The sequence below is a fragment of the Pedobacter paludis genome, from assembly GCF_003173575.1.
In the GTDB taxonomy this organism is placed as follows: domain Bacteria; phylum Bacteroidota; class Bacteroidia; order Sphingobacteriales; family Sphingobacteriaceae; genus Pedobacter; species Pedobacter paludis.
In genome coordinates, this window is sequence record NZ_QGNY01000006.1 from 57672 (window position 1) to 115342 (window position 57671).

The window sequence follows — 57671 nt, forward strand, 5'->3', positions numbered from 1 at the left end:
AGACCTGCCACAAATTCCTTCAATATTTATTTCATCTGTGGCAGAGAAAGGTCTGGTAGAGCTTAAAGATATGCTTTGGAAAGCGATTGAGGGGTAGTTTAAGTTTAACTGCTCAAACTGTTTAATTGGTTAATTGTAGTTTTGCAACCAAACTGTTAACCACTCTAAGCAGTTAACCACTTTAAAACAATTAATCAATTTATAATCTAATCCGATCCACTGCCAAACCAATCCATTCTTTAAAAAGAAGTTCCCATGTTCCGAAAGAACCAAGATCAGGAATTATTAAGTCTTCAAAATTAAAAGATGTTTTTCCGATAAAATTGGTTGGGTAATAATCAATCTTGTTGGTGGTTTGCATTTCAAAAATTGTTTTGGCTCTGGGGATGTGCCATGCACTCGTAATAACTAAAATTTTGGCATCTGGTTTATATTTTTTAATGAGGGCTAGGCTATTTTTGGCATTTTCAAGTGTATTTCTGCTCTGATTTTCGAACAAAATCGCAGAATCAGGAATCCCGATCAGTTTAAGATAATCAACAACTAAATCGGCCTCTTTAATTTTATTGTCCACCAAATTTGCATTTCCGCCACTTAATAAAATTTTATTGATTTTCCCTTTTTTATAGAGTGCTAATGTTTGGAACAGTCTATCGCTAGCCCAGTTAAAAGCGATTTGATGGTTTCGCTCGTTAAATCCAGAAAATCCACCCAAAACAATTCCCACATCGTATTTCTGCTTAACAGGATAATCAGCTTCATACCAGTTGGCTATTTTGCCCACAATAAAAGCATTTGAAAAAAACAGAAATACAATTATTGTTGCAATGATCAATCTCCGTTTTCGGGCTTGCTTTTTAGTAAAACGTGCAACGACTAAAAGAATTGTAATCCAAAATAATGGCTTTATTATAAAGAGTAAAACCTTGGAAAGGATGAAAAACATGGATAAAGGTTAACGTATAAATTTGTATCTCGATAATTATTGTATCTATACCAAAAATATAACAATTAAACTAAAAGCCAAGATTATCCTTGGCCTTCTTGTACCTGAGCATTTTGATGGGCTTCCTCTAAGATATCTTTCACATCAGATTTACGTTTTTTTGTAACTGTGTGCTTAAAATGTGGCACCTCATGCTCAACAATGTCTTCTTCGATAGCCTCTACACCAAAAACCTTTTCTTTCAAAATATTGTATTTATCCTGAAAGCCATAACGAAGATTTTTTGCTCCATCAGCAATTTTACCTCGGGTTCCTGCTCCACTATCTGGTGCAAATAAAACACTTATTATGGCTCCAGCGGCCAAACCTGCAACCAACGCGATGGCTATTTTAGCATCACTATGTGATTCCTTAGCCAAATATTTTCCGATTAACTTTCTGTATTTCATAGTAATGAGCTTTTAAAAAGGAACAATTGCTATTTAATAATGTTTGATTTTTTTATTGGAAGCAATCGCAAAAGTATCTGAAGGTACACCTTCTCAATGTTTGGTGGATCATTAACCAAGAGCAAGTACATATACATTTCTAGGAACAGGTTGGCCCCAAAACTCAAATAAAAGCGATAGCCCATTCCCGAATTATATTGTTAATCATGAAGGTTTGAATGGAATATTTGGTAAGTTTATTATTTTAGAAACGATATGGTAAAAGCAACAATAAATAAAGAGCATTACGCATGTTCGGTAACAAATGGTTCGCATGAAATAGTTGCTGATGAGCCGTTTGATTATGGTGGTACGCACAAGGGTTTTGCACCAAAAGGTTTGTTGATGGCCTCGCTTGCATCTTGTGTGGCCATAACATTGAGGATGTATATTGATAGAAAAGAATGGGCTGTTGATAAAATTGAGGTGGAGGTAAACATGGATATTGAAAATGGCGAAACCATATTTTTAGAAGAAATTACCTGTACCGGAAGTTTAACCGAGGAGCAAAAAGTTAGATTAGAGCAAATTGCCACTAAATGCCCAGTGAGTAAAATTTTAACCGTCGGCCATGAGATTCGGTCGAAAGTGCTTTAAATTTGAATGGTGCAAAACTCGTTTACACATTCATAAAAAGCTTTAATATCTTTGTAAGGCTTCGGTTTTTTCTGAAGTGAAAAATTATTTATGCCTACCGAAATAAAATGTCCAAGTTGTGCCCATGTTTTTCCGATGGAAGAAGCGATGGCCGAAGATTATAAGAAAGAGTTGCGTGAGAAAATGGTTTCTTTTACAAAGCAAAAGGACGAAGAATTTCAGCGCAAGCTCGTCGCATTAGAAAGTGAAAAACAACTTCAACAGAAAACATTTGATGCCAAACTCGTAGAAGAAAGAGCTAAACTGAAAGGGGATTTGGAAGAAAATCTGCGCAAAAGTATCGCCTCTGATTATGAAACCAAATTGCAAATGCTGGAAGGTAATGCAAAAGACAATGCCGAAAAACTAAGATTGGCCCGCGAAAAGGAATTAGAGTTTTTGCGCCGGGAGGAAAGCTTAAAAGTTAAGGAAGAAGAAATGGAATTGGCTTTTCAGCGTAAAATGCAAGAGCAACGCAACGAGCTGGTAGAGCAAATTCGCAAACAGGAAGCAGAAAAAAACAGCATAAAAGATACTGAGCATCAATTGCGTTTAAAGGAGCTTGAAAAACAACTCGACGACCAAAAAAAGCTTGCCGAAGAAATGAAGCGCAAGGCAGAGCAGGGAAGTATGCAATTGCAAGGTGAGGTTCAGGAATTGATTTTAGAAGAATTGTTGAGAAGCAATTTCCCCTTCGATTTAATTGAGGAAGTTGGCAAAGGCGTTCGTGGGGCAGATTGTGTGCAAGTGGTTAGAAATCAGTTTGGGCAAGAATGTGGCAAAATCATCTATGAAAGCAAACGTACCAAAGATTTTGGTGGCGACTGGATTGAAAAGCTGAAAAAAGATATGCGGAGCATGGGCGTTGATGTTGCTGTAATTGTAAGCCAGTGTTACCCAAAAGGCATGGATAGTTTTGGTCAGCGAGATGGCGTTTGGATTTGTTCTTTCGAAGAAGTTAATGCAGTGGCCTATGTTTTACGTGATGGAATTTTGCGTTTGGCAAGTGCGGTAAAATCGCAAGAAAACCGTGGCGATAAAATGCACATGTTATACGATTATTTAACAGGATCGGAATTTTCTGAGCAATGGAAAGCCATTCGGGAAGGATTTATGAGCATGAAATTATCCATCCAAAGAGAACGCGATGCGATGGAGCGCCTGTGGAAAGCCCGAGAAAAGCAATTGGAAAAAGTGTTGTTAAATGCAACACACATTCGAGGATCTATTGAAGGCATTGCCGGAAACGATAGTATTCAACTCAGTTTAACGGATGATGAAGACGAAACTTTGTTATTGGATTAAGAAGAATTGACCTCGGGTAAACCAGATAGACACAGTTAATCTTTAATCCACACCAAAAATGAACAGCCGTCACCCTGAATTCATTTCAGGGTATTAATGGAAAGGTGGCTAAATTCAGCATGACGAAAACTATTAAGAATAGAATTATAAAAATAAATTATACACAGTGAATAAAAATCGAAACAACAAATCCCTTAATCTCTCAAAATTTATAGCATTTATTTGCCTTTTGCTATTTTTCGGGAACGTTTCCGGACAGGAATTAAGATCGCCGGATGCAAATCTGGTTGCAAATTTTTCTTTGGCTCAAGGTGGCGTGCCAACTTATAGCTTAAAGTATAAAGGAAAAGATGTAATCAAAGCCAGTAAATTGGGTTTAGAGCTAAAAAATGCGGCATCGTTGTTGGATGGTTTTGCCATTACAGATTCTAAAACAAGTACATTTAACGAAACTTGGAAACCGGTTTGGGGCGAAGTAAAGGAAATTGTGAATCATTATAATGAGCTCGCAGTAACATTAACACAAACCGCTACCAAGCGTTTCATTATTGTGCGTTTAAGGTTATTTAATGATGGCTTAGGCTTTAGATATGAATTTCCAGAACAAAAGAACTTGGATTATTTTGTAATCAAAGAAGAAAAAACGCAGTTTGCCTTGGCCGGCGATCACAAAGCATTTTGGCTTCCTGGAGATTACGATACTCAGGAGTACGAAACCGTAACTTCAAATTTATCAGAAGTTAGAGGGAAGATGAAAGATGCGGTAACACCAAACGCATCGCAAACAACCTTTTCTCCAACAGGTTTACAAACACCTTTAATGATGAAAAGTAAAGATGGTTTGTACATCAACATTCATGAGGCTGCTTTAATTAATTATTCTTGCATGTCGTTAAATCTAGACGATAAAAACATGGTTTTGGAATCTTGGTTAACACCAGATGCACTTGGCGATAAAGGTTATTTGCAAGCGCCATGCCTATCTCCATGGAGAACCATTATTGTAAGTGACAAAGCTGGCGATATCTTAACTTCGAAATTGACGTATAACTTAAACGAACCTACAAAATTTAAGGATGTTTCTTGGATTAAACCGACCAAGTATGTTGGTGTTTGGTGGGAAATGATTACTGGAAAAAGCACTTGGGCATATAATGATTTAACTAGCGTTCAATTGGGTGTAACCGATTATTCGAAAACAAAACCCAACGGAAAACATGCGGCAAATACAGCCCATGTAAAAGAATACATCGATTTTGCAGCTAAAAACGGTTTAGATGCTGTTTTAGTTGAAGGCTGGAACGAAGGCTGGGAAGATTGGTTCGGTAAAACGAAAGATTATGTTTTCGATTTTGTAACGCCTTATCCTGATTTTGATGTGAATGAATTACATCGCTATGCGGCAAGTAAAGGCATTAAGATGATTATGCACCATGAAACTTCTTCATCGGTTCGAAATTATGAAAGACACATTGATACGGCTTACAAATTTATGAAAGCCAATGGTTACGATGCTGTTAAAAGCGGTTATGTAGGTAACATTATTCCTCGTGGCGAACACCATTATAGTCAGGATATGATCAATCATTACTTATATGCCATTACAAAAGCTGCGGATTATAAGATTATGGTTAATGCGCACGAAGCGGTTAGGCCAACAGGTTTGGCTCGTACCTATCCTAATTTAATTGGAAACGAAGCTGCAAGGGGTACAGAATACGAAGCATTTGGTGGAAGCAATGCGGATCATACCACAATTTTACCTTTTACGCGTTTAATCGGTGGACCAATGGATTACACTCCGGGTATTTTCGAAACCAGAGTAAGTGCTTATAACCCTGATAATAAATCTTTTGTGCATACTACATTGGCTCGTCAGTTGGCTTTATACGTAACGATGTACAGTCCGTTGCAAATGGCGGCAGATTTGCCAGAAACTTATAATAAATATATGGATGCTTTCCAGTTTATTAAAGATGTAGCGGTTGATTGGGATGATACAAAGGTTTTGGAAGCAGAGCCAGGTGATTACATTACTTACGCTCGCAAAGCGAAAGGTAAAGATAACTGGTTTGTTGGGCGTACCAATGATGAGGTTGGACGTACATCGAAAATTGATTTTAATTTCTTAGATGCTGGAAAAAAGTATACGGCAACTATTTACGCTGATGCTAAAGATGCCAACTATGAAACCAATCCAAAGGCATATACCATTCGCAAAATTGAAGTAACTAATAAAAGTAAGTTAACACAATATTGCGCACCTGGTGGTGGTTATGCAATTAGCATAATGGCAAAATAAACTAAGGGTTTTAACAAATAATTCTAGTCGTAGCGTCTCGCTACGACTTTTTTGTTTTAGGGTTGTGCCGAGTAAAAGCGCTTCCGCAGATCACACAAATCCCGCAGATCATGATTTTTATCGATAAGAAATTGTACGAACTGCTTCTACAGAAACTATAATTTTTGCATATTGCTGTTAGCAAAATTATCTGTGGGAACTAATAATCATGGCCAGAACTAAAAACCATATCGAACTCCAATTTTTAAGCGAACCATCTGATGTTAATTACGGTGGTAAGGTTCATGGTGGAATGATGATGAAATGGATTGACCAGGCTGCATTTGCTTGTGCATTACAATGGAGCCAATCTTATTGTGTAACGGTTTATGTTGGTGGCATCCGATTTTTTCATCCCGTACATATCGGGCATTTGGTTAAAATGGAAGCTCGAATTATTTATACGGGCAAAACCAGTATGCATATTGCTGTCGATGCTTTTTCTAAACCAGTTGGACAGACCGATTTTGTGAAAAACACACACTGTATTATTGTTTTTGTAGCGGTTGATGATGATGGACAACCAAAAGCCATTCCTGCCTTTAAGCCTAAAACAGAAAAGGAAATCGCTATGCATGGATATGCCATTAAGCTAATGGAACTGCGTAAAAGCATTGATAAGGAAATGGAGCCTTATATTGTTTAGGAATTTAAAGATGAAGGTCTACAAAACCTTCTTTATCTCTTAGTTCGACATGCCCTTCGGAACATACCGAACAACGAGAATCTTTCGGAACTAACCTACAATGGGTAGGGTAAAGCAAAATTTACTTCCTTCGCCGATTGCACTAACAACCCAAATTTTTCCCTGTTCCGCTTCGATAAAATCTTTTGATATGGCTAGTCCTAAACCAGATCCCGACTTGTTTTGCCCATCAGTAGGTACTTGAAAATAACGATCGAACAAACGTTTTTGATACTTTTCATCAATACCTTTTCCATAATCCTGAACTGAAAACTGAATGAATTTGTCTTTCTGGAAAACGTCAATCACAACTTTCGATTTTTCTGAACTGTATCGCAAAGCATTTGATAAGAAATTAACCAAAACCCAAGCCGTTTTTTGAATATCGGCGTTTACATCAGGTAAATTTTCATCGCAGTTGAGTTCTAAATTTATTGATTTCTGCTCAGCCTGAAATTTAACCGCATCCAAAGCATACTGAACAATTTCCAATGGTTTTGTTATGGCAAACGTGAGTTTCAAATTTCCCGTTTCGGCCTGCGAAAGGTCTAAAAGTTCGCTGGTTATTTTTAAAAGCCGATCGCTATCTTCTTTAATGTGGTTTACCAACTGACTTTGTTCTTCATTCATAGCACCAACGCGTTCATCGTTTAATAGCTTCAAACTCATTTTTATTGAGGAGAGTGGTGTTTTTAATTCGTGTGAAACCGTTGCTATAAAGTTTGTTTTGGCTTCATCTAATTCTTTAAATTGAGTAATATTTTTCAATACGTAAACACTTCCTGCTGATTTTGAAGATTCGATTAATATCTTTTCTTCTTGTTCCTCATAATTAGGAATTACGATTTCTCTACTTTCTAAAAGGAAGTAAGATTCTTTATCATCAGCGTAAATTTTAAGGGTTTTATCCTCCGTTTCGGGTTTGATAATTCGCTTTAATAATTCATTCTTTTTGATCAGCTCACTTACATTCTGACCGATAATTTTATCTTCATCCAAGCTCATCAGCTTTGCTGCCAAATGATTTAAAAACAACACTTCTCCTTTTTCGTTTAAACCGATTATGGCATCCTGCATTTGGGCAATTATGGCCTCAATCCGCGATTTCTCTGATTTAATTTTGGAAAGATTACTGTTCTCCCACTCGTTTAGCTTAACAACCATTCCGTTAAATGCATCAGCGAGTTCAGTAAATTCGTCATCGTTTTCAAAATGCAATCGTTGTTTATAATTTTTACGGCTGATCTGTCTTATAGCAGCACTAAACTCGGCTAAAGGATTGGCAACAAAACCCGGAAAGTTTACAATAAAGGTGAAAAGGATTAAAAAGCTCAGCGTGGCCGCAATCATGATGTATAAATTTGCTCTGCCCGATGCTTCGTTTGCGAGTTCATTTTTACGATAAATGGCATTCATGTTAAGATTTTCGATGTTTTGCAACTCGGCTCTTAACACCTTTACCGTATTTTCACTTTCCTGTGCGGATTTAGAACTTAGGAAAGCTTTGTAAAGCTCGCTTAATTTTAAAAATGCTACTTTCTCGCCAGGTTCGGTAAGGTTATTCCCTTCGTTTTTAAGGTTTAGACCGAAAGTATTTTTACTTTGAACTGAAAGCGGAAATCTGTTTTCATCCAGTACGTTTCGCATAGATGAAACGTATTTGAGCGATTTGTAGTTGTCTTTTAAAATCACTTTGGATTTATCAGAAAGCTCGTTCAAATAGAATAGGGCAATTAATCCGAAGGATAAAACGATTATAAAGAGAAACCCGAATCCGAGGCGGAGTTTGGTTTTTATTTTCATGATGAATATTTTATACCACCTTAGACGCCTTAGTTAACCTAAAATTAAGTTTGCTCAGGTGTTCTTAGATGTCTTAGGTGGTGAGGTTTTTAGGTTAGTTTATGAAAGTATAACTAAATCAATTTCCTTTTCGGCTAAATTACGCAAGAGTTGGTTAAAAATTGCCGTTCGCATAATTACCTGAAAAATATTTAAATGAGGTTTGCCAATGCAAATGGTGGTAATTTCTTTTTCTGTTGCCATATTGATAATGCTTTGGGTAATCTGATTGCTTTTTACTTTAATTACCTCGGCGCCTAATTTGGTGGCCAATTTAAAATGATTAATTAAATGACGCTGCTTATCCAGTTTAATTCGTTCTAAACTTTCGCTGTCGCTTTGTATATAAAGTACAATCCAGGCCGAATGATAATAAGATGCCAAGCGAGCAGTTTTTCTAATCACAACTCCTGCGGTTTCAGCGTTAGAAGAAATACAGGCTAGAAATCTTTCGGGTCTAAGCTTCACAGATTTTGGAATTTCCGTTTGGATTTTCCTTTCTACCTGATGAACCACTTCTTTTAAGGCAAGTTCCCTCAATTGCAATATTTTATCCGATTGAAAAAAGTTTTCTAAGGCCCTTGCAATTTTAGACTGATCATAAATTTTCCCTTCTTTTAATCGGGTAACCAGTTCATCGGCCGTTAAATCGATGTTTACAATTTCATCGGCAACTTCCAGAATTTTATCAGGGATACGCTCGGTAATGCTGATACCCGTGATGTGTTCTATTTCTTCGTTTATGCTTTCTAAATGCTGAATATTTACGGCTGATATAACACTGATGCCGGCTTCAAGAATATCGAAAACATCTTGCCAACGTTTTCCGTTTTTGCTTCCTTCTGCATTGGTGTGGGCCAGTTCATCAACGATAACAATTTCTGGATGGCGGTTAAGAATGCCCTGTAAATCCATTTCTTCTATCTCTTTACCACGATAGAAAATATTTTTTCTTGGTATGATTGGCAATCCATCAACCAATGCTTCTGTTTCGGTTCTTTTATGGGTTTCTACATAGCCAATGCAAACATCAATTCCATTGCGCAACAATGCATGCGATTCTTGCAACATGCGATACGTTTTGCCCACACCGGCACTCATCCCAATATAAATTTTGAGCTTACCTCGTCTCGATTTTTGAACCAAATCAAGGAAGTGTTTTACCGAATCGTCTTTCATATCATTGATGTAAAAGGTAATGTTGCGTAATTAGTACAATGGAAGATGTAATATGGATGATGGAATCTCCTACCTCATCCATGTTCCATCTTTCGTAATCCATGCGTTTAAAAAGCTACCGCTATACTTGCCGTTAAAGTTGTATTGGCATTAACGAAATTTCCTTCACGATTAAAAATTTTATCTTTACTATCATAAGTCTTTCCCTCCAAACGGATTACCGCATTTGCAATTGGAGCATAATCTACATTTAAGGAATAGCCCTTGGTTTTAAATCCATTTGATGTTCCTGTAGGAATAAAAATGCCATTTTTGTCTTCGTAATATTCAAATCTGCCAGCAACGGCCCATTTATCAGCAAATTTATATTGAGCAATTGCAACAGGAGAAATCACTTCATTTTTACTGCTGTTGCCCTTTTGTTTTTGTTGAGTTCCGTAATCAAAACCTAACGTTAAACCAAATTTATCGGTAACTTGATAAACGCCATACACATTATGATAGAAGCGATTAACCCGAACAGAATCAGCACTTTCAGTGCCTAAATAGTTACTGTAATTCAATATGAATTTAGCATTTGGTTTCCACGTAAGTTGCAAACCACCGGCAGGTTTGTTGTTTCCATTTTGGCGTGTAATTCTTTGCCAGCCATTTAGATAAAGTAGGGTAGCAGTTAATTTCCCGCCTTGTGTTGCGTAAGATAATTTTGCTCCAGATTCATAATAAGGTGTATTTTCTGATGAGATGTTACGCGTTAGAACCCAGCAATCTTTCGATACAGCGCTTTCGAAACCGATGTGCGAAGAAAATATTCCGGCATCGATCCATAAGTTTTCTGATTTTGATAGTTTAACGCCGGCATTGGCTTCAAAAATATTTTTTAAAACACCTGGCTCTCCTGCCAGATTTGCGTTTGCATAAGTTCCGGCCATTACAGCTAAATTGGCCCTTATAGCACCGCTATCGTAAGCTGCCTTAATAAATCCTAAGTTTAAATTAACTTCATTAGCACGGTTGTGTGAGTAAATGAAACTCGGGCGATTATGATCCTCAGGTTTGTTAAAGTCGTATCCATAATAAGTTTCCAGGTAGCCCGTAAATTTAACTTTTGGTTCATCTTGTGCAAAAGCATTAATTGTTAGGGTTAATATTGTGATCAGGATGATTAATTTTTTCATTGTCGTATTGTGTTACACCGATTTCGGTGATTTTTAGTTAAGTTTTTTTAGGCGGTCGTCATTTCGACCGTAGTGGAGAAATCTTCGCACTAAGTATTTGATAAGATTTCTCCGTTTCGCTATGCTCCAGTCGAAAAGACGACTTACAAACTATCCAATGCCAAATTCAGCTTTAGAACATTTACCGATGATGGGCCAAACAAACCCAGAAATGGTTTTAAAGTATTCATAGCTACCAATTCTTTTACCTTTTTCTCGTCTAACTTTCTGGCTTTAGCAACCCTTTCAATTTGGATTTTGGCGCCTTGTTCTGAGATATTTGGATCTAAACCACTTCCAGAAGCGGTAACCATATCTGCGGGGATTTCTGATTTTTTTAATCCGGGATTGTATTTTAACAGCGTATCAATTCTATTGGAAACATCTTTTAAATAATCTGGATTTGATGGGCCTTTGTTAGAACCCGCAGAACCTGCAGCATTATAAGCCACGGCTGATGGTCTTCCCCAAAAATATTCGGGTTTGGTAAAGGATTGACCAAGTAAAGCGTAACCAACAACCTTTCCGTTTTTGGTGATTTTTTCGCCACCACCATTTCCTTTGGAAAGTTTACCAGCTAATGCAATGCCGATTGGATAAAGAATGCATAATAATACGATTAAAACTAAGGTTAAGCGTATTGATTGAATGATGTAATTTTTCATGATGATATTTGTGTGATTACACAGATTTTAAATGATTATAAAGATTCAGGCTTGTCATTCTGAGCATGTCGAAGAACTTTTATAAGCGTTTCGACAGGCTCAACGTGACAGCTCGATTAAACAAATAGTCCTACTAGCAGATCGATTAATTTGATACCAATAAACGGTGCTACAACTCCTCCGATTCCATAAATAAATAAGTTTCTACGGAGCAAAGCAGTTGCGCCAATTGGTTTATAGGCAACACCTTTAAGCGCCAGGGGAATTAAAATCGGTATAATAATCGCATTGAAAATAACAGCCGACATAATTGCACTTTCGGGAGAATGTAAGCCCATGATATTTAAGCTTTGCAATGCAGGAATCGATGCAATAAACAGCGCAGGAACAATGGCAAAATACTTAGCCACGTCATTGGCGATAGAGAAAGTTGTTAAAGTGCCCCGTGTAATGAGCAACTGTTTCCCAATTTCTACAATCTCTATTAATTTAGTTGGATCGTTATCTAAATCGACCATGTTACCAGCTTCTTTCGCAGCTTGCGTTCCACTGTTCATGGCTACACCAACATCCGCCTGTGCAAGAGCGGGAGCATCATTTGTACCATCGCCCATCATGGCAACCAGTTTACCCAAAGCCTGTTCATCCTTGATGTAATTCATTTTATCCTCAGGCTTTGCTTCTGCAATAAAATCATCCACACCTGCTTTTTCTGCAATATATTTAGCCGTTAAAGGGTTATCGCCAGTAACCATTACTGTTTTAACGCCCATTTTTCGCAAACGCTCGAAACGTTCGCTAATGCCTGGTTTAATAATATCCTGGAGCTCTATTACGCCCAAAGCTTTTTCGTTTTCTGAAACCACCAATGGTGTTCCTCCGTTTGAAGCAATGCTTTTTACGTGATCTTCAATATCTGAAGGAAATATATTTCCTGCTTTCTCAACTATATTCCTGATCGAATCGAAAGCACCTTTTCTAATGCGTCTTCCATCAATAGTATCTAATCCGCTTGAGCGGGTTTCTGCAGTAAATTTGATGAAAGTAGAATCTTGCGGTGTGGTTAACGGTTTAAAGCCTTGTTCATTTGCGAGCTCAATAATCGATTTTCCTTCCGGAGTTTCGTCTGCTAGCGAGCTTAAAACACAAGCATCTGTAAAATCTTTAATAACAACACCAGCCGTTGGGTAAAAATTGGTTGCTTTTCGGTTTCCTATGGTAATTGTACCGGTTTTATCTAGAAGCAAAACATCAATATCGCCTGCGGTTTCTACAGCTTTACCCGATTTGGTAATTACATTTGCTCGTAGGGCTCTATCCATTCCGGCGATGCCGATTGCGGATAATAACCCCCCAATGGTTGTTGGGATTAAACAAACAAAAAGTGAGATTAGCGCTGCGATCGTAATTAGCGTATTTGCATAATCAGCAAATGGTTTTAAGGTTACACAAACGATTATGAAAACCAAGGTAAAACTGGCCAATAAAATGGTTAGCGCAATTTCATTTGGTGTTTTCTGGCGAGATGCGCCTTCTACCAAAGCAATCATTTTATCTAAAAAGCTTTCGCCAGGAGCCGTGCTTACCTGTACTTTTATTTCATCTGATAATACCTTTGTTCCGCCAGTAACTGAAGATTTATCACCTCCAGATTCGCGAATTACCGGAGCAGATTCTCCTGTAATTGCAGATTCATCGATGGTTGCAATCCCTTCAATAATTTCTCCATCAGTTGGGATGGTATCGCCGGTTTCGCAAACAAAAACATCACCTTTTTTAAGTTGATTAGACGAACGGATTTCTATTGTTCCATTATCTAAAAGTACTTTTGCTGGTGTTTCTTCTCTCGTTTTACGTAAACTATCTGCTTGTGCTTTACCTCTTGCTTCGGCAATTGCTTCGGCAAAATTGGCAAATAAAACAGTGAGCAACAGCACTAAAAAGATAAAGAAGTTATACACTACCGATCCTTGTCCGCCATGGCTGAAAGAATAAACCGTAACGTAAGCCATTACCAATGTGCCAATTTCTACGGTAAACATAACTGGGTTGCGAACCATCACCCGAGGATCTAGTTTGATAAATGATTGTTTTAATGCAGTTTGCACTAAAGCAGGTTCGAACAATTTATTATTGGGTTTCATTTTTATTTTAATTAAGTGATTTCACAGATTAAAATGATTTCACAGATTTTATGTATGTAAGATGTTTGATGTAACATGGATGATGTAGGGTGCATTACCTTTTACATCTTCCATATCACGTTTTACCTCAACTGTGTAAAATATTCTGCCAACGGACCTAACGCCAGGGCAGGGAAATAAGAAAGTGCATTTAACACCATGATTACTGCAAAAGTCATCAACGCAAAGGTTTTGGTATCAGTTTTTAAAGTACCTGCCGATTCTGGAATGAATTTTTTAGCACCCAATAAACCTGCTATTGCAACCGGACCTATAATGGGTAAAAAGCGACCTAGGAAAATGATTATTCCGGTTAAAACGTTCCAAAAAACGTTATTATCGCCTAAGCCCTCAAAGCCCGAACCGTTGTTGGCATTGGAGGAAGTAACCTCATAGAGCATTTCAGAAAAGCCGTGGAAGCCTGGATTATTTAACCAATTTTTCGGTTGAACTGCCCAAGCTGCACCACCATGATTCGTAAAAACATAACTTGCAATTGCTGTTCCGGCCAAGATTAAAAACGGACTTAACAACGTGATAATCGCAGCGATTTTAATTTCCCTTGCTTCTACCTTGTGGCCTAAAAACTCTGGTGTTCTACCAACCATTAATCCCGAAATGAAAACGGCAATAATTAAGTAGATGAAATAGTTAAGCAAGCCAACACCGCAACCACCATAAAATGCATTAATCATCATGGCTAATAACTGCCATAAACCGGTTAAAGGCATTGTACTATCGTGCATTCCATTTACCGAGCCTGTAGAAATTACGGTTGTTAACGTACTCCAATAGGCGGTTGCCGCCGGGCCGAAACGCACTTCTTTTCCTTCCATTGCACCAGTTGTTTGGGCAATTCCCATTTTAGCTAAAGCTGGATTACCACCCAATTCGGAAGTGAGTGTAGGGATCATCAACATAAATAAACCGATAGTCATTACACCGAAAATGGTCCAGGCTAATTTTTTTCTTCGGATAAAATACCCAAAGGCGATGATCATAGCGAGCGGAATAATGGTTTGCGCAATCATTTCGACCATGTTGGTAAAGTAACTTGGGTTTTCGAATGGATGGGCAGAATTTGCACCAAAATACCCACCACCATTCGTTCCCAAGTGTTTTATGGCAATCATCTGTGCTGCCGGACCTCGGGAAACATGAACTGTATCGCCCTGAACGGAGATAAACTGATCTTTCCCTTCGTAACTTGCCGGCGTGCCGTTAAAAGTTAAAATTAAAGCCACCACTATTGATAAGGGCAATAATAATCGGGTAATCGATCTTACAAAGAACTCCCAAAAATTTCCAAGCTGTGTAGTTGTTTTATCTCTAAATGCCTTAAACAGCACAACGGCTGCAGCAATACCTGTGGCAGCGCTTACAAATTGAAGAAACATTAACACAAATTGTTGCGTTAAATAACTCACACCACTTTCGCCAGAATAATGTTGAAGGTTACAGTTGGCTACAAAACTAATTATGGTATTAAATGCTAAATCAGGTGTCATGCCTGAATTTCCATCTGGATTAAATGGAAGTTTATCCTGAAAGACCAACACAAAAAAGCCGTAAACCAACCATAAAATATTAATAGTAAGTAACGCTTTTAACTGTTGTTTCCAGTTCATTTGCTCTTTTACGTTAATGCCAGAAAGTTTATAAATTCCGGTTTCGAGCGGTTTTAAAAAGTCTGTCCAAACTTTTTCTCCTGCAAATACCTTTGCTAAATATTTACCCAAAGGGATAGCAATAATTAGGGTGAGCAGGAATGTGGCGATGATGCCAATTAATTCAGTGTTCATTTTTTTTTGTTAAGAGGGAAATAGTAAATGGGGAATAGGAATAGAGTAGGTATCTATTTTCTATTTCCGACTATCTATTTCCTGATTAGAATTTTTCAGGTTTAATCAACACGTAAATCATATAGATAAATACGGCGATAGAAATGATGAATAGTGCTACCATGTTTTTAAATTTTTTCGAACCAATCGATTGATTTGTAAGTTGCCCAGCAGAGCAGGAGGATAATTAGAAATAGGATAATTGTCATAACTGTAATGATTTATGAAATCCCTATTGCCAACTCTTGTGCCGATGAATATTTAAATCATGTAAGTAGTTGTTTTTTAGTGTTTTGGCTTTTTTATTGGAGTTTTAGGCAAAAAAAAACCTTTCCATTTTGGAAAGGTTTTTATCGTTTTGGAATGACTAAACAGATAATAAATTATTAAGGTTTATGCTTGTATTAATACCATTCGGCTCAATAGGTTATAAAATACAGCTCTGATTGATTTGAATTTGAGCTACATTTATCTGTAAAATGAGCTGAAGCTTATTTATTATTGGCTCAAAATGAGTTTTTGATTTTACACCTCATTAATTCCGTATTCTTCAATTTTGCGGTACAGTGTAGTCAATCCAATTGCAAGCAGTCTTGAGGTTTCTGCTTTATTTCCTTTGGTATGAATAAGCACTTTTTGGATGTGTTGTTTTTCTACCTGTTGAAGATTATAACTGTTTTCTAAAGGCGTAAATTCAAAAAATTCAGGGGGTAAAGCAGAAAAATTCAGAAGATCCCCATCAGAAAGGATCACCAAACGTTCGATCACATTTTTTAATTCACGGATATTTCCTTTCCAGAGATACTTTTCAAAAACAGTCAGAATTTTATCATCCAACTTAAGCTCCGGATGATTTATTTTTAAAGAAAATTCATTTAAATAATATTTGGCTAAGGCAGGTATATCGGCTTTTCTGTCTCGCAATGGCGGAAGAATAATGGTAAAAACAGAAAGGCGATAATACAAATCCGATCGGAATTTTCCCGATTCGACATCGGCCTTTAAATCCTTGTTGGTTGCGGCAAGAATGCGGACGTTTACCTGTTGGGTATGAGTATCTCCAACTTTTATAAAACTCTGGTTTTCTAAAACCCGAAGTAATTTAGCCTGCAAATCAAGGTTCATTTCACCAATTTCATCTAAGAAAAGCGTTCCTCCATTCGCCTCCTCCAATAAGCCTTTCTTATCTTTATTGGCGCCGGTGAAAGCCCCAGCTTTGTAGCCAAAAAGCTCGCTTTCCAATAATTCGGGGCTAAAACCACTACAGTTTAAGGCCACAAATGGTTTCAAGGCCCTAGGGCTTTCATAATGAATGGACTGGGCAAAAACTTCTTTTCCTGTTCCGGTTTCTCCTAAAAGTAAAACCGTGGTATCCGTTACGCTTACTTTTCTGGCTAAATCTATTGCAGATTTTAATGCTTTGGATTGCCCAATGATGGTTGCAAAACTGTGTTTGGTATTTACTTTGTTCTCGAGTTCCAAAACTCGCTGTTGCAGGTTCGACTTGTCCATTGCCCGATAGAGTAATGGGATTATTTTATCATTATCATCACCTTTAACCAAGTAATCGAAAGCGCCATTTTTAATCGCCAAAACACCATCAGCAATCGTTCCATACGCTGTTAAGTTAATTACCTCGACAAATGGTTTAATTTGTTTAATGTCTTTTACCATGGCTACACCATTCACATCAGGTAATTTCACATCGCTAATCACAATACTCACATCGTTATTCTTCAATAGCTTTATTCCTTCCTTTCCGGTATTTGCCTGTAAGGTTTTAAAACCCTCCAATTCTATAATTCTTGAAAGTAAGCTGCAGATTTTCTTTTCATCATCAATGATGAGGACGATCCCGTTCATAGGTGTAATTTATTTTGCAATATTAAGGATAAAATAAACGAATCATTTCATAGAAAAATTAGAAATCAAATAGCTGTGATTCTTGAATCTGTTAGCTAGTCAAAAAAGCCTGCTATTATGAAAAAAAGCTTTTCATAATGAAAGCTTTAATTGGTGGCGTAACCCAATGTGTACATCACGTTCAACTATTTTGATCAGATTATCAATGGTTTAGGTTTTTGTCGTGCCAAAAGGTATTAGGTTTGATTACTGGCTTTGTGAAATTTAATAAAAATGAATAATAATATAATTTTTGTTCGCATCGCAAATCCTGAAGATGCCAAATATGCTGATGATATCGTAAAAGAAACAGCACATTCGGCCATAGTAAGAGGATCTGGGATTGCTAAAAGAAGCCCTGAATCGATAAAAGAAAAAATTGATGCGGGAAAGGCGGTAATTGCTGTAACCGCAAGTGGAGAATGGGTAGGCTTTTCCTACTTCGAAACTTGGGAAAATGAGCGCTTTATATCTAATTCAGGCTTAATTGTTGCTCCAAAATTTCGCAATTCTGGTGTGGCCAAATGTATTAAAAACCGCGTATTCAATCTGTCTCGCCGTAATTATCCTTACGCAAAGATTTTCAGTATAACCTCTGGTGCCGCCATTATGAAAATGAATAATCAGCTGGGCTTTGAGCCTGTAACTTTCGATCAGATTACACATGATGAACACTTTTGGGAGGGCTGTAAAAGTTGCGTTAACCACCATATTCTTGAGCTTAAACACAAGTGCAACTGCCTTTGTACAGCAATGCTTTTTACACCCGAAAAAATCGAACAGATTGTTAAAATTGAAGCTCGTACCACTAAATATCTAAGCCTCGAAAATCATTAATCATAAAATTATGAACATTACCGAAAAAAAAAGAGAGCAGTTACCAGATCTTAACCAACTTTATAATATGGCTATTGATTTGCTTGCAAAATTGATCAGCATCCCATCCTTTAGCGGCTCAGAAAACGAAACTGCCGATGAAATCGAATCTCATTTGGCTAAATACGGAATAAACACCATTAGAAAGCACAATAATGTTTGGTGCTACAATAAGTTTTTTGATATTGAAAAACCAACGATTTTACTAAATTCTCATCACGATACCGTTAAGCCAAACGAACAATATACGCTAAATCCTTTTGATGCATTTATCATCGATGACAAGTTACATGGATTGGGAAGTAATGATGCAGGCGCTTCATTGGTTTCGCTTGTGGCTACTTTCATGTATTTCTACCGCCAAGAGAACCTGCCCTTTAACCTGTGTCTGGCTGCAACTGCTGAAGAGGAAACATCTGGAGTAAATGGGATAAGAAGCATTTTAAATGATTTAAAACCAATCTCTTTTGCAATTGTGGGCGAACCTACAAATATGCAAATGGCAATTTCGGAGAAAGGATCAATGGTGATTGATTGCATAGCCAAAGGCAGATCTGGCCATGCTGCCCGTGAAGAAGGAGATAATGCCATTTACAAAGCCATTCGAGATATTGAATGGTTTTCGCATTACAATTTTCCTGTAGAGGATGGGATGCCCGCATCCGTTAAAATGACAGTAACCCAGATTAGTGCCGGTTTACAACATAACATTGTGCCCGGAAATTGCAGTTTTACCGTTGATATTCGCTTCGATCACAATTATACATCCAGAGAAATTTTAAACGTAATTATTAACCACACCGTTTCTAGCTTTAATGTTCGGCCCAACATTTTAAATCCATCCAATATCGATTTGTTACATCCAATTGTTGTTGCTGGCTTGGCGCTGGGTAGAAAAACTTATCTATCTCCAACCAGCTCTGACCAAGGCTGGCTGGAGATGCCGTCTGTAAAAATGGGTCCGGGAGAATCTGCCCGATCCCACACCGCTGATGAATTTGTATTTGTAGAGGAGATTGAAGAGGGTATAACCATTTATATTCGTCTTTTGGAATCAATATTTAATCAATAAAATAAAGTGCTTAATCTATTTTGTACCTTTTTCGTTTCCCACTACTCGAAATAAAACCATTTTAAGCATATTTGCTATGCAAAGCAAATTTTATGTTTAAGAGACTAACCACAATACTTTTCTTAGTATTTTCTGTAATCTTGTGTTCGGCACAGCAGGTAAGGCCGGCCAAATCATCAGAGATTTTTAGAGCACTCAAAACCTTACAGCACATCCCTAAAGTTTTATACCTGGCTGCACATCCAGACGATGAAAATACGGGTTTGCTCTCGTGGTTGGTTAATGAAGAAAATGTAGAAACAGCTTATCTATCTTTAACCAGAGGCGATGGCGGACAAAATCTTTTGGGCACAGAACAAGGTGCAGCGCTGGGTTTAATTAGAACCCACGAACTTTTGGAAGCTAGAAAACTAGACGGTGCACAACAGTTTTTTACCCGAGCCATTGATTTTGGCTTTTCAAAAAACACCGATGATACTTTTAAACAATGGGATGCAGATAGCATAACTGCTGATGTGGTTTGGGCGATCAGAAAATTTAGACCTGATGTAATTATATGTCGTTTCCCGCCAACTGCGGCTGCGGGCCATGGGCAACATGCCGCATCTGCTGTAGTTGCAGAAAAGGCTTTTAAAGCAGCTGGGAATAAAAATATGTTTCCGAATCAGTTAAAGTATGTAAGCGTTTGGCAACCAAAAAGATTATTGTGGAATACCTTCAGGTTTGGATCGGTGAATACAACTGCCGAAAATCAGCTCAAGGTTACCGTTGGTCAATATGATGCTCAGCTTGGAATGGGTTATGGCGAACTTGCCGGCTTAAGCAGAAGCTTGCACAAAAGCCAGGGTGCGGGTACACAATCCGTTGCCGGAATTCGGAGTGAATATTTTACCCATGTTGCTGGTGAACCTGCTAAAACTTCGCTTTTTGATGGTTTGGCAAAAAATTGGGCAGATAAAGGCAGTTCGGATATCGATTTAGCTTTAGGTAAAATAGTTTCGGCTTTTAACTTTAATAAACCCGCTTTAAGTGTGCCTGCTTTACTTGCGCTTAGAAAAAAGATTGTACTCTTTAAAGACGCAAATTTGAGAAATGACAAGCTGAAATCTATAGACAATATTATTTTAAGCTGTGCTGGCTTTATGGGGGAGGTAGTGACCAATCAACCTGAGGCAATTGCTGGCGACCATTATAATTTTAGATTAAACTTAATATCCAGAGCATCGGATGTTATGATTGAAAAGATAAATTGGTTAAACGCTTCAGAAACTACCAATCGAAAATTATCCAACGATTCTCTAATCACAATCGAACATCAAATTCAGATTCCGACCAACGCCAGTTTAACCGAACCCTATTGGTTGGAAAAACCAGCCAAAAATGCAGCAACATTTAGTGTAAGTAACGATACGTTAATCGGACTGCCAGAAGCAGAATCGCCATTGATGGTAAAGCTAAAGCTCAAAATCGGAGCGGAAAGGTTTGAAGTTGGTTTACCCTTATCGTACAAAAAATTAGACCCGGTTAAAGGCGATGTTGTTGAACAACTGAGAATTGTTCCTGCTGTAGAAATCAAATTTGCCGAATCGGTTTATTTTGCAAATGATAAAGAAGATTTGACTGTTAAACTTCGAATCCGAGCTAATAAGGATGTTAATAATGGAAAGGTAATTTTGAAATTTGGTAATGAGCTGGCTCAATCTATGTCTTTAGATCATATCAATCTAAAGGCGAACGAGATCAGCAATATTAGCGTTCCAATAAGCAAGGATCTTTTATCAAAAATAATGTTAAATCGATCTTTTATAGAAGCCACTTTGTTTACTGAAACTGGCCAGTATAATAAAAGTCAGCAGGTTATTCAATACGCACATTTACCAGTGTTACAATATTTTGTGCCTGCTTCTGCCTGGCTGATTAAGGGTGATGTTAAAGTAACCGCCAAGAAGATCGGCTATATTCCTGGTGCTGGCGATCTTATTCCCGAGTTTTTAAGACAGGCAGGTTTGCAGGTTGATGTTTTAGGCGAAACGGAAATTTTAAATTCTGCGAAATTAGCTTCTTATGATGCTGTAGTAACTGGCGTTAGGGTTATCAATACAGAAAAGAGAATAAAAAATTGGCAGGTCGCATTGCGTTCTTATGTAGAAAATGGGGGCACAATTGTAATGCAATATAATACCACCCAAGATATGGCCCTGCAAGATTTTGGAATCTATCCATTAAGTATTGGCGGAAAAAGAGTAACAGAAGAAAATGCTGATGTCAAAATATTAAATCCAGCGTTGCGCCTTTTAAATTATCCAAATAAAATTACTTCTGAAGATTTTAAAGGTTGGGTTCAAGAACGTGGCGCATATTTTCCAGATAAATGGGATAAAAATTACGAAGCCCTTTTTGAAATGCACGATACCGGCGAGGAGCCCTTGCAAGGATCCACGCTGTACGCCAAATATGGAAAAGGTAATTTTATTTACACTCCATTGGCATTTTTCAGACAATTACCTGCCGGAAATGTGGGGGCTGCCAGATTATTTTTTAACTTTTTATCAGCCAGTAAATGATGAGGAAAGTGCTTAAAAACTGGAATACCTGGTACATGCTTCTAGGCTTGGCTTTAATTGCCCAAATCATTTTTTATTATTTGTTTACTAAATACTGGGCATGAGTAATATCGATTGGTTTGTACTCATTTTTACACTTTTTGCAGTGGTTGCTTATGGCGTTTTTATCGGCAGAGGGCAAAAAAGCAACGAATCATATCTAAAAGCCGACAACAAAATGCCCTGGTATATTGTGCTTTTGGGTATCATGGCCACTCAAGCCAGCGCCATAACTTTTCTATCTGCACCTGGCCAAGCGTATACTGATGGAATGCGCTTTGTGCAATATTATTTTGGTTTGCCTTTGGCAATGATCGTGATCTGCATCACTTTTATCCCAATTTTTCAAAGACTTAACGTTTATACAGCATACGAATACTTAGAGCAACGCTTTGATAAAAAAACCAGAGTATTAACATCCCTTCTTTTCCTGTTTTCCAGGGGATTATCAACCGGAATAAGCATTTACGCACCGAGTATTATTCTTTCAAGCGTACTCAATTGGAATATTTACTTAACCAATATTTTAACAGGCGGAATCCTTTTAATTTACACTTATGTTGGTGGCGCAAAGGCCATTGCGCATACTCAGAAACTCCAATTTCTGATCATTTTAGGAACAATGGCTTTTGCGGGCTATCTCTTGGTACAAAATATGCCCAATGGAATCGGCTTTAGAGACGCACTTTATCTAGCAGGAAAATCTGGCAAGTTAAATGTAATAACGACTGATTTTGATTGGAAGGATAAATACAACATTTGGAGTGGAATTATTGGTGGTTTCTTTCTAGCCTTATCTTACTTTGGTACCGATCAAAGTCAGGTTGGGCGATACATTACTGCCAAAGACAATACCAATGCAAAAATGGGTTTATTGTTAAATGGCATGGTTAAAATACCCATGCAGTTTGCAATTTTGCTTATTGGCGCTTTACTTTTTGCTTTCTTTTCGTTAAAGCCAGCACCGATATATTTTAATGAACGCTCTTACGAGTATTTAAAAGAAACCCAGCCAAAAAGGGCGGCAATTTTTGAACAGGAACATCAGGCTTTACAGCAAAAATTTAATCAGCAATCCAAACAGATTTTAGCAGAAAAAGATGATTCATCAGCTCAATTAAAAGCTTCTATTGATAATTTTAAAACAACGCAAAAGCAGGTGGCTCTACTACACACCAAAGTAGAAGAAGCAATAAATAAATCGAATTACAATGCCGAAAAAACAGATACCAATTACATTTTTTTATACTTCGTGAAAAATACATTGCCTGTTGGGATGATCGGTCTGCTTTTCGCGGTTATATTTTTGGCCAGTTGGGGATCTATCTCTGCTGCATTAAATTCGTTGGCCGCATGTTCGCTTAAAGATGTTCATCTTATTTTTAGCAAGGAGAAACCCAATGATCAGCAGGAATTAAATTATAGCCGATTGCATACTTTGGCCTGGGGTATTTTTTCTATAGCGGTTGCCATGTTTGCCACCCAGATGGGATCTTTAATCGAAGCGGTAAACGTATTGGGCTCTTTATTTTACGGACCAATTTTGGGAATCTTTTTGGTTGCTTTCTATTTTAGGAAGATTGATGGCCCTTTGGTATTTATTTCGGCAGTCTTATCAGAAATTGCAGTAATTACCGTTTATAAGTTCGATATAGTGTCATTTCTTTGGTTAAATGTAATTGGAGCCTTTGCAGTGGTCTTATTTTCGGCGGTTGGCTTGTTGTTTTATCAACCCAAAGCTTTAAATTCGTAAATTAAAAACACAAAACAGATAAAAAATATAAACTATGAAAACGATGATCAAATCTATCGCTCTGCTTTTTACTGCCATTACCATTTCGGTAAGCGCATTTGCACAAGATACGGCACAGCCTAAACCAAGTCCGGCAGCTGTAGCAACAGGAAAAGTGAAAGGTGCAACAATTACAATTAATTACAGTAGTCCGGCTGTTAAAGGACGTAAAATTTGGGGTGGATTAGAAGCTTGGGATAAAGTTTGGCGTGCAGGTGCCAACGAAGCAACAACCATCGAAACGGATAAAGATCTTACTGTTGAAGGAAAAACACTTCCGGCAGGAAAATATAGTTTTTTCTTGATCCCGAAAGAAAGCGGTACTTGGACAGCAATTTTCAATAAAGAACCTAAACAATGGGGTGCATACAAATATGAAGAAGCAAAAGATCAATTAAGAGTTGATGTAAAAACAAAAGCTTTAAAAGCAACTCAAGAAAGATTGGTTTACAAAATTACCAAAAGCGGATTTTCTTTAGAATGGGATAAAATCTCAGTTCCAGTTTCAGTTAAATAAGTTTAAAAATTTATAATTTCAGAAGCCTTCCGATTTATTTGGAAGGCTTTTTTTGTTTTATGTATGTAGATTAAAAATCCACAGCTCTGCGGTCTAGCAAACATTTCCCGACCAAGGCCTATTCGTTTTGCTAACAGGGATATTTATTTGTCTGTACTGTAATCTTTGAATCCCTAATCATTATTAATTTCCCGTCTGTAAAGAACCTAAAACATAACAACTTCTTAATCTTAAAATATTTAATTTAGGCCGATTTATCAAACACACAATCTCCTAAATCTAATGAATCACAATACGCTTAAAAAAACGCTACTCTTTTTATTTTTGCTAACCAGTTTTGGTGTTGGTGCCCAAAAAAAGGCCATTAATTTTTCAATTAAAAAAACCAGGCTTGTAAATTTGGTTAATGTTTTCCTGGGTTCATCTGCAGATCATGGACAAATGTCGCCCGCAGCCTCGTATCCATTTAGCATGTTGAGTATTGGTCCGCAAACCTATCCAAAAACACATACGGGTTATGAATTTTTGGCTAAAAAGTTTTTGGGCTTTACGCACAATCGTTTTGAAGGTGTAGGGTGCCAGGGCTCTGGTGGTAATATTTTGATTAAACCTTTCTTGGGTGATGACCCTGAAAAATCGACCTTAATTAAATCATCGGAAAATGCAGGTCCAGGCTTTTACGAGGTCGGTTTTGAAAATAAAATTAAAGCCCAGTTCACAGTTTTAGGGAATGCAGGTAAACATTCCTATCAGTTTCCGAAAGGTAAAAAAGGATTCTATTTAGATTTAGGTTACGCTTTTAACGGCGCATTTGTATCCGAAGAACATCAAATTAATCAAAATGCTGTTGGCGGTCGGGTAGATTCCAAAACAACCTGTGGAGCAGGTAAATATCGTATTTACTACTATATAGAGATAGAAGGAAATTCAGAATGGAAAGCCCTTCAGGATCATAAATTAATTGCTCGTTTAGCCGACGATATAACCTCTGCAGGCATCAACATTGCATTTTCTTCTGTAAGTATAGAGGCTGCAAAAGCAGCTCTAAACAAATCGACTTACGAAAAAATAAAGGCACAAAGCAGTACCGATTGGAACAATAATTTAAGCAAAATTGCGGTTGAAGGAAACTTAGAGGACGCAAAATTATTTTACTCTTTATTGTATCGCACCATGCAGTCGCCCTATGTAATTTCCGAAACGAATGGCGATTATCGAAACACAAAAGGGGAGCTGCAACACAGTAAAGATGTGCGCTATAACGGTTGGGCAATTTGGGATAATTACCGTACACAACTTCCATTACTTTCTATTATCGCTCAAGATAGGTATGCTGGAATGGTAAACTCAATCGCCGATCTTTATAACTCGGGGAAAAAGGATTATGCAACGCAAACTGAGCCCTCGAATACGGTGCGTACCGAACATGCCATTGTGGTTTTGCTCGATGCTTACCGAAAAGGTTATCCGGTAGATTTTGGTAAAATAACCGATTCTTTAGTTAAGGAGGTGAACGGACTGGATTATAAATCGCCAGATAAAGCATTAGAATCCAGTTACGATAATTGGGCACTCTCTGAAATTTTCAGTATCCTTAAAAATAAAGAAAAGGCAGATTTTTATAGGGATAAAGCTTTGGATTATAAAAAGTATTGGAACAAGGATTTTAAAGATTTAAGCAAAAGAGATGTCGATCAGATGCAGGCCAGAGGATTATATCAGGGCACCATTTGGCAATATAGATGGTTTGTTCCCTACGATTTTAAGGGTTTGATGGAGTTGGATGGGGGCGAGCAATCCTACCTCGCCAATCTGGATGAATTTTTTGAACGCGATTTATACAACCACGCCAACGAACCAGATTTGCAAGTTCCCCTAATGTATAATGTAACCAAAGAAGGCTATAAGTCTCAATATTGGATGCATCAGCTTGCGGCAGACACCGTAATCCAAAATTATTTTAACGATAATAGCCGAGGCATTGGCAGTTATATTGGTAAAATATATAGAAACCAGCCGCATGCATACTTGCGTACCATGGATGATGATGCAGGGGCAATGAGCGCCTGGTATATTTTTGCGGCCAGCGGATTTTCTCCTGCATGTGTAGGCTGGCCAATTTATTATTTAAATGTGCCGTTGTTTCCAGCGGTGAGCTATCAGTTGCCCAACGGAAAAACATTTAAAATAGAGGTAGAAAATTTTAGTCTTAAGAATAAGTACATCAAAAATGTATTCTTAAACGGAAAGGCCTTTAACAAAAATTACATTACTCAACAGGATCTCAATAATGGAGGCGTTTTAAAAATTGTTGCATCTGCTATTCCTATAAAATCTTCGACTACTGAAAACTGGATTTCTAGCCTTAATAAATAACATGAAAAGCATTACCTTATTTATTGCACTTATAAGCTTTGTATTTGTTTCAAAGGCCCAAACACCACAACAAAAGCTTGCTTCACTTTTTGATCAAAATAACAAGGAAATTTTGGTGGCTGCACATCGTGGCGATTGGCGAAACGAACCCGAGAATTCTTTAAGGGGTTTGCTAAACTGTATCCAAAAAGGCATTGATATTGTTGAGCTTGATTTAAAACTTACAAAAGATAGTGTGTTGGTTGTAATGCATGATAATACGATTGATAGAACAACAAACGCAAAGGGAAAGGTTTCTGATTATACTTTCGAGCAGATCAAAACCTTTAGGTTGAAAAATGGCCTGGGCAGGGTAACCACCAATCCAATTCCAACTTTTTTAGAAATGATGGAAGCAGCAAAAGGCAAGATACTCATCAACGTGGATAAGGGCAACACCTATTTGCCACAGGTTTTTAAAGTATTAAAGCAGACGGGAACAATGGATCAGGCTATTGTTAATGTGAACGATAACATGCCTTACGATCAATTGAAGGCAGAAAACAATATTCCTGAAAATGCCTATTTAATGGTTGTGGTTGGGATGAAAAACGATAATGCCTTAGCCGTTATTTCGAGTTATAAAGCCAATAAGAAAGTGATTATTCAGCCGATTTTTGATCAGGATAACTACCCTGCGATTCGTGAGCTTCCAAAAATCTCTAAAGATCAGGTAATTTGGTTGAACAGTTTATGGCCATCTTTAAATGGTGGGCACGATGATGATACCGCCATTGAAGAAAATAAGAAGGACGAAAGCTGGGGTTGGTTAATTGATCAAAAGGCGAGGGTTTTACAAACTGATAGACCTGTAGACTTAATTTTTTACTTGAAGGCTCGAAAACTTCATAAATAATTTTAAAATATTTCCAATTTGACCAAATTCTAACAAACTAATTTATTGCAATCCTGTTTATAGTGTATAAAATTATTAGAACATGGCCCCATTAAATTTAAACTTAGAAGAAAACGCGACGCTAACCAACAAAAACACTCAAGACGCTCAAAACGATCAAACATTAGATTTACATCCAGAAGCTTATAAGGTAAAAGGACCATCTCCAGAAAAAATGAAGTCTGTTTCTGCTTCCTTACGCTCTTATGCACATGGATTATACGGCTTACTATAGCTGTTATATATAGCTAGTTTCAACAAAGTTGTAACTAGCTTTTAATTTCACCTCGTATTTTGAGGATTTATTTTCTCAAATTTCCCTGTATTGAGATTCGCATATTCTCAAATTCCCCAAATATCTTTTCTGTTTTTATTTTCTTGAGCTTACGGCTCCTTGACATGTGGATTTAATTCCACAATAATAAATATCAATTCCCCAAATAGAATAATATTTTCCCCAATTTTTTTATTGAGAGTTCTCAGATCTATTCTATTTGCGTTTGTATGACGATGTTCCTTCTTGGATTGGTTTTTGACTTAGGATCAACATCTAAGGTGTTTTTTAAAAATTAAGCGCCTTTAAATTATACACTATAAGTTATCGCTCATCTCGCAATATCCTTATTTCAAGGCATCCTGCTTTATTTCGTGCTAGCTTATAATATTCAAGAATAGTATGAAAAAACATTTACTTCTATGCTTAGTTCTAAGCTTATGTATGCTCGTTGCATTTTCTCAACAAAAGGTAAAGGATGGTTCTGTAACCGGTAATAATTTACCGAATAAAGATGCAATATTAGAATTAGAAAGCGCTAATAAGGGTTTTTTACACGTAAGGGTGGCCTTAAAAGCAACAACTAATGCGTTTCCTTTAACTGCACATGTTGCAGGTATGATGGTTTACAATACGGCAACAGACGGCGATGTAACACCAGGCATATATTATAATGACGGTACCAAATGGGTGAAAAGTTCAAAAGGCGACAAGGGGGATAAAGGAGATACGGGTGCAGCAGGACCAATTGGTTTAACAGGAGCAACCGGAGCTGCGGGTCCGGTCGGATTAACGGGTCCAAAAGGAGATCAGGGTTTAATTGGAGCAACGGGCGCTCAAGGACCTGCAGGGCCCATCGGTGAACGAGGTCCTGTAGGTTTAACAGGCCCGGCAGGTGCTGTCGGTGCAACCGGTGCTCAGGGTATACAAGGCGAAAAAGGAGATGCAGGTGCAAAAGGAGAAAAAGGCGATGTAGGGCCGGCTGGTCTTCCGGGTTCTACTGGTGCAACCGGTGCTCAGGGCATGCAAGGTGAAAAAGGAGATACGGGTGCAAAAGGAGAAAAAGGCGATGTAGGGCCAGCTGGTCTTCCAGGTTCTACCGGCGCAACCGGTGCTCAGGGCATTCAAGGTGCAAAAGGAGAAAAAGGTGATACAGGGCCTGCCGGAGCCACCGGTGCTCAGGGTATACAAGGAGAAAAAGGCGACGTGGGGCCGACCGGGTCTCCTGGTTTACAAGGCTTGCCGGGTACAAATGGGATAAACGGATCTAATGGTTTACCCGGAGCAACAGGGCCTACCGGTCCGCGTGGATTGACCGGGCCTGCAGGTCCCTCAGGACCTGCAGGTTCTGCAGGTGCACCAGGCGCACCCGGACCGCAAGGACCCATAGGTCCGCAAGGCCCTCAAGGTGAAAAAGGAGAAACAGGCCCTCAAGGCAATACAGGTCCGACGGGGAGTACAGGAAATAACGGGAACAACGGACAGGATGGTAGAGACGGTGCCCCTGGTCCTCAGGGTCCAATAGGGCCAACAGGTCCTCAAGGTCCGGCGGGAGCACAAGGTGGGATAGGCTTAATCGCAAACGGAACAAATACAACCGTTACAGGTACAGGTGTAACAGGCGATCCTTATAAAATAAATACACCGGCCAGTACCTTTATTCAAAATACAACAACAGGTGTTATAACACACACCAACGAAGCAGGAGATGTAAAAACTGCAAACCTGGTAAGTTTAGATGCGGGAAACCTTTTAGGAACCGGAACCGACGGAGGAGCAAGATTACTTGTAACTGATTTATTCGAGCCGACGGCTAATAACGGAATAACGGTAACAAATAGTATGATCCAATTAGGAGGCGCATTGGTTAAACCAACAACCATCACTACGTCTGCTATAAATACGCTTGCAATAGCAGGTTTGCAGACTGGCGTAGGTACAGAAAATATTGTTGTAGCAGATGCTAATGGGATTTTAAAAACAATAATGCCTGCCAGCATTGCCATTGAGCCGTGGCAAATTCAGGGAACAACAAATAAAGCTAACGCTAATACCGATAACGTTTACCAAATGGGTACAGTATCTCTCGGAAAAGATAAAGCGATAGATGGCGTTCAGCTTGATGTTTTAGGGGCAGTTAGAGTAGGGGTAACCCAAACTGGTTCTGTAATTGGCAACAATTCAATTAGTGCGGGAACTTATAATGAAGTGTCGGGTAATAGTTCTGCAGCATTTGGTGATTCAAATACTGTAAGTGGAATCAGTTCTGCAGCATTCGGGGCATCAAATACTGTGACGGGTATTTTCGGAACGTCTTTTGGCTACCAAAATGAAGCGTCCGCACAGGAAACGGCTGCTTTCGGTGAAAAAACAATTGCCTCTGCACAAGGCGCAACCAGTTTCGGTCAATTAACCAAAGCCAGCGGCTTTTTATCCACCGTATTCGGGGCATATACAGAAGCCAGCGGAATTGCTGCCACTGCATTCGGAAACGGATCTAAAGCATCATCAACCAATGCAGTAGCCTTTGGTAATCAATCTATTGCATCAGGCCCTAATGCTACGGCCTTTGGCTCAATTTCACAGGCTACAGGCGATGCTGCAGCTGCATTTGGATACGATACCAGAGCAATTGGCACGGCATCAGCTTCTTTTGGTAAGTTTACTCGTGCAACGGGTAACTCAGAATTTGCCATTGGTTCAGGAAGTGCATTTAACACATCTGTAAGCCCTACCGGCTGGAACATGTCAGATGCGCTGTTTCAAGTAGGTAACTATGATAATATTTTAGGTGGTCCTGTATCTAACGCGGTAACTGTTTTGAAAGACGGTAAAGTAGGCTTAGGCGGAAGGCATGTTGTAAAGCCTACAGAAAACCTGGATGTAATGATGGGTAATGCCAGAATCAGAGACATTAACTCAAATGTAAGTACTGTTACTACAGACAGGATTGTTGTTGCCGATGCAAATGGCGTTTTGAAAACCATTGCTACCGTAACACCAACACCACAGTTTTTTTATGCGCCCTCAACCGTTATGCCCACAGTTAACACAAACTTGCCGGCGAACATCACTTATAATTCAGGGACTTTCACTGTTGATTTATATGCGATTTATAATTATCAATACAGCATGACAGGCAATATTGCCGGTTCAACTCGTTCTGCAATAAAAAGCCCTACGTCAACAACTTTGCCTATTAAGGCAGTAACCGAACTTGAGTATTTCATCACTTATTTTGATAATTCAGTTTTTGATCCAACCTCTATAACCTTAAGTGATGCCGGAATTTTAACCTATAAAATATTGCCTGCAGCTGTGGTTTCGGAAAAAACGTTCATGAATATTGTATTTAAAGTAAAATAATTGAAGGCTATTGCTTAGGATAATTTATTCAAAGCATATCGAATCATTATCAATTTGTGATGCACTTGGCAGCAAACTGAAAAAAATATTAAAAATAATACGCTGATTAAGTTATCCTAAATAAATGAAGCAAAAATATACTTATTACATTTTTCTGTTGGTTACTTTCGTTTTTGCAGGATTTATTTCTGCTCGGGCGCAAACCATTACAGGAACAGTTTCGACTTCAGGCTGCTTAACAGGCGGAAGTATCAATGCTGCAAGTACAGGCTTGGGACCAAGCCCTCAATACCAGCTATTAAAAGATGGTGTTGTGGTGGCACCGGACGCCAGTAATCCGACCTTATACACTAATACAAGTACATTTTCAAGCCTCGTTAGCGGAAGCTATGTTTTAAGAGGAAGAGTAGATGCTGCAGGTACTGTTTACACGAGTGCCGTAATAACGGTTAATAACGGTTATGTACCGATGACTGTTGTAACGCCTACGAAAACAGTGCCATGCGTTCCGTCTTCTGCTGTTCTGACCACTACGGTAAGTGGTGGCAAAGGAGGTTATATATACAGTATAGCCAAACAATCGGCCCCGGGTACTGCATTGCAAACATCTGCTGTTACAAATGCATCAACTTTTTCTTTTGCGGCTTTACCTGTAGATTCCTATTTGATAAGTGTAACCGATAATTGTGGCTCAACAGTTACTTCTGCCAGTTCAATCAGTCAGTCAGGCCCTCTGCTTAGCGACATCAAAGCTAATGCGATTACGATTGGAAAAGTAAATCCCGGCTTGTGCGGCGATAAAATTCTTTTTAGGGCACTTGGCGTATTTACATATGTTAGTAACGGGCTTGCGGTTAACGCCGTTGACAAAGCAAACTTTTCATGGCGGTTAGAATACAATGGTTTAAGCTATGGTAAAGATACCAATGGAGACGGGAATCCGGATTTGAACGGAGGCGACTTTGATTTAAATACATATGCAACATACCTTCCTTTAGGAATAACAGATCAAGCGACAGCACTTGCGGGTAATCCAGTTTTGGTATTATATGATAAATGCGGAAATCCGCAAAGGTATTCACCGCCTGCAACACTTAACATCTCAATCACTTCAAGCGTCTGCGGAACAAATGGTGTGGTTAGTATAAGGGACGGGTCGGGTGCTACATTGTATGGTCCTGCATGCTATCCTGTGAATTTTGTTTTTACAAGTCCGGGCCATCCGACCATAAACTATACAATGAATAGTTTTGTATCGGCACCTGAAGGATTTGTTCCAGGAGCAACCTATAGCATTACTTATGTTGATGCCCTAGGAAGGACTACAGGATTAACAAATCGTACCTCTATAACTATCCCTGTAACATCTGCAAACTATTCTCTGAACACACTAACACGCTCTACTACAGTATATGATGCATCGAATTTCCTTGTATATGTGTCGGGATTTAACAATATCGGAGATGTTTACACACTTAAAGTTGTATCTACAACCGTTCCGTCATTTGTCGAATACACCTACTCTTATACTTCTACGGTAAGCGGAACGTTTACATTTCCTCCGCAAACTGCCAATCCTAACAACACCTGGCCTTCCGGCGATTATGTACTTGAAATTTCAGGCCCCTGCGGAATACAAACATTCGATTATAAACCACGGGGTTATACCGGGGTATTAAGTAGTTTAACAACAACTCCTGTTTGTGGCGGTTTTACAGTTACAGGAAATACAACTCTAGTTGACTTAGCTACAAATTATGAGATAATAATTGTATCCGGTCCTTCAAATGTAGGAGCTCTACGGGATTTAACCAATACAACATCAAGTCAGCCATTTGTTGGCTTATCTTATGGTACATATGTTTTCGGCATCAGGGTAAAAGGCGGAACAACGGTATTCAATACCCGGACGATCACTTATAGTGCTGCAAACGCTGTGAAGGTTGATCAGGCGAACACGGGCGGTTTCGTATGTAGTCCCGGTGCTACCAATGGTACGTTAACTATAGCGGCCACATCCAATTCACCTGCTCCCGGCAATACTTTGGAGTATGCACTCAGTACTGATGACGGCGCTACTTTCGGAGCTTATCAATCGGGAAATACTTTTACAGGATTAACAAATAAAACTTACATATTCAGAGTTAAAGATGGTTGCGGAAATATCATAACTCAAAGCATTCAAATCGGCGTAGCTGCGGCACCCATTATCAGTATAAACGGAACAGCAAACGCACTGTCACTATGCAGGTCTGCGGCTCAATCCGTACAGCTGGATGTAGATGTTTCGGGTGCCACGAATTACTTATGGTCTGGTCCCGGAATAAATGCCACAAATAAAAACCTTAAAAATCCAACAGTTGGCGGAGTTGACCTTGCTGATGGCTTAAACAACTATAATTTAACAATAACGTCAGCTTGCGGAACAAACAGTACAGCTGCCACATTAACAATAACCGCGCTTAGTTCACCGCCTGTACTGCAGGCAAATCAAAGTCTTTGCGCCACACCTTATTTTTCAATTACCAATATTCTGATATCGGGAACAAACATAAAATGGTATGCTGATGCAACAACTACTGTACAATTGCCTTCAAGTACTTTATTGGTCGATGGAACAACCTATTATGCAACCCAAACTACACTTGGATATTGTGAAAGTTCCAGGGCCGCAGTTAAAGTCACGTTAAAAAACTGCGCTTATGCAAATCCGGTACTCCGAATGAAATCAGGCAATTAATATTATAAATGAAATGAAATATACTAATATTAAAGTAATAGTAGCTGTTCTGATATATGTGCTAGGCGGATTACTTCTTAGTACAGACGCAAAGGCCCAAACTGGAGCAGGAAGTATGACCGTTGATAACTCGGCCGTTAATATTGTTGCGGGTACAACTGAATCCCGCTTTTCGGAAGGTACTTATTTCGGTCCGAATGCAAATTGGATAATTGATGGAACATTAGAAATCTACAGTAAAAATATATGGATTGCACCTGGTGCAACTTTTAGCGGGAGTGGAAAAATTATCATTTATAATCCTGGAGATAACCCGTTTTATGTTGATATGGCATCTGGAGCTACTAAAATTGATGGAAACAACAGTGATTTTATAAATCTAATAATTGAGCATCGGAATTCAGAAAACATAATTTTGGCTGATCTTAATGATCCTGGTTATGGAACTACAAACCCGGGAAGTATTCAGGCGGCAAGCTTAAATATAAGCGGAACACTAGATCTGGCAATCAATGGAGCTAATATTATTTTAAATGGCCATAACCTAGCTTTTAATGCTGCGGGCAAAATCAGTAACTATAATGTATCGAGAATGATCATTACCGGAAATAGTATCGTAGGGCACATGGTGAAAGATTTTTCTAACAGTGCACCTTTTGTTTTTCCGGTAGGTATTGCAGAAGGCGATTATACGCCTGCAACGATTGTACCTCAATCTGCAAGTAAAATATTTGTGAGCGTTCAAAACTATTCTGCTTCAAATACTCAGGGTATAACAACAGCTCAGGGAATAGATAGAACTTGGAACATATATTCATCAATTCCAGTTCAAACGAATATTACATTACAGCACAATCAAAATACAAATGGCTCCAGATTTAAAGATGCTTCAGCAACGATAAGCCAATATTTAGGGAATTCGAAATGGGACATTTTCTCAAGTACTAACCCTTCAATTGGAGTGCATACCAGAAACAACATAATGCTTGTAACTGATATGCTTGCTAATGGTGCTTATTTTACTAAAATTTCTACTTCAGGTGCAGATTTATTTATTCCAAATTTATTTACACCAAATGGTGATGGAGGCAATGATGCTTTTGAAATAAGAGGTTTAAACTTTTTTGCCGAGAACAATCTGGTTATCGTTAACAGATGGGGTAATGAAGTTTACAAATCTAGCAACTACCAAAACAACTGGACAGGCGAAGGCTTAAATGAGGGCACCTATTTCTATGTACTAAGAGTTAAAGAAAATACATCATCCAGCTGGCAGGTTTTTAAAGGTTACGTCACCTTAATAAGAGCGTTTAAGAAATAATATGAAAAGAATATTAACCCTATTAATCTTATTTCAATTAATTGCCCGTTTGGCTCACGCCCAGCAGGATGCGCAGTTTAGCCAGTATATGTTTAACGGCATCTACATCAATCCGGCCTATGCGGGTTACAAGGAACAGTTAAACGTACATGCATTTTACCGTACACAGTGGACCGGGATTGAAGGTGCGCCGAAAACCATGTCGGTAGCCGTTGATGCCATTGCGAACGATGGAAACGTGGGGCTTGCGCTACAGGTCTCCAGCGATAAACTCGGTGCACAGCGCAACCTCTCTGCATATGCAAACTATGCCTACCGCATCCCGGTGAATGCCGACGGAACCTCTAGGCTGGCCTTTGGTCTGGGCGTTGGAATCGTTCAGCTTGGTATTGATGGCGCCTTGCTCAACCCGAACGACTTCGAGGTAAACCAGCCGGTGGGTATGCAGAGCACCATTGTTCCCGATGCGAGGGCAGGCGTTTATTTTTCAAACGACCGTTTTTATGCCGGCTTTTCAGCCGATAACCTGGTTTCCCAGTATATCGACATCGATCGGTATGCCTTTATTGCCCAGCCAAAGCCCCATTATTACCTTACGGCGGGAATGCTCGTTCCCCTTTCTAGGGATATTCTGCTGAAGCCTTCCTTTCTGCTGAAGGACGATCGGGGCGGGCCGACAAGCCTTGACCTGAATGCCTTCTTTATCCTTGCGGAAAAGTTCTGGATCGGAGGATCCTACCGTACCGGGGTAAAGCTTTACAGCAAATCCTATCTCCAGAAAGATCTGAGCAACCTGAATTCCGCAGTTGCGGCCATCCAGCTCTTCCCGACCCAGAATCTGAGGATAGGCTATGCCTACGATTTTTCTATCGGCCCCCTGCAGGGATATAGCAGCGGTACGCATGAGATTTCCATCGGTTATTTCTTCAATAGAAAAAACGCCAGAATGTTAACGCCTAGATATTTTTAAATACAAAATTGGTCTAATAAAAAATAGATGTTTGGCATCTACACAAATATTTCAACCCAGAAATACAATTGGAACGGCTACCCATATATTTGGGTAGTCCTTTTTTTTTGGAAAAATAAAAAGATGAGAAATAACTTTCTCGTAGTGGGGATTATATTCTACAGTTAATTTTTTATGTAATCAACTTTTCTGGCCGTTTCCGATTCTTTTCAGCACTTTATTTTCATCGTTCGACCGAATTAATTAGACAGGCATAAATAATATGTAGAAAATATTCTACGCTTTTTTGGTTTTGATTTTCCCCAATACGGGAATTATTTTCCCCATTCATTACCCTGATTTCATGGTAATTTGCTCTGAATGATCTAAAAAGCGTATGTAACAATTTGGATTGGTTTTTGGCTTATGGAATACGTTAAAAATATGCATGCATAATAAATGTAATTTTTAACAAGCCATTAGTTAATTAACGTTACGTTCGAAAATCAGCCTATTTGTATTTTTTTATCTCAGGTTTCTGTCGGTCATAGCCAAATTATCTAATCTTAACTTTTAACTAATTCTACTGGATAATCCGGTAACCATTGTTTGTCTGATGCAAAATCTGGCAATTAATTGTAAGTGATCATTATTGAATAAGAAATATGAATACAATTTTACGTGAAAGCATTAATACACTTTTTAAAAGTTTTAGCTCAACCCGACAGGTTTTTGATAAAAATACAGCGTTAAATATATATATCCTTGCAATTTTTACATTTATTCTTTCTTTTGGAAATAAGGCTGAGGCGCAGAATGGTTATATCTACCTACACCACCAAGCTACGAATGAAGAGGCAAGTCCTAATTTCACTTTCAATGTAGCAGGAGGCATATTCAATCAAAATTACACCTTAAATGATCAAACTGACTTTTTAAGCAGTGAAGATTTGGGTGCTTCGCAAAGTGGCAGATTATGGGCTTTAGCCCGCATACAGAGTGATGCCGCTTTTACAAACTGGAAGGTTTACTATCGTGATGTGAACAGTTCAACATGGAATGCAATTACTACATTGGGTTCACCCAGAGCAATTGACGGAGGTATTGGAAGTACGGCGATTTACTCAACAAATGCAGCAAGCGGTACTACAGGACGTGTTTATTCCGTTGCAGCTGATGGTACAACAACCGATATCACAGGAGATTTACCCGCAGGTATTGTTTACGATGTTTCGGATAACTGGTTGCCATTTGGCTCAGGAGGTCGTCAATACGCCTCTGTTCAAAACGGTGATATTTATCAACGCACAACGGCTGCATTACCTGCAGTATGGACAGTAATATTTGGTACACCTTCACATAGAGTAGATGCTGTTCCAAAAACCAATAACTTGTATTACGTAGTTGGTGCCACCACTACAGCTGGTTCAACTATTTTTTACCGTGATGTTACAGCGGGTGCTTCTATAAATTTAGGAGCGGGGTCATCCAATTCAGATGATATGGCCATCACAGAAGATGGAACAGTAATCGCTGGTTATAAAAAAATGAGTGGTACACCGGGAGGAACTGTGACATGGACTGATGATGTTCAGGGAATGTATGGTTTCAATGTAACTGGTGGTCCAAATAATCAATTTTGGGCAAGTGTGGGTATTACCGATGTAAACAATGGCAATACTCGTGTGCGTCCAAATCGCATCATGACCAGAACAGCTACTAGCAACTGGATTGATGATGAGCGCATCAGAGCAACGGGTACAAATAACGATAATTCAGTATTAATTTCAGTAGCACCGGGAACCTATACCATAACAGAAGCTACAGAGCCATCAGGCTGGAGGTTGCAAAGTATCGCTTCCGATCCTACAGGAACAACGGATGTTGCTGCAAAAACAACTACCATAACAGTCGCCGCAAATGCAACTACTCATGTTGTTTATGCAAATGTTAATGATATACCATTTGCAATGCCGACCGATTGTACGACAGGTTTTACGGAAAACTTTGGTACAACCCAAGCAAACTATGCTTCGCCAACTATTTCCAGCGGTTACCATAACGGAGCACCGACCTTAAATGGTACCACTGCTTCGGCAATGGGTTACGGTTACTACGGATTAATAAATAATTCAAATTTAATTACCGGTGATTTAGCTTCGGGAAATGGTGTTGAATATACAACCGGTTTTACCGATCATACTTCCGGTACGGGCAGAATGCTGGGTGTAAATGCGACAGGACAGCCAAGACTTGTTTATCAAAAAAGGCTCACCGGCTTAACTGTTGGTACGGCTTACACTTACTCTGCATGGGTACGTAGTGCAGACATCAATGCCGGTAGTTTGCCGAATATCGGGTTGCAGGTTTTGCATCCGACAACCGGTGCCATTTTATTTAATGCAGCATCCGGAACAATTACCAATGCAAATCCACCTGCTGCCTGGAAACAAGTAACTTTAAATTTTACAGCAACAACAACCAGTATCGATATCGCAGTAGCAAGTTTAACAGCCGGCGCCTGGGGTAATGATTTTACGGTTGATGATATCAGCGTTTTACCTGTAAAACCTACTGCACCAACATTGGGTGCTATAACTCAGCCTACCTGTTCCGCTCTGGGAAGTGTGGTATTGAACGGATTACCGGCAGTTGGTAACTGGACAATTACAGATAGCAATGGAGGTGCCACTATGACCGGTACTGGTTCTACTGCAACATTTGTGAACCTTGCTGCTGGTAGTCATACATTCACTGTTACCGTTGGTACCTGTGTGTCACTTGCTTCGGCAAGCGCAACTATTAATGCACAACCTGTAACACCAACTGCGGTAATTTTAGCAACTGGGCCAACAATACTTTGTCCAAGTGGAAGTGTAACTTTAGTGGCCTCACCTGCGACAACTTACCAATGGTACAATGGTGCAGGTGCAATCGCTGGAGCAACCAATCAAAATTATGTTGCAACAGTTGCAGGTACCTATTACGTGGTGGAAACTGCAAATGGTTGTACTTCGGCAAATTCTAATTCCATTGCAGTTACCATACAGGATAATGTTGCACCGGTTTTTGTTACCTCTACAGGAACGCAGGTGGTGAGTGATTACATCGATTATGACGCTGAAACCAATTTGATCACTGGAAATTTCCCTAGGACTATTGGCTCCGGTGCCGCAATGGTTACTGTGAATCAGTCAATTAATGGTAGTAATACATTTTTTGGTATAACAAGTCCAACAGGGGCACCTGCTCCTTACGGAAATGGTGGACTTGTATTTGCTGTAACTGGCAGCAATACACAAAATAGAACAAACACATTAACCTTCCCGCAGAAAATCCAAAACCTAAAATTTTCATTATATGATTTGGATGGCACAGTTCCGTTGACTTTTAAAGCTTATAACAACGGAACATTGACGAATGTGACTGTAAGTAAACTAGAGCTGCCGGCTACATCAAGCAGCTCAAGTATTGTTATCTCTAATAATGGCACAACGAATACATCATTGATTGGCGCCGTAGGCGGATGGGGAGAAACTACTCAAAGTAATCTTCGTAAGGCAGGTATAAATGTAGACGTTGCTGGTCCAGTTGATTCTTTAGTTTTAGTCTTAGGAATTGGTGAAACAAATGGAAGCAGCTATGATTTCGGAGATTTAAGTTTCGAACATATCGTAAATACCCAGGTAGCGGCAACTCTACCTGCAGATGTAACGGTAACTTGTGATGCGATTCCGGTGGCGCCAACTTTATTGGCTACGGATAATTGCGGAACGGCTACCGTAGTACCAACTGAAACAACTGCTGCAAATACACCGGGTACAGGTCAGTCGACCATCACAAGAACCTGGACGGCTACCGATGGTTCGGGTAATACCACTGTTCACGTTCAGAAAATCATCGTTAATCCTGCTTCGGTAGCAACAGTTACTGCCGGTTCAGCTACTACTTTTTGTGCCGGTGGAAGTGTGGTATTAACTTCATCTGCTACAACAGGAAATCAATGGTATTTAAATAACAATCCTATATCAGGAGCAACCGACCAAATTTACACAGCTAATGCTTCCGGAAGTTACACGGTAATTTCTACAACGGGTACTTGTTCTACAGTGGCTTCAACGCCGATTGTGGTAACCGTTAACCCTTTACCTACTGCTTTTACAGTAACCGGTGGCGGTACGAAATGTGCCGGATTGGGTGGTGCGGGTATCGTTGTAGGTTTATCAGGGTCTGAAACCAATGTAAATTATCAATTGCAACTTGATGGCGTAAACTCAGGTGCTCCTGTTGCGGGTACGGGTGCTGCAATTACATTCGGTAATTTTAACACCGCAGGAACCTATACGGTGATTGCAACGGGAACGACTACACCTGCATGTTCAGCTACAATGACCGGAAATGCAGTTATCATCATTAATCCATTACCTGCTACTCCAACAATCACGGCAGGTGGTTCAACTACTTTCTGTGCAGGTGGCAACGTGGCGTTAAGCTCATCAGCAACTTCAGGAAATCAATGGTATTTAAATGGAAACCCTATAAGCGGTGCCATCAATCAAACTTATACCGCAACAGCAACTGGATCTTATAGCGTGATTACTACTGACGGTAACACTTGTCCAAGTGCAGCATCTGCTGCTGTTAATGTAACAGTTACTGCTTTACCAACTTCGCCAACGATTGGAGCTATTACACAACCAACCTGTGCGGTACAAACGGGTAGTGTAGCGCTTAGCGGATTGCCGACAGGGGCGTGGACCATTACTACTTTACCGGCAACCACCACGACAACGGGTAGCGGTGCAACAACAACCATTTCGGGCTTGCCAGCAGGCACAACTTATAAATTTATCGTAACCAACACTGCAACAACTTGTTCTTCTGCAGCATCTGCTGATGCGGTAATTAATACAGCACCGGCATTAGCTACAATACCAGGACCGATAACTGGTCTAAATTGTGTATTGCCTCCAGCTACGGGCGTGGCCTATTCGGTACCAGCCGTGCCCGGTGCCATCAGCTATAGTTGGACATACTCCGGATCTTTTGCTTCGGGTGGTACTGCAAATACAACACTTGCTACATTTACTTCAAATAATATCAGCATTAATTTTGCCGAAAACGCAACCTCAGGTACATTAAGTGTTACTGTAACCACTGCATGTGGCACAAGTACCGCCAGTACATTGGCTATAACGGTTTTGCCAAAGCCTTCCATAGCTACATTAGGTAGTTCTACCATCTGCCCGGGCGGTGGTAGCGTAATTTTAACGTCAACACCAGCACCGGCTTACCAATGGTATAAAGACGGCAATTTGATTTCTGGAGCGACAAGTCAAAATTATACGGCTAATGGTACAGGAAATTATACTGTGGTAACTTCATCAGGTTCTTGTACAAGTCTTGCTTCTAATGTCTTTAATGTAATTGAGGAGGATACAACGTTACCTGTATTTGTATCTCCTTTGGGAACTGAAACTAAAAATGTAAAAATAGATTTTCGTAATGCGAGTGCTTCGCCACTTTTTTTGCCTCAAACCTACAATAACATAGAAACAGGTGCTTTAGCTAATGAAAGGGTTAAAATCAGCCAGTCTGTTTCAGGAGGTCAAGTGCAGTTGCAAAACGCTCCGGCATTTCTTTACACCGCAGATGCTACAGGTCCTGCAGCTTATGGAAATGATAAACTCTTGTTTATTAGTAACCTGGGTGATCCGATACGTTCATTGACGATGAACTTTGATCAATCGGTAACCAACTTGAATTTTTCATTACTGGATATCGATGGGGGCACGAAGGTGGAAGCAAGGGCCTACAATAATGGGGTTTTGCAGCCAATCACGATGGTTCCTTTAAGAACGGTTCCTGCACCAACGAATACAGCGCCAAGTGCTAGCCCAAGTACAACGCCTACAATTAATGGTGCAAGTAACGCTTACACTATCGGTTCCCTATCGGGAACTAGGACAGGTGGGATAAATGTAAGTGTTCCAAGCCCGAATTTTGTTAACAGTTTTGTTTTAGCTTATATAACGAGAGCCAACGCAGACAATAGCGTTTATTTATCTCAAATTTCTTACGATTATACGGCACCAGTTCTTCCGGGTGATGTAACAGTAAATTGTGATGCTATTCCGGCACCGGTTGTGTTAACTGCAACAGATAATTGTAGTACGGCCAGCGTAACTTACACGCAGGTGCCAGCTGTTTTTGTACCGAGTACAAGCACACAAACGATAACCAGAACTTGGGTTGCAACAGATGCAGTAGGTAATACTTCAAGCCATACACAAACCATCACCGTAAATCCAACTACTTTATTAACGATTACTAATCCTGCAACAGTTTGTGCGCCGGCAACTGTTGATTTAACAGCACCTGCGGTAATAGCAGGAAGTGCAACAGGTACAGTTTTATCTTATTATACAGATGCTTCAGCAACAATAGCTCTGGCAAATCCTAATGCAGTAGCAACGAGTGGTACTTATTATATTAAGGCAACCACGGCAACCTGTATGGATATTAAGCCGGTTGTGGTAACCATAAATCCGTTACCGGTTGCTCAAACCGTAACAGGTGGCGGATCAACCTGCGCCGGTTCGGGCGTTGGTTTCCCTGTTGGATTAGCAAATTCTGAAACAGGAATCAGCTACCAATTACAAATCGACGGCGTTAATACAGGCACGGCGGTTGCGGGAACAGGCTCGGCGATTTCTTTCGGAAATCAGACTGCAGCAGGAACTTATACCGTGCTTGCAACGGGTACAACTACACCTGCTTGTTCGGTAACCATGACAGGTAATGCGGTAATCACAATAAATCCTTTACCTGCAACACCAACACTTGCATTAACACAGCCTACCTGTACAGTGTCAACAGGAACTATCACGGTAACTGCACCAACAGGAATGACTTCATATTCGGTAACAGGAACAAGTCCTGTTACAGCGACAATAACAAATTCTACTGGTATTTTTACGGGATTAGCAGCAGGAACATATGATGTAATTGCTACTAATTCGAACAATTGTACCTCATCAGCTGCTGCGGCAGTTCTGGTAACAGCTAATTGTCCTGCCTTAACCTTTGTTAAAACAGGAACCTTTGTAGATACAAACGCTAACGGCAGGGCCGATGCGGGTGACCATGTAACCTATGCGTTCACGGTAACCAACACGGGCAATACCACCATTACAGGCATCACCATTACCGATGCAAAAGTTACGGTAACGGGCGGTCCGATTACACTGGCACCGGGTGCAAGCAACAGCAGTGCTTTCACGGCAGATTACACGATCTTACAATCGGATGTAGATAAAGGCGGCGCTTACAATGTGGCTACGGCAACAGGCAAAGACCCGAACAACAATAACGTAACGGCAACATCGACAAACGGTAACCCGACAGATCCTTCAACACCAGTTGACCCGGCTTGTCCGACCTGTACGATTACACCGTTACCTAAAACAAGTACATTAACACTTGTTAAAACAGGAACATTCGTAGATACCAATGCTAACGGCAGGGCCGATGCGGGCGACCATGTAACCTATGCGTTCACGGTAACCAACACGGGCAATACCACCATTACGGGCATCACCATTACCGATCCGAAGGTTGCGGTAAGCGGCGGACCGATTACACTGGCTCCTGGTGCTGTCAACAGCACTGCATTCACGGCAGATTACACGATCCTACAATCAGATGTAGATAAAGGGGGTGCTTACAATGTGGCGACGGCAACAGGCAAAGACCCGAACAGCAACAACGTAACGGCAACTTCAACAAACGGCAACCCGACAGATCCTTCAACACCTGTTGATCCGACCTGTCCGACCTGTACTATTACACCGTTACCTAAAACAAGTACGTTAACACTTGTTAAAATAGGAACATTCGTAGATACAAACGCTAACGGCAGGGCCGATGCGGGCGACCATGTAACCTATGCGTTCACGGTAACCAACACGGGCAATACCACCATTACGGGTATCACTATTACCGATCCGAAGGTTGCGGTAAGCGGCGGCCCGATCACACTGGCTCCGGGTGCTGTCAACAGCACTGCATTCACGGCAGATTACACCGTAACCCAGGCCGATGTAGATAAAGGCGGGGCTTACAATGTGGCTACGGCAACAGGAAAAGACCCGAACAACAATAACGTAACAGCAACTTCGACAAACGGCAACCCGACAGATCCTTCAACACCTGTTGACCCTGCTTGTCCGAGCTGTACGATTACGCCATTACCAAAAACACCTTCGATGACCTTCACGAAAGTAGTAACGGGCACGGTACCAAGCACAGTTGGCGCAACGATTACCTATGCGCTTAAAGTAACGAACACGGGTAACGTAACCCTGAGCAACATCATCGTAACAGATCCGAACGCAACAGTAACAGGTTCACCGATCACAAGCTTGTCGCCGGGAGCAGAGGTAACATTAACCGCTACCCATGTATTAACACAGGCAGATCTGGATGCTGGTAAAGTAAGCAACCAGGCGATCGTGAAAGCGACCACGCCTGATGGAACGACTACACCTGATAAACCGTCTGACAACCCGAATACTCCGGATGTTGATGATCCGACGGTAACTCCGGTAACCCCGAATCCGTCGATGACTTTCACGAAAGTGGTAACGGGCACGGTTCCGAATACGGTTGGCGCAACCATTACCTATGCGCTTAAAGTAACGAACACGGGTAACGTAACCCTGAGCAACATCATCGTAACGGATGCGAACGCAACAGTAACAGGTTCACCGATCACAAGCTTGTCGCCGGGCGCTGAGGTAACCTTAACAGCTACACACGTATTAACACAGGCAGATCTTGATGCGGGTAAAGTAACCAACCAGGCGATCGTGAAAGCGACCACGCCTGGCGGAACGACTACACCTGATAAACCGTCTGACAACCCGAATACTCCGGATGTTGATGATCCGACGGTAACGCCGGTAACGCCGAACCCGTCAATGACATTCACGAAAGTGGTAACGGGCACGGTTCCGAATACGGTTGGCGCAACCATTACCTATGCGCTTAAAGTAACGAACACGGGTAACGTAACCCTGAGCAACATCATCGTAACAGATGCAAACGCAACAGTAGCAGGTTCGCCGATCGCAAGCCTTGCGCCGGGCGCTGAGGTAACCTTAACAGCTACACATATATTAACGCAGGCAGATCTTGATGCGGGTAAAGTAAGCAACCAGGCGATTGTGAAAGCGACCACGCCTGGCGGAACGACTACACCTGATAAACCGTCTGACAACCCGAATACTCCTGAAGTTGATGATCCGACGGTAACTCCGGTAACACCGAACCCGTCGATGACTTTCACGAAAGTGGTAACGGGCACGGTTCCGAATACGGTTGGCGCAACAATTACCTATGCGCTGAAAGTAACGAACACGGGTAACGTAACCCTGAGCAACATCATCGTAACAGATGCAAACGCAACAGTAGCAGGTTCGCCGATCGCAAGCCTTGCGCCGGGCGCTGATGTAACCTTAACGGCTACACATTTATTGACACAGGCAGATCTTGATGAGGGAAAAGTAAGCAACCAGGCCATCATGAAAGCGACCACGCCTGGCGGAACGACTACACCTGATAAACCGTCTGACAACCCGAATACTCCCGAAGTTGATGATCCGACGGTAACTCCGGTAACACCGAACCCGTCGATGACATTCACGAAAGTGGTGACAGGAACAGTACCGAACACGGTTGGCGCAACAATTACCTATGCGCTGAAAGTAACGAACACGGGTAACGTAACCCTGAGCAACATCATCGTAACAGATGCGAACGCAACAGTAACAGGTTCGCCGATCGCAAGCCTTGCGCCGGGCGCTGAGGTAACCTTAACAGCTACACATATATTAACGCAGGCAGATCTTGATGCGGGTAAAGTAAGCAACCAGGCGATTGTGAAAGCGACCACGCCTGGCGGAACGACTACACCTGATAAACCGTCTGACAACCCGAATACTCCTGAAGTTGATGATCCGACGGTAACTCAGGTAACACCGAACCCGTCGATGACATTGACTAAAGTTGCAAACAATACGGTTAGCAAAGTAGGTGATGTGATAAACTATACTTTGATTGTTAAAAACACAGGTAACGTAACCTTAACGAATATTGTGGTAACAGATACAGGAGCAGATGTGGGCAGCATCACACCAAGTATTATCGCGTCGATTATTCCAGGAGAAACTGCAACAGTAAATGCTAAGCATACTGTAAAACAAGCAGATGTAGATGCCGGTAAATTTAGTAATCAAGCATCAGCTGGAGGCACAGCCCCAGGCAATGTTCCGGTAACAGATCCGAAGTCGGATGATCCAACAACAGTTGCACCAGATGATGAAACAGTAACTCCGATTATTGCATCACCATCGATGACGCTTACCAAGATTGCAAATAATACAGGAACTAAAGCTGGTGATGTAATTAACTATACACTAGTTGTAAAGAACACTGGAAACGTAACCTTAAAAAACATTACAATTACAGATACGGGAGCAGATGCAGGCAGTATTACGCCAGCAACTATTGCAAGTCTTGCACCAGATGCAACAGCCATGGTAACTGCAAAACATACCTTGACACAAACAGAAATCAATAGCGGAAGTTTCAGTAATCAGGCATCAGCAACAGGTTTAGATCCAAAAGAGAATCCGGTAGTTGATCCAAAATCTGATGATCCAAATACACCTGCCGTTGATGATCCAACAGTTGTTAAAATTATAGAAGCTGGAAAAATAAGCCTAGTTAAAACTGGGGTAATTAGTCCTGATGGAAATACAATTACATATACATTTACCATTAAAAATATTGGTAATGTAACGTTGTATTCCATTACATTATCCGATCCGAAGTTAGGTTTAAACAAGGTTATTGCAGTTTTAGGGGGCTTAGCGCCGGGTTCAACTGTGACCGATACCGAGGTTTATACACTTACACAGGCAGATAAGGATTTGGGTACAATAACCAACACGGCAACTGTAACTTCTAAGTCTCCAACAGGAGCCGATGTAACAGACGTTTCGGGAACAGATGAAACAAACAATACGCCAACAGTTGTAAAATTTGTTCCAAATCCGTCCATATCAATTGTTAAAACAGGTATAGTTACTGATAACTACATTACTTATACGTTTACGATTAAAAATGCAGGTAACGTAACTTTGTTCAGCCTTACTTTAACAGATGCAAAGCTCGGAATAACAAATAAGACAATTGTATTGCCAAGTGGTTTACTTCCCGGGGCAACAACTGTTATAACAGAAAAATACATTCTAACACAGGGTGATAAAGATGCAGGTCAAGTTACCAATACGGCAACGGTAACGGCTAAAGATCCTAATGGAAATGACGTGTCTGATGTTTCGGGCACAACAGAAACCAATAATACACCAACAGTTACGGTTGTACCAAAGTCGCCAATTGCCGTTGATGATAATGCCGAAACAAAAGCCAATAAACCAGTTGTAATTCCGGTTCTGGCTAATGATACACCTGGAACAACAACGGTTACCGTAGAAATTGTTAATCAGCCAGCCAATGGTACATTAAAAATTAATGCCGATGGAACAGTTACTTATACGCCAAATCCTGGCTATACAGGAACGGATAGCTTTACTTATCGAATTAAAGATCAATACGGATATTATAGCAATATTGCCACGGTAAGTGTTCAAACTGATTTCTTTGAAATTCGTGTGCCAAATCTATTTACGCCAAATGGTGATGGAACGAATGATACTTTTGAGATTAGAGGTTTAAATCAATTTGCACAAAATGATTTAGTAATCCTTAATAGATGGGGTAACGAAGTTTATAAATCAAGCAATTACCAAAATAACTGGACGGGCGAAGGCTTAAACGAAGGCACTTACTATTATCTGTTAAAAGTTAAACGTGCAGGAAGTTCTGAGTGGGTAATCTTCAAAGGCTACATCACTTTAATTAGAGCATTTAAGAAATAGGAATAATTGGTAACGGTTTAATCAAGAGATGAAAACACCCTGCCAGAATAATACAACGGAAAATGAGAAGGATTATATTAATATTTACAGTACTAATTATTTTTACTAAACTGGCCCACGCCCAGCAGGATGCGCAGTTTAGCCAGTATATGTTTAACGGCATTTACATCAATCCGGCCTATGCCGGTTACAAGGAACAGTTAAACGTACATGCATTTTACCGTACACAGTGGACGGGCATTGAAGGTGCGCCGAAAACCATGTCCGTAGCTGTTGATGCCATTGCGAACGACGGAAACGTGGGGCTTGCGCTACAGGTCTCCAGCGATAAACTCGGCGCACAGCGCAACCTCTCTGCCTATGCAAACTATGCCTACCGCATCCCGGTGAATGCCGACGGAACCTCTAGACTGGCCTTTGGTCTGGGCGTTGGAATCGTACAGCTTGGTATTGATGGCGCCTTGCTCAACCCGAACGACTTCGAGGTAAACCAGCCGGTGGGCATGCAGAGCACCATTGTTCCCGATGCTAGGGCAGGCGTTTATTTTTCCAACGACCGTTTTTATGCCGGCTTTTCAGCCGATAACCTGGTTTCCCAGTATATCGACATCGATCGGTATGCCTTTATCGCCCAGCCAAAGCCCCATTATTACCTTACGGCGGGAATGCTCGTTCCCCTTTCTAGGGATATTCTGCTGAAGCCTTCCTTTCTGCTGAAGGACGATCGGGGCGGGCCGACAAGCCTTGATCTGAATGCCTTCTTTATCCTTGCGGAAAAGTTCTGGATCGGAGGATCCTACCGCACCGGGGTAAAGCTTTACAGCAAATCCTATCTCCAGAAAGATCTGAGCAACCTGAATTCCGCAGTTGCGGCCATCCAGCTCTTCCCGACCCAGAATCTGAGGATAGGCTATGCCTACGATTTTTCTATCGGCCCCCTGCAGGGATATAGCAGCGGTACGCATGAGATTTCCATCGGTTATTTCTTCAATAGAAAAAACGCCAGAATGTTAACGCCTAGATATTTTTAATAATAATATTTACTATAAAAAAAATTATAATCATTTGCTAATTTAACATTGTGAACCAATAGATTAACCATCAATATAATGAAGAAAATTTTACTTAACCTGGCCATTTTATTAGCGCTTTTCTTTACGTGTTTGCCTTCAAAAGCACAATATGTATTAAAAGAAGCAGATGCTCAGTATCAGCTTTTTAATTATACAAAAGCTATAGATTTATATGAGCAAGCATACAAAAAGAAAGCAACTTTATACGCTGCAGAGCGTTTAGGTGAGTGTTATGCTTTAACTAATAATTATAAACAAACAGAAAGCTGGTATGCCATTGCGGTTGCAATGCCAGGAAGTAGTTCAGAAAACACACTTCATTATGCTAAAGCTTTACAAAATAATTCAAAGTACGCAGAAGCTAAAACCCAGTTCGAAAAATACACTTCATTAAATAAAGAGATTAAAGCAAAGCAACAAAATCTATGGCTTTTAAGTTGCGATTCGGCAATGCTTTGGATGAAAAACCCAACAACTGTTGCCATCAATAATGAAAAAAAACTAAATTCACCTAAATCAGATTGGGGTTCTGTTCAATACCAGAATGATATCGTTTTCTCTTCCGATAGAGGAGCAACAAATGCTCAGAATGCAGATCGTCCATTTTTGAAGTTCGATGGAGCCAAGCTTCCGAGCAAAAATATTTATGGATGGACCGGAAATCATTATTTAAAGCTGTATGTTCAGAACAGTAAAACGGATAGCATTTCCTTATTTCCAATTGATGCTCAAACCGATTATCACGTTGGTCCGGCAAGCTTTGTCAAAGATGGTTCGGAAATGTATTTTACACTTACACGCATTCCAAAAAAGCCTGCTTATGTAAATGGGAAGCTGGCCACAATAAACATCGAAATTTATTCGAGCAAAAAAGATGCAAATGGAAAATGGGGAACACCCGTTGGTTTTAAATATAATAAGGTTGATGAATATTCCGTTGGCGATCCTTTTATAACACCTGATGGAAATACCCTGTATTTTGTATCTAACATGAGCAATGGCGTTGGTGGAACTGATCTTTACGTAAGTCAGAAAACTGATGCTGGAGATTGGGGATTGCCGATTAATTTAAAGGAAATAAATACAGAAGGTAATGAGAGAAGCCCATCTTTTGATGAAGGCAATAACTTTTATTTCAGTACTGATGGAAGAATAGGAATGGGCGGTTTGGATATTTTTAGCGCTAAACTAGTCGGCGGTAAAATAAGCGAGCCTAAAAATTTGGGTTATCCAACCAATTCTCCTCAAGATGATTTCGCGTTTATTAAAACAGGAAAACAATCAGGTTATCTATCTTCAAATCGCACGGATGGTTTAGGTGATGATGATATTTATAGTTTTACCGAACAACAGATTTTGGCATTTAGATTAAGTGGAAAGGTATTTGATAAAAAAACCAATTTACCCCTTGCAAATGCAATTGTAACGCTGGCAAAAAAAGATGGGCAAAGTTTGAGGGTGCAAACAGATGAAAGCGGTGATTTTAAATTTAATTTGGAGAAATCATCCGATTACAGCCTTACCGGTGAAAAAACAAACTTTAGAAGTGACAATGCTTTAGTTAGTACTCAAAATTTAACTGCATCTGCTGATCTGGAAAAGAATTTATACTTGGAAAAAATTGAGCTGGAAAAAGCAATCCGATTAGAAAATATTTACTATGATTTTGACAAATCTAATATCAGGGCAGATGCCGCGGTAGAGCTGGATAAACTTGTAAAGATTATGAAAGAAAACCCAACGATTTGGATTGAACTGGGCTCGCATACCGATAGCAGAGGGAATGATCAATATAACCAATGGCTTTCTCAAAGTAGGGCAAACTCGGCAGTTCAGTATATTATTGATAGGGGCATTGAGAAAAACAGAATTACAACAAAGGGTTACGGTGAAAGTATGTTGTTGAACAAATGCGCCAACGGTGTTAAATGTACCGAAGCCGAGCATCAGCTAAATCGTAGAACTGAATTCAAAATTGTTAAACAGTAGAGATAAGAAAGTAAAAGGGTCATTTAAAAAGTGACCCTTTTTTTTGCTTCAGAAATTAGCCTTAAACGTTAATTGAAGTTCAGTACAATTAAAATCACTTTGAATTTTTAACCGGCCCTTTAACTCATCGGTTCGGCTCTGCAGATTTGTCAAGCCCATTCCCGTAGTTTTTTCGCTTAATTCGAAACCTTTACCATCATCCTTAAAATTGATTACACAATCCAGTTGCGTGAAAAATATTTCAATCCAAATGCTACTTGCTTCAGCATGTTTTATCGTATTTACAAAACATTCTTTCAACCAAAAATATACGTGCTGAGATTGATTGGCAGATAATCTGGTGGCAATTTCGAAATCATTAAACTGTGTGTAAATCCGGAGTAGTCCACTTTCTAAAAACTGAGTTTCGATTTTGTTCAGGTACTCAGATAAATTATAGGAAAGGCGATCTTCGGAGGTTTTTAATGGACTAGAAAGCTGATGGCTATAATTTCTGGTCTGAACATAAAGACTTTCGACTTCTAATTCAACTTCGTGAAAGCCCTTTCTCTCATTTTCTGTGGTTGCCCTTCTTTTATAATCACTAATTAGGTAACGTAGCGAAACTAAACTGCCACTTAAATCATCATGAAGTTTTCTTCCAATAATTACCCGTTGTTCGGTAACTGCTTTGGTCCGTTCGTTTTTTAAATTAAAATCGTGCGTAAGCAAAATCTCCGATGCCTTTTTTTTCTCAGCCTCCAAGGCAATCGTTTTTATGCTGGCACTTTCCAGTGCTGCATATTTTTCCTCAGTATCTATTTTCATTTTATAACTAATGGCCAGCGAAAAGAAAATAATCTGAACAAAGTAACCCAGAGAAATGAATGTTAAACTGGTAAAATTAAATAAATGGCCTCCATTATAAACTGAAAACGCAGTGAAAGTATTAAAGAAAACAGTGCAGACGGCGCCCCATAAAATATAGGAATTGAATACATCCCGCTTTTCCTTATAAAGGGTAAAAATAATCATGATACTCGATAACAGAATACCCGAATCAAATACAAAAGCCAGAATGGAAGTGGCCTGTTCCATTTCAACCGGCACAATATATTTAGCGGCATGAACAAATACACATAAAGGGAAAATAATCCAATTCTTTCTAGTATAGGTAATTAAAAAGGATTGGTTTTTATTACGAAGCCGTAATGTGGATACGATAAAATTTAAATAGATGAGGTAAGAAGACCAAAGTGTTGAGGTACACAATATGTAGGGCAGAATAGGCGTCTTGTCAATCTTTCCGTTTAGTGTGCCAGTTGCCTGCAATAAGAAAAAGAGGCTGATCCATAAGTACAAACTATAATTACCCAAGAGTTGTATCCTATTAAAATAGAATAAATTTATATGGTAAATGGCGGTTATTAAAAGTGCGCCTATGGTAAAAATGGGGATTAAATCATCCCAATAAAATTGATAAAGCATTGCTGTAGAATGATTAGGTTTGGGACGTGCTTAAAGGTAAAAAAAATAATTGTAATACAAAAGATACAATAATTCTGAATGCTTAAATTCATTTTGGATTGCCGATTTTTGCGACTTTTATCTAATCAATCTTCATGTTTAACTGGAATTCCCGATAAAACCTGCACCAGTAAATTAAGGAAAAAATGAATCTTCCCGACGTTTTGTTTTTTCTTTTTTGGTCTAAAAATACTTTAATTTTTGTTCCGGTTTGGATGGATTTAATGACTTAATGTGCGCTTGTAAACTTTTTATAGTGTATTTTTTACACTATCTGAGATTATTTATTTTCAAATACTAGCTGTTTAGAGCTTCTTGCTATGATATTTTAAGTATTACTGTAATTCGGTGATAGGTTTTGGGTTAATCTGATCATAATTTGTAGTTAAAGCCCTGTTTTTTTAATGCTATTAAATATTTGCTAAAAAATAAATGAAAATATTTCTCTTAAAAAAACATATATTGCATTTAACTAACAATCAACAACCTAAATAAGTAGATTATGAGAAAAATTTTTACAACCATTTTTTTTCTTTTTATTTTACTAATGGGCGAAACCACTATGGCCCAGGTAAAAACAATAAATGGAAAAATTACATCATCTGATGATGGCTTACCCTTACCGGGAGCCAGCGTGAAGGTGAAGGGTACAACAACTGGAACTTCTACCGATTCGAATGGAAATTTCTCGTTGCAGATACCGCAAAATAACGCAACAATTGTAGTTAGCCTTTTGGGTTTCGCACCAAAGGAGATTAGTGTAGGAGACAAAACAACCATTAATGTTGCGCTTGCATCAGATTCTAAACAATTAGAAGAAGTAACCATTTCTACGGCTTTGGGTATAACCAGACAGGCAAAATCGCTGGGTTATGCAGCTCAAACGGTGAACTCTGCCGATTTAAATTTTAACCATCAGCCAAACTTAATTAATGCCTTGCAAGGTAAAGTAGCAGGAGCAACAATTTCAAGCATGGGTGGTGGCCCTGGCCAAGGTGCAAACATTAAAGTAAGAGGGGTTAACTCAATCGATCCCAATATTTCTGGAGACCCCTTATATGTTATCGATGGAATTCAAATTGATAACTCAACATCAACTTTAGGTGCAAACCCGGGTGGCACGGCTTATGGAGCAAGAGGTGTAAGTAACCGTGCGTCTGATGTTAACCCAGAAGATATTGAAACGATTAACATTTTAAAAGGTGGTGCTGCAACTGCACTTTACGGATTAAGAGGGGCTAATGGTGTGGTTGTAATTACAACTAAAAGAGGTAAACAAAACGGATTTAATGTTAACCTGAATAGCAGTTATGGCTTCGATGAAGTATTAAAAAGCCCTAAAGTGCAAAAGGAATATACCCAAGGCGTTTTGGGTGTTTATACAAATCCCCCAGGTGGAATTGGTCCTGCATGGGGTCCTACCATTGCAGAAGCTAAGCTTTTAGATCCAACACATCCAGATGAATTATTTGATAATTATGATCGTGCATTTGGAACTGGCCAACAAGTAAAAAATTCTGTTTCCGTTACGGGTGGAAGCGATGCCATAAAATTCTTCTCTTCTGTTTCGCAGTTTTATCAAAAAGGGATGATGCCTAATACAGATTATAAAAATTTATCTGGCCGCTTAAATACAGATATTACAATTAGTCCAAAATTCAAGGCATCAATTAATATGAATTTTAATAATTCTGGAGGCTTTAGCTATAGTGCAGATCGATTTGGTGAAGGTTTAGCTTATTGGTCGCCTAGATATGATGTTGCTGATTACATTAATGACAACGGAACCCAAAAATATTTCGGAACTAATAACCCTATCTGGGGAACTGAAACCAATCAATTAAAAGGAGATGTAAATCGCTTTATCGGAGGCGCATCCTTAGTATACGATCCTGCTAAATGGTTAAGTTTTTCTTATCGTTTTGGATTAGATACTTATAATGATAACCGTGTTAGAACTGCACCAGGTCCAATGGGCATTGCTGGAGAGCAAGTTTATGATAACGACCAAGGTTTTTATGGCGAGTATAATTCAAAAGTTAGAACCTTAAATGGAACTTTTGTTGCAACATTAACTTCAAAATTAGCCAATGACTTAACAGGTACATTAAGATTAGGACAGGAAATGTACGATACACGTTTAAAAGATATCGGTACTTTAGGCAGTCAATTAACCATTTATAACTTCTTCAATCTGGGTAATGCGAAAACCATTACCACTTCACAATCGATCAGACAAAAAAGGTTAGTGGGTTATTTTGGCGAGGCAACTTTTGAATATAAAAATTATCTTTTCCTAACCTTAACCGGAAGAACAGATGTTACCTCTACACTTTCTGCCGATAATAGATCGTTCTTCTATCCATCAGCCAGTTTGAGTTACGTGTTTTCTGATCAATTTAAATTGCCAAAAGAAATTACTAGAGCCAAGCTTAGATTATCTTATGCTAAAATTGGTAAAGATGCACCAATTTATGGTGCTGCTTCATCTGGTTTTAGTCCATACTCTGGCTTGCCAACCGGAACAACTGGTTTAACACTTGCTTCCAATTTGGGTAATCCAAATCTTCGTCCAGAGTTTACCAATACCTATGAAACTGGTTTAGAAATGTCATTCTTTAATAATCGCTTAGGTTTCGATTTCACTTATTATTACTCCCTAAGTAAGGATCAAATCGTTCAGGCTCAAATTTCATCGGCAACAGGTTATGTAACTACATCAATTAATGCGGGTAACATCCGTAACCGCGGTGTAGAGCTTGTTTTAAATGGTAAACCTATTGTTGGTAAAGATTTTAAATGGGATGTTAACCTAAACTTCTCAGCAAATCGAAATAAAATTTTATATCTGCCAACTGATATTATTTATGGTGCAGCAAGAGGGTATGGAAATGCCGGTGTAACCATGAAACTGGTTCAGGGTGAATCATTCGGTAATATATATGGAACCTATTTCAATAGATATTACGGAAGCCAGGCAGAAGATCCAAACTTCTTGGATAAAAATCTTCCTTTGTTAATTGGTGCAGATGGTTTTCCAATTATTTCTGGTGGTAAACAAAAAATATTGGGAAATTCTCAGCCTAAGTATATTATGGGTTTAGGCAACAACTTTACTTATAAAAGAGTTAGCTTAAATTTATTATTTGATGCACGTTTAGGCTTCAAAAAATACAACTGGCTAGAAGATTTTTATTCAGCCTTCGGTTTACCTGATTACACCGCAGATAGAAGATCATTTAGAACTTTTGAAGGATTTTTGGCCAATGGAACACCAAATACAAAAGCAGTTTGGTTGGGCCAGCGTTTCGGTCCTGATGGAGTAGATTATGGCGAAGGTTACTACCGTAGATTTTACAGAAACGTTTCAGAACCATTTGTTACGGATGCTTCATGGGTACGTTTAAGATCTGCTAGTTTGTCTTACAATCTGCCATCAAACTGGTTACCTAAAAACGCGATTAAAAACGCTACGGTTTCTGTTACAGGTAACAACTTATGGTTATGGACCAAATACTATGGTGTAGATCCAGAATCCAGTTCTTACGATAGTGCAAGTAACAACGATGGTTCAGCTGGATTTACTTATCCAACAGCCCGCACAATTATGTTTACTCTTAATGTAGGTTTTTAAAAAAGAATTACGATGCAAAAGATATTTAAATACACATTGTTTTCAGCTTTAGCAGCAACATTAGGCTTGCAAAGCTGTAAAGACGCTTACTTTGATAAAGTGGCTCAAAACCCGAATCAGGTAACTTCTCCAACACTGGCATCATTACTGGCAACATCAACCGCAAAAGCTGGTGTCAATAATTATAATGTGGCCAGTACCATTACGCCTTATGTTCAGTATACGGCTAATCCATCTGCAAGTGCAGCAAGTGATACCTATCAGTCTATTGATTTTTCGGGAACTTGGGATGCGCTTTACTTTGCTATGGCAGATGCAAATGAAATGAAAAAACTAGCCGTAACACAAGGATCAAGTGAGTACAAAGGTGTTGCCGATGTACTTATTGCTTATAATTTAATTATGGTGAATGATCTTTTTGGTGATGCTCCTTTCTCTGAAGCATTTAACAGTGCGAATTTTACGCCAAAATACGATAAGCAACAAGATGTTTACAACCAAAGTATGGCGCTTATTGATGAGGCGATTACAGAACTTGCAAAAACCAATGCTACCGTTAAATTAACCGCAACCAGCGATTTGATTTATGGCTCGAACGCAACTACAGAACGTGCCAACTGGTTAAAGTTTGCCTATGCATTAAAGGCTAGATTATTAATTAAAGTAAGCAAAACATCGTCGTTTAATGCTGCAAATGTTCTATCTGCCGTAAGCAGTTCATTTGCATCAAATGCCGAAGATGCACAAATGGCAACCTTTACCGTTCGTAATTTTTGGGCCAGTGTAGCTGTTGCTAACGCGTCACAATCTCTTGGTGGTTGGCTATCAGAGCAATTGATTGATGCATTAAACGGAACCACTTATGGAATTCTCGATCCACGAATTGCAAAAATTACCGATAAGACTGTAAATAATGTTTATATCGGTACAGTTAATGGAGCAGGGAACAGATTGCCAGGTGCAAACACTACAAAAGATGAATGCTATATTTCGGTAAATTCTACTTGGACGGGCAATACCTCTCCGATATTTATTGTTACATATGCCGAGTTAAAGTTTATTGAAGCCGAAGCTGCGCTTCCAACGGATAAACCAAGAGCATACGCCGCTTACTTAGCCGGTATTAATGCGAACATGGATAAGTTTCAAGTGCCTGCAACCGATGCTGGAAGAATTGCTTATTTAGCTGATCCTAGAGTGGCGGTTGGTGCAGCTGCTTTAACAAAGGATTTAATTTTTAAAGAAAAATATATTGCAACATATTTAAATCCAGAAGCTTGGAACGATGCTCGTCGTTACGATTATCAGTATAAAGATTTTACGCTTCCTGTAAACGTAACTTTGCCAACTTTTATTCGCCGTAACGATTATCCACAAGGTGAAAGAAGTAAGAATGGTGCAAATGTTCCGGCAG

The 57671-nt window shown here is 39.6% G+C and carries 33 protein-coding genes (2 of these 33 cut by a window edge); 22 read left to right on the forward strand and 11 right to left on the reverse strand.

Going from position 1 to position 57671, the window contains the following annotated elements:
* On the forward strand, positions 1 to 97 hold the 3' portion of the coding sequence (gene obgE, locus DF947_RS16500) for a GTPase ObgE (protein WP_109931158.1). The gene continues 899 nt to the left of window position 1, outside the view; 97 of the gene's 996 nt are visible here — the last part of the coding sequence; its start codon lies off the left edge, out of view; its stop codon occupies positions 95 to 97.
* A 102-nt stretch (positions 98 to 199) separates the two neighbouring features.
* Here obgE and DF947_RS16505 read toward each other — a convergent pair whose 3' ends face one another.
* On the reverse strand, positions 200 to 946 hold the full coding sequence (locus tag DF947_RS16505; RefSeq protein WP_109931159.1) for a YdcF family protein: 747 nt from the start codon (positions 944 to 946) through the stop codon (positions 200 to 202).
* Positions 947 to 1029: 83 nt separating this feature from the next.
* On the reverse strand, positions 1030 to 1395 hold the full coding sequence (locus tag DF947_RS16510) for a YtxH domain-containing protein (RefSeq protein ID WP_109931160.1): 366 nt from the start codon (positions 1393 to 1395) through the stop codon (positions 1030 to 1032).
* A 255-nt stretch (positions 1396 to 1650) separates the two neighbouring features.
* On the opposite strand from DF947_RS16510, the gene DF947_RS16515 reads away from it, so the two are divergent.
* The 4 genes from DF947_RS16515 to DF947_RS16530 all read left to right on the forward strand — a co-directional run bounded on the left by DF947_RS16515 (position 1651) and on the right by DF947_RS16530 (position 6362).
* Positions 1651 to 2031: an OsmC family protein gene (locus tag DF947_RS16515; RefSeq protein WP_109931161.1), complete on the forward strand. Its 381-nt coding sequence runs from the start codon at positions 1651 to 1653 to the stop codon at positions 2029 to 2031.
* A 90-nt stretch (positions 2032 to 2121) separates the two neighbouring features.
* Positions 2122 to 3375 carry a DUF2130 domain-containing protein gene (locus DF947_RS16520; protein ID WP_109931162.1) on the forward strand — a complete coding sequence of 418 codons (1254 nt, stop codon included), beginning with the start codon at positions 2122 to 2124 and terminating at the stop codon, positions 3373 to 3375.
* A gap of 166 nt (positions 3376 to 3541) precedes the next feature.
* Complete coding sequence (locus DF947_RS16525; protein ID WP_109931163.1) at positions 3542 to 5677, forward strand: glycoside hydrolase family 97 protein; 2136 nt, start codon at positions 3542 to 3544, stop codon at positions 5675 to 5677.
* A 208-nt stretch (positions 5678 to 5885) separates the two neighbouring features.
* Positions 5886 to 6362, forward strand: a complete 477-nt coding sequence (locus DF947_RS16530) for an acyl-CoA thioesterase (RefSeq protein ID WP_109931164.1) — start codon at positions 5886 to 5888, stop codon at positions 6360 to 6362.
* 90 nt (positions 6363 to 6452) lie between these two features.
* Here DF947_RS16530 and DF947_RS16535 read toward each other — a convergent pair whose 3' ends face one another.
* From DF947_RS16535 to DF947_RS16570, 8 genes are all read right to left on the reverse strand, one after another.
* Positions 6453 to 8204, reverse strand: coding sequence for an ATP-binding protein (locus DF947_RS16535; protein ID WP_109931165.1), 1752 nt, complete (start codon positions 8202 to 8204; stop codon positions 6453 to 6455).
* A 99-nt stretch (positions 8205 to 8303) separates the two neighbouring features.
* Entirely contained in the window at positions 8304 to 9422 is a 1119-nt protein-coding gene (locus DF947_RS16540) for a sensor protein KdpD (protein WP_109931166.1), read from the reverse strand.
* A gap of 107 nt (positions 9423 to 9529) precedes the next feature.
* Complete coding sequence (locus DF947_RS16545; RefSeq protein WP_109931167.1) at positions 9530 to 10600, reverse strand: porin; 1071 nt, start codon at positions 10598 to 10600, stop codon at positions 9530 to 9532.
* A 143-nt stretch (positions 10601 to 10743) separates the two neighbouring features.
* A complete protein-coding gene (locus DF947_RS16550; protein ID WP_109931168.1) occupies positions 10744 to 11304 on the reverse strand; it encodes a K(+)-transporting ATPase subunit C in 561 nt (186 codons plus the stop codon).
* Positions 11305 to 11420: 116 nt separating this feature from the next.
* Positions 11421 to 13448 carry a potassium-transporting ATPase subunit KdpB gene (kdpB, locus tag DF947_RS16555; protein ID WP_109931169.1) on the reverse strand — a complete coding sequence of 676 codons (2028 nt, stop codon included), beginning with the start codon at positions 13446 to 13448 and terminating at the stop codon, positions 11421 to 11423.
* Positions 13449 to 13570: 122 nt separating this feature from the next.
* Entirely contained in the window at positions 13571 to 15289 is a 1719-nt protein-coding gene (kdpA, locus tag DF947_RS16560; RefSeq protein ID WP_109931170.1) for a potassium-transporting ATPase subunit KdpA, read from the reverse strand.
* 85 nt (positions 15290 to 15374) lie between these two features.
* The gene (locus DF947_RS22700; protein ID WP_109926617.1) at positions 15375 to 15452 is read right to left on the reverse strand and encodes a potassium-transporting ATPase subunit F; all 78 of its coding nucleotides are present in this window, start codon (positions 15450 to 15452) and stop codon (positions 15375 to 15377) included.
* A 401-nt stretch (positions 15453 to 15853) separates the two neighbouring features.
* Entirely contained in the window at positions 15854 to 17191 is a 1338-nt protein-coding gene (locus DF947_RS16570) for a sigma-54-dependent transcriptional regulator (protein ID WP_109931171.1), read from the reverse strand.
* A gap of 273 nt (positions 17192 to 17464) precedes the next feature.
* On the opposite strand from DF947_RS16570, the gene DF947_RS16575 reads away from it, so the two are divergent.
* The 15 genes from DF947_RS16575 to DF947_RS16645 all read left to right on the forward strand — a co-directional run bounded on the left by DF947_RS16575 (position 17465) and on the right by DF947_RS16645 (position 51117).
* A complete protein-coding gene (locus DF947_RS16575) occupies positions 17465 to 18067 on the forward strand; it encodes a GNAT family N-acetyltransferase (RefSeq protein ID WP_205940807.1) in 603 nt (200 codons plus the stop codon).
* Between the two features lie 10 nt (positions 18068 to 18077).
* A complete protein-coding gene (locus DF947_RS16580) occupies positions 18078 to 19178 on the forward strand; it encodes a M20/M25/M40 family metallo-hydrolase (protein ID WP_109931172.1) in 1101 nt (366 codons plus the stop codon).
* A 92-nt stretch (positions 19179 to 19270) separates the two neighbouring features.
* A complete protein-coding gene (locus DF947_RS16585) occupies positions 19271 to 21742 on the forward strand; it encodes a PIG-L family deacetylase (RefSeq protein ID WP_109931173.1) in 2472 nt (823 codons plus the stop codon).
* 100 nt (positions 21743 to 21842) lie between these two features.
* Entirely contained in the window at positions 21843 to 23534 is a 1692-nt protein-coding gene (locus DF947_RS16590; protein WP_109931174.1) for a sodium:solute symporter, read from the forward strand.
* A 34-nt stretch (positions 23535 to 23568) separates the two neighbouring features.
* Positions 23569 to 24090 carry a DUF2911 domain-containing protein gene (locus DF947_RS16595; protein ID WP_109931175.1) on the forward strand — a complete coding sequence of 174 codons (522 nt, stop codon included), beginning with the start codon at positions 23569 to 23571 and terminating at the stop codon, positions 24088 to 24090.
* A gap of 282 nt (positions 24091 to 24372) precedes the next feature.
* Positions 24373 to 26466 carry a glycoside hydrolase domain-containing protein gene (locus tag DF947_RS16600; RefSeq protein WP_109931176.1) on the forward strand — a complete coding sequence of 698 codons (2094 nt, stop codon included), beginning with the start codon at positions 24373 to 24375 and terminating at the stop codon, positions 26464 to 26466.
* A 1-nt stretch (position 26467) separates the two neighbouring features.
* Positions 26468 to 27361 (forward strand): glycerophosphodiester phosphodiesterase family protein, encoded by an 894-nt coding sequence (locus DF947_RS16605; protein ID WP_109931177.1) that lies wholly within the window; start codon positions 26468 to 26470, stop codon positions 27359 to 27361.
* A gap of 82 nt (positions 27362 to 27443) precedes the next feature.
* Positions 27444 to 27635: a hypothetical protein gene (locus DF947_RS16610; protein WP_109931178.1), complete on the forward strand. Its 192-nt coding sequence runs from the start codon at positions 27444 to 27446 to the stop codon at positions 27633 to 27635.
* 441 nt (positions 27636 to 28076) lie between these two features.
* Complete coding sequence (locus tag DF947_RS16615) at positions 28077 to 31040, forward strand: hypothetical protein (protein ID WP_109931179.1); 2964 nt, start codon at positions 28077 to 28079, stop codon at positions 31038 to 31040.
* Positions 31041 to 31164: 124 nt separating this feature from the next.
* Positions 31165 to 33780, forward strand: coding sequence for a hypothetical protein (locus DF947_RS16620; protein ID WP_109931180.1), 2616 nt, complete (start codon positions 31165 to 31167; stop codon positions 33778 to 33780).
* Positions 33781 to 33793: 13 nt separating this feature from the next.
* Positions 33794 to 35101: a gliding motility-associated C-terminal domain-containing protein gene (locus tag DF947_RS16625; RefSeq protein WP_109931181.1), complete on the forward strand. Its 1308-nt coding sequence runs from the start codon at positions 33794 to 33796 to the stop codon at positions 35099 to 35101.
* Position 35102: 1 nt separating this feature from the next.
* The gene (locus DF947_RS16630; RefSeq protein ID WP_109931182.1) at positions 35103 to 36071 is read left to right on the forward strand and encodes a PorP/SprF family type IX secretion system membrane protein; all 969 of its coding nucleotides are present in this window, start codon (positions 35103 to 35105) and stop codon (positions 36069 to 36071) included.
* Positions 36072 to 36715: 644 nt separating this feature from the next.
* Positions 36716 to 48055: a DUF7507 domain-containing protein gene (locus DF947_RS16635; RefSeq protein ID WP_109931183.1), complete on the forward strand. Its 11340-nt coding sequence runs from the start codon at positions 36716 to 36718 to the stop codon at positions 48053 to 48055.
* A 62-nt stretch (positions 48056 to 48117) separates the two neighbouring features.
* The gene (locus tag DF947_RS16640; protein ID WP_109931184.1) at positions 48118 to 49086 is read left to right on the forward strand and encodes a PorP/SprF family type IX secretion system membrane protein; all 969 of its coding nucleotides are present in this window, start codon (positions 48118 to 48120) and stop codon (positions 49084 to 49086) included.
* A 78-nt stretch (positions 49087 to 49164) separates the two neighbouring features.
* A complete protein-coding gene (locus tag DF947_RS16645) occupies positions 49165 to 51117 on the forward strand; it encodes an OmpA family protein (RefSeq protein WP_109931185.1) in 1953 nt (650 codons plus the stop codon).
* A gap of 48 nt (positions 51118 to 51165) precedes the next feature.
* Here DF947_RS16645 and DF947_RS16650 read toward each other — a convergent pair whose 3' ends face one another.
* Complete coding sequence (locus tag DF947_RS16650; RefSeq protein ID WP_109931186.1) at positions 51166 to 52584, reverse strand: sensor histidine kinase; 1419 nt, start codon at positions 52582 to 52584, stop codon at positions 51166 to 51168.
* Between the two features lie 541 nt (positions 52585 to 53125).
* Here DF947_RS16650 and DF947_RS16655 point away from each other — a divergent pair.
* Both DF947_RS16655 and DF947_RS16660 read left to right on the forward strand, forming a co-directional pair.
* The gene (locus tag DF947_RS16655) at positions 53126 to 56257 is read left to right on the forward strand and encodes a SusC/RagA family TonB-linked outer membrane protein (protein ID WP_167398026.1); all 3132 of its coding nucleotides are present in this window, start codon (positions 53126 to 53128) and stop codon (positions 56255 to 56257) included.
* A 12-nt stretch (positions 56258 to 56269) separates the two neighbouring features.
* Positions 56270 to 57671: the 5' portion of a SusD/RagB family nutrient-binding outer membrane lipoprotein gene (locus DF947_RS16660; RefSeq protein WP_109931187.1), read on the forward strand. It continues 38 nt past the right edge of the window; 1402 of the gene's 1440 nt are visible here — the first part of the coding sequence; its start codon is at positions 56270 to 56272; its stop codon lies off the right edge, out of view.

Bases quoted from the DNA above. Each gene is read 5' to 3' on its own strand.
- DF947_RS16590 (WP_109931174.1), top strand. From the start codon at position 21,843: ATGAGTAATATCGATTGGTTTGTACTCATTTTTACACTTTTTGCAGTG.
- kdpA (WP_109931170.1), bottom strand. From the start codon at position 15,289: ATGAACACTGAATTAATTGGCATCATCGCCACATTCCTGCTCACCCTA.
- DF947_RS16655 (WP_167398026.1), top strand. From the start codon at position 53,126: ATGAGAAAAATTTTTACAACCATTTTTTTTCTTTTTATTTTACTAATG.
- DF947_RS16505 (WP_109931159.1), bottom strand. From the start codon at position 946: ATGTTTTTCATCCTTTCCAAGGTTTTACTCTTTATAATAAAGCCATTA.
- DF947_RS16620 (WP_109931180.1), top strand. From the start codon at position 31,165: ATGAAGCAAAAATATACTTATTACATTTTTCTGTTGGTTACTTTCGTT.
- DF947_RS16595 (WP_109931175.1), top strand. From the start codon at position 23,569: ATGAAAACGATGATCAAATCTATCGCTCTGCTTTTTACTGCCATTACC.
- DF947_RS16630 (WP_109931182.1), top strand. From the start codon at position 35,103: ATGAAAAGAATATTAACCCTATTAATCTTATTTCAATTAATTGCCCGT.
- DF947_RS16515 (WP_109931161.1), top strand. From the start codon at position 1,651: ATGGTAAAAGCAACAATAAATAAAGAGCATTACGCATGTTCGGTAACA.
- DF947_RS16615 (WP_109931179.1), top strand. From the start codon at position 28,077: ATGAAAAAACATTTACTTCTATGCTTAGTTCTAAGCTTATGTATGCTC.
- DF947_RS16535 (WP_109931165.1), bottom strand. From the start codon at position 8,204: ATGAAAATAAAAACCAAACTCCGCCTCGGATTCGGGTTTCTCTTTATA.
- DF947_RS22700 (WP_109926617.1), bottom strand. From the start codon at position 15,452: ATGGTAGCACTATTCATCATTTCTATCGCCGTATTTATCTATATGATT.
- DF947_RS16605 (WP_109931177.1), top strand. From the start codon at position 26,468: ATGAAAAGCATTACCTTATTTATTGCACTTATAAGCTTTGTATTTGTT.
- DF947_RS16530 (WP_109931164.1), top strand. From the start codon at position 5,886: ATGGCCAGAACTAAAAACCATATCGAACTCCAATTTTTAAGCGAACCA.
- DF947_RS16510 (WP_109931160.1), bottom strand. From the start codon at position 1,395: ATGAAATACAGAAAGTTAATCGGAAAATATTTGGCTAAGGAATCACAT.
- kdpB (WP_109931169.1), bottom strand. From the start codon at position 13,448: ATGAAACCCAATAATAAATTGTTCGAACCTGCTTTAGTGCAAACTGCA.
- DF947_RS16545 (WP_109931167.1), bottom strand. From the start codon at position 10,600: ATGAAAAAATTAATCATCCTGATCACAATATTAACCCTAACAATTAAT.
- DF947_RS16610 (WP_109931178.1), top strand. From the start codon at position 27,444: ATGGCCCCATTAAATTTAAACTTAGAAGAAAACGCGACGCTAACCAAC.
- DF947_RS16625 (WP_109931181.1), top strand. From the start codon at position 33,794: ATGAAATATACTAATATTAAAGTAATAGTAGCTGTTCTGATATATGTG.
- DF947_RS16580 (WP_109931172.1), top strand. From the start codon at position 18,078: ATGAACATTACCGAAAAAAAAAGAGAGCAGTTACCAGATCTTAACCAA.
- DF947_RS16550 (WP_109931168.1), bottom strand. From the start codon at position 11,304: ATGAAAAATTACATCATTCAATCAATACGCTTAACCTTAGTTTTAATC.
- DF947_RS16650 (WP_109931186.1), bottom strand. From the start codon at position 52,584: ATGCTTTATCAATTTTATTGGGATGATTTAATCCCCATTTTTACCATA.
- DF947_RS16600 (WP_109931176.1), top strand. From the start codon at position 24,373: ATGAATCACAATACGCTTAAAAAAACGCTACTCTTTTTATTTTTGCTA.
- DF947_RS16520 (WP_109931162.1), top strand. From the start codon at position 2,122: ATGCCTACCGAAATAAAATGTCCAAGTTGTGCCCATGTTTTTCCGATG.
- DF947_RS16570 (WP_109931171.1), bottom strand. From the start codon at position 17,191: ATGAACGGGATCGTCCTCATCATTGATGATGAAAAGAAAATCTGCAGC.
- DF947_RS16635 (WP_109931183.1), top strand. From the start codon at position 36,716: ATGAATACAATTTTACGTGAAAGCATTAATACACTTTTTAAAAGTTTT.
- DF947_RS16640 (WP_109931184.1), top strand. From the start codon at position 48,118: ATGAGAAGGATTATATTAATATTTACAGTACTAATTATTTTTACTAAA.
- DF947_RS16645 (WP_109931185.1), top strand. From the start codon at position 49,165: ATGAAGAAAATTTTACTTAACCTGGCCATTTTATTAGCGCTTTTCTTT.
- DF947_RS16540 (WP_109931166.1), bottom strand. From the start codon at position 9,422: ATGAAAGACGATTCGGTAAAACACTTCCTTGATTTGGTTCAAAAATCG.
- DF947_RS16575 (WP_205940807.1), top strand. From the start codon at position 17,465: ATGAATAATAATATAATTTTTGTTCGCATCGCAAATCCTGAAGATGCC.
- DF947_RS16585 (WP_109931173.1), top strand. From the start codon at position 19,271: ATGTTTAAGAGACTAACCACAATACTTTTCTTAGTATTTTCTGTAATC.